The 53,574-nt window shown below is 60.3% G+C and carries 67 protein-coding genes and 1 pseudogene (2 of these 68 cut by a window edge); 35 read left to right on the top strand and 33 right to left on the bottom strand.

Annotation, left to right across the window (positions count from 1 at the left end):
• The 4 genes in view from SJI03_RS11640 to def are tightly spaced (at most 25 nt apart) and all read left to right on the top strand, a layout consistent with a single transcriptional unit that may run on beyond the window.
• Positions 1-230, top strand: partial view of a cell division protein ZipA C-terminal FtsZ-binding domain-containing protein gene (locus tag SJI03_RS11640; protein ID WP_322427294.1) — the 3' end only. Its footprint begins 934 nt before the window's first position; the window shows 230 of its 1,164 coding nt (coding positions 935-1,164); its start codon lies beyond the left edge, outside the window; the stop codon is at positions 228-230.
• Positions 231-244: 14 nt separating this feature from the next.
• Positions 245-2,611, top strand: coding sequence for an NAD-dependent DNA ligase LigA (ligA, locus tag SJI03_RS11635; protein ID WP_322427293.1), 2,367 nt, complete (start codon positions 245-247; stop codon positions 2,609-2,611).
• A 25-nt stretch (positions 2,612-2,636) separates the two neighbouring features.
• The gene (gene galU / locus SJI03_RS11630; protein WP_322427292.1) at positions 2,637-3,530 is read left to right on the top strand and encodes a UTP--glucose-1-phosphate uridylyltransferase GalU; all 894 of its coding nucleotides are present in this window, start codon (positions 2,637-2,639) and stop codon (positions 3,528-3,530) included.
• Positions 3,527-4,063 (top strand): peptide deformylase, encoded by a 537-nt coding sequence (def, locus tag SJI03_RS11625; RefSeq protein ID WP_034752265.1) that lies wholly within the window; start codon positions 3,527-3,529, stop codon positions 4,061-4,063. The genes galU and def overlap by 4 nt, the downstream gene beginning before the upstream one ends.
• A 78-nt stretch (positions 4,064-4,141) precedes the next feature.
• On the opposite strand, the gene SJI03_RS11620 is transcribed toward def, so the two are convergent.
• The 4 genes from SJI03_RS11620 to map all read right to left on the bottom strand — a co-directional run bounded on the left by SJI03_RS11620 (position 4,142) and on the right by map (position 9,265).
• Positions 4,142-4,906, bottom strand: coding sequence for a flagellar brake protein (locus SJI03_RS11620; RefSeq protein ID WP_099379869.1), 765 nt, complete (start codon positions 4,904-4,906; stop codon positions 4,142-4,144).
• A 152-nt stretch (positions 4,907-5,058) separates the two neighbouring features.
• The gene (locus SJI03_RS11615) at positions 5,059-5,808 is read right to left on the bottom strand and encodes a pseudouridine synthase (protein ID WP_099379868.1); all 750 of its coding nucleotides are present in this window, start codon (positions 5,806-5,808) and stop codon (positions 5,059-5,061) included.
• Positions 5,809-5,848: 40 nt separating this feature from the next.
• Complete coding sequence (locus SJI03_RS11610) at positions 5,849-8,416, bottom strand: [protein-PII] uridylyltransferase (protein ID WP_322427291.1); 2,568 nt, start codon at positions 8,414-8,416, stop codon at positions 5,849-5,851.
• A gap of 36 nt (positions 8,417-8,452) precedes the next feature.
• Positions 8,453-9,265 (bottom strand): type I methionyl aminopeptidase, encoded by an 813-nt coding sequence (gene map, locus SJI03_RS11605; protein WP_035826955.1) that lies wholly within the window; start codon positions 9,263-9,265, stop codon positions 8,453-8,455.
• A gap of 391 nt (positions 9,266-9,656) precedes the next feature.
• Between map and rpsB the strand changes: the two genes are divergently transcribed.
• The 17 genes from rpsB (at position 9,657) to SJI03_RS11520 (ending at position 26,510) form a co-directional block, all read left to right on the top strand.
• Complete coding sequence (gene rpsB / locus SJI03_RS11600) at positions 9,657-10,409, top strand: 30S ribosomal protein S2 (RefSeq protein ID WP_010397614.1); 753 nt, start codon at positions 9,657-9,659, stop codon at positions 10,407-10,409.
• Positions 10,410-10,567: 158 nt separating this feature from the next.
• A complete protein-coding gene (tsf, locus tag SJI03_RS11595; protein WP_322427290.1) occupies positions 10,568-11,479 on the top strand; it encodes a translation elongation factor Ts in 912 nt (303 codons plus the stop codon).
• Between the two features lie 147 nt (positions 11,480-11,626).
• Complete coding sequence (gene pyrH, locus SJI03_RS11590) at positions 11,627-12,343, top strand: UMP kinase (RefSeq protein ID WP_035818156.1); 717 nt, start codon at positions 11,627-11,629, stop codon at positions 12,341-12,343.
• Positions 12,344-12,521: 178 nt separating this feature from the next.
• A complete protein-coding gene (gene frr, locus SJI03_RS11585; RefSeq protein WP_034784152.1) occupies positions 12,522-13,082 on the top strand; it encodes a ribosome recycling factor in 561 nt (186 codons plus the stop codon).
• A 98-nt stretch (positions 13,083-13,180) separates the two neighbouring features.
• Positions 13,181-13,948: a polyprenyl diphosphate synthase gene (gene uppS, locus SJI03_RS11580; protein ID WP_322427289.1), complete on the top strand. Its 768-nt coding sequence runs from the start codon at positions 13,181-13,183 to the stop codon at positions 13,946-13,948.
• Complete coding sequence (locus tag SJI03_RS11575; protein ID WP_322427288.1) at positions 13,948-14,781, top strand: phosphatidate cytidylyltransferase; 834 nt, start codon at positions 13,948-13,950, stop codon at positions 14,779-14,781. The genes uppS and SJI03_RS11575 overlap by 1 nt, the downstream gene beginning before the upstream one ends.
• An 8-nt stretch (positions 14,782-14,789) precedes the next feature.
• The gene (gene ispC / locus SJI03_RS11570; protein ID WP_322427287.1) at positions 14,790-15,974 is read left to right on the top strand and encodes a 1-deoxy-D-xylulose-5-phosphate reductoisomerase; all 1,185 of its coding nucleotides are present in this window, start codon (positions 14,790-14,792) and stop codon (positions 15,972-15,974) included.
• Entirely contained in the window at positions 15,971-17,332 is a 1,362-nt protein-coding gene (rseP, locus tag SJI03_RS11565) for an RIP metalloprotease RseP (protein WP_322427286.1), read from the top strand. Before ispC ends, rseP begins: the two co-directional genes overlap by 4 nt.
• Before the next feature lie 83 nt (positions 17,333-17,415).
• The gene (bamA, locus tag SJI03_RS11560; protein WP_099379861.1) at positions 17,416-19,752 is read left to right on the top strand and encodes an outer membrane protein assembly factor BamA; all 2,337 of its coding nucleotides are present in this window, start codon (positions 17,416-17,418) and stop codon (positions 19,750-19,752) included.
• Between the two features lie 51 nt (positions 19,753-19,803).
• The gene (locus SJI03_RS11555) at positions 19,804-20,322 is read left to right on the top strand and encodes an OmpH family outer membrane protein (RefSeq protein WP_099379860.1); all 519 of its coding nucleotides are present in this window, start codon (positions 19,804-19,806) and stop codon (positions 20,320-20,322) included.
• A 21-nt stretch (positions 20,323-20,343) separates the two neighbouring features.
• Positions 20,344-21,399: a UDP-3-O-(3-hydroxymyristoyl)glucosamine N-acyltransferase gene (gene lpxD / locus SJI03_RS11550; RefSeq protein ID WP_099379859.1), complete on the top strand. Its 1,056-nt coding sequence runs from the start codon at positions 20,344-20,346 to the stop codon at positions 21,397-21,399.
• Positions 21,396-21,890, top strand: a complete 495-nt coding sequence (gene fabZ, locus SJI03_RS11545; protein ID WP_046684969.1) for a 3-hydroxyacyl-ACP dehydratase FabZ — start codon at positions 21,396-21,398, stop codon at positions 21,888-21,890. Before lpxD ends, fabZ begins: the two co-directional genes overlap by 4 nt.
• Position 21,891: 1 nt before the next feature.
• Positions 21,892-22,683: an acyl-ACP--UDP-N-acetylglucosamine O-acyltransferase gene (lpxA, locus tag SJI03_RS11540; RefSeq protein WP_092610952.1), complete on the top strand. Its 792-nt coding sequence runs from the start codon at positions 21,892-21,894 to the stop codon at positions 22,681-22,683.
• Complete coding sequence (gene lpxB / locus SJI03_RS11535; protein ID WP_322427285.1) at positions 22,667-23,842, top strand: lipid-A-disaccharide synthase; 1,176 nt, start codon at positions 22,667-22,669, stop codon at positions 23,840-23,842. Before lpxA ends, lpxB begins: the two co-directional genes overlap by 17 nt.
• Positions 23,843-23,885: 43 nt before the next feature.
• Positions 23,886-24,524, top strand: a complete 639-nt coding sequence (gene rnhB / locus SJI03_RS11530; protein WP_322427284.1) for a ribonuclease HII — start codon at positions 23,886-23,888, stop codon at positions 24,522-24,524.
• Positions 24,521-25,306 (top strand): RNA methyltransferase, encoded by a 786-nt coding sequence (locus SJI03_RS11525; protein WP_322427283.1) that lies wholly within the window; start codon positions 24,521-24,523, stop codon positions 25,304-25,306. The genes rnhB and SJI03_RS11525 overlap by 4 nt, the downstream gene beginning before the upstream one ends.
• A gap of 7 nt (positions 25,307-25,313) precedes the next feature.
• Positions 25,314-26,510: an aminotransferase class V-fold PLP-dependent enzyme gene (locus SJI03_RS11520; protein ID WP_322427282.1), complete on the top strand. Its 1,197-nt coding sequence runs from the start codon at positions 25,314-25,316 to the stop codon at positions 26,508-26,510.
• A 36-nt stretch (positions 26,511-26,546) separates the two neighbouring features.
• On the opposite strand, the gene SJI03_RS11515 is transcribed toward SJI03_RS11520, so the two are convergent.
• The 3 genes from SJI03_RS11515 to SJI03_RS11505 all read right to left on the bottom strand — a co-directional run bounded on the left by SJI03_RS11515 (position 26,547) and on the right by SJI03_RS11505 (position 28,967).
• Positions 26,547-27,098, bottom strand: a complete 552-nt coding sequence (locus SJI03_RS11515) for a hypothetical protein (RefSeq protein ID WP_322427281.1) — start codon at positions 27,096-27,098, stop codon at positions 26,547-26,549.
• 60 nt (positions 27,099-27,158) lie between these two features.
• Positions 27,159-27,569: a DUF4136 domain-containing protein gene (locus tag SJI03_RS11510; RefSeq protein WP_322427280.1), complete on the bottom strand. Its 411-nt coding sequence runs from the start codon at positions 27,567-27,569 to the stop codon at positions 27,159-27,161.
• A gap of 549 nt (positions 27,570-28,118) precedes the next feature.
• Positions 28,119-28,967: a pyruvate, water dikinase regulatory protein gene (locus SJI03_RS11505; protein WP_035818186.1), complete on the bottom strand. Its 849-nt coding sequence runs from the start codon at positions 28,965-28,967 to the stop codon at positions 28,119-28,121.
• A 152-nt stretch (positions 28,968-29,119) separates the two neighbouring features.
• On the opposite strand from SJI03_RS11505, the gene ppsA reads away from it, so the two are divergent.
• The 5 genes from ppsA to SJI03_RS11480 all read left to right on the top strand — a co-directional run bounded on the left by ppsA (position 29,120) and on the right by SJI03_RS11480 (position 34,720).
• Positions 29,120-31,552, top strand: coding sequence for a phosphoenolpyruvate synthase (ppsA, locus tag SJI03_RS11500; RefSeq protein ID WP_071078407.1), 2,433 nt, complete (start codon positions 29,120-29,122; stop codon positions 31,550-31,552).
• A 167-nt stretch (positions 31,553-31,719) separates the two neighbouring features.
• Positions 31,720-32,217, top strand: coding sequence for a Dps family protein (locus SJI03_RS11495; RefSeq protein WP_034752224.1), 498 nt, complete (start codon positions 31,720-31,722; stop codon positions 32,215-32,217).
• A 177-nt stretch (positions 32,218-32,394) separates the two neighbouring features.
• Positions 32,395-32,811 carry an NfeD family protein gene (locus SJI03_RS11490; protein WP_035818188.1) on the top strand — a complete coding sequence of 139 codons (417 nt, stop codon included), beginning with the start codon at positions 32,395-32,397 and terminating at the stop codon, positions 32,809-32,811.
• Between the two features lie 15 nt (positions 32,812-32,826).
• Positions 32,827-33,771, top strand: coding sequence for an SPFH domain-containing protein (locus tag SJI03_RS11485; protein WP_035818190.1), 945 nt, complete (start codon positions 32,827-32,829; stop codon positions 33,769-33,771).
• A 640-nt stretch (positions 33,772-34,411) separates the two neighbouring features.
• Positions 34,412-34,720 (top strand): H-NS family nucleoid-associated regulatory protein, encoded by a 309-nt coding sequence (locus SJI03_RS11480; RefSeq protein WP_010397665.1) that lies wholly within the window; start codon positions 34,412-34,414, stop codon positions 34,718-34,720.
• 300 nt (positions 34,721-35,020) lie between these two features.
• Here the strand turns inward: SJI03_RS11480 and smpB are convergent, their stop codons facing one another.
• Complete coding sequence (gene smpB, locus SJI03_RS11475; protein WP_034752217.1) at positions 35,021-35,470, bottom strand: SsrA-binding protein SmpB; 450 nt, start codon at positions 35,468-35,470, stop codon at positions 35,021-35,023.
• 93 nt (positions 35,471-35,563) lie between these two features.
• On the opposite strand from smpB, the gene SJI03_RS11470 reads away from it, so the two are divergent.
• Both SJI03_RS11470 and SJI03_RS11465 read left to right on the top strand, forming a co-directional pair.
• On the top strand, positions 35,564-35,995 hold the full coding sequence (locus SJI03_RS11470) for a type II toxin-antitoxin system RatA family toxin (RefSeq protein WP_035818194.1): 432 nt from the start codon (positions 35,564-35,566) through the stop codon (positions 35,993-35,995).
• On the top strand, positions 35,988-36,284 hold the full coding sequence (locus SJI03_RS11465; protein WP_322427279.1) for an RnfH family protein: 297 nt from the start codon (positions 35,988-35,990) through the stop codon (positions 36,282-36,284). The genes SJI03_RS11470 and SJI03_RS11465 overlap by 8 nt, the downstream gene beginning before the upstream one ends.
• A 190-nt stretch (positions 36,285-36,474) precedes the next feature.
• Here SJI03_RS11465 and SJI03_RS11460 read toward each other — a convergent pair whose 3' ends face one another.
• The 6 genes from SJI03_RS11460 to SJI03_RS11435 all read right to left on the bottom strand — a co-directional run bounded on the left by SJI03_RS11460 (position 36,475) and on the right by SJI03_RS11435 (position 40,053).
• Positions 36,475-37,584, bottom strand: a complete 1,110-nt coding sequence (locus SJI03_RS11460; protein ID WP_233516298.1) for a tyrosine-type recombinase/integrase — start codon at positions 37,582-37,584, stop codon at positions 36,475-36,477.
• 5 nt (positions 37,585-37,589) lie between these two features.
• Positions 37,590-37,925 carry a hypothetical protein gene (locus SJI03_RS11455; protein ID WP_199534475.1) on the bottom strand — a complete coding sequence of 112 codons (336 nt, stop codon included), beginning with the start codon at positions 37,923-37,925 and terminating at the stop codon, positions 37,590-37,592.
• On the bottom strand, positions 37,922-38,356 hold the full coding sequence (locus SJI03_RS11450; protein WP_099379853.1) for a hypothetical protein: 435 nt from the start codon (positions 38,354-38,356) through the stop codon (positions 37,922-37,924). Before SJI03_RS11450 ends, SJI03_RS11455 begins: the two co-directional genes overlap by 4 nt.
• Positions 38,353-38,586, bottom strand: a complete 234-nt coding sequence (locus SJI03_RS11445; RefSeq protein WP_322427278.1) for a hypothetical protein — start codon at positions 38,584-38,586, stop codon at positions 38,353-38,355. Before SJI03_RS11445 ends, SJI03_RS11450 begins: the two co-directional genes overlap by 4 nt.
• A 112-nt stretch (positions 38,587-38,698) precedes the next feature.
• Positions 38,699-39,337: a hypothetical protein gene (locus SJI03_RS11440; RefSeq protein WP_322427277.1), complete on the bottom strand. Its 639-nt coding sequence runs from the start codon at positions 39,335-39,337 to the stop codon at positions 38,699-38,701.
• Positions 39,334-40,053: a hypothetical protein gene (locus tag SJI03_RS11435; RefSeq protein ID WP_099379850.1), complete on the bottom strand. Its 720-nt coding sequence runs from the start codon at positions 40,051-40,053 to the stop codon at positions 39,334-39,336. Before SJI03_RS11435 ends, SJI03_RS11440 begins: the two co-directional genes overlap by 4 nt.
• Before the next feature lie 33 nt (positions 40,054-40,086).
• Here SJI03_RS11435 and SJI03_RS11430 point away from each other — a divergent pair, with 33 nt between their 5' ends.
• Positions 40,087-40,734: a hypothetical protein gene (locus SJI03_RS11430; RefSeq protein ID WP_158301321.1), complete on the top strand. Its 648-nt coding sequence runs from the start codon at positions 40,087-40,089 to the stop codon at positions 40,732-40,734.
• A 20-nt stretch (positions 40,735-40,754) separates the two neighbouring features.
• Here SJI03_RS11430 and SJI03_RS11425 read toward each other — a convergent pair whose 3' ends face one another.
• The 18 genes and pseudogenes from SJI03_RS11425 to SJI03_RS11340 form a co-directional block, all read right to left on the bottom strand.
• A complete protein-coding gene (locus SJI03_RS11425; RefSeq protein ID WP_233516297.1) occupies positions 40,755-40,949 on the bottom strand; it encodes a DNA translocase FtsK in 195 nt (64 codons plus the stop codon).
• A 366-nt stretch (positions 40,950-41,315) separates the two neighbouring features.
• Positions 41,316-42,236 (bottom strand): annotated as a pseudogene (locus tag SJI03_RS11420) (recombination-associated protein RdgC); the annotation flags it as partial.
• Positions 42,237-42,245: 9 nt separating this feature from the next.
• Entirely contained in the window at positions 42,246-42,659 is a 414-nt protein-coding gene (locus SJI03_RS11415) for a recombination protein NinB (protein ID WP_099379848.1), read from the bottom strand.
• 28 nt (positions 42,660-42,687) lie between these two features.
• Complete coding sequence (locus SJI03_RS11410; protein WP_099379847.1) at positions 42,688-43,326, bottom strand: hypothetical protein; 639 nt, start codon at positions 43,324-43,326, stop codon at positions 42,688-42,690.
• Positions 43,323-43,571 (bottom strand): hypothetical protein, encoded by a 249-nt coding sequence (locus SJI03_RS11405; RefSeq protein WP_099379846.1) that lies wholly within the window; start codon positions 43,569-43,571, stop codon positions 43,323-43,325. Before SJI03_RS11405 ends, SJI03_RS11410 begins: the two co-directional genes overlap by 4 nt.
• On the bottom strand, positions 43,568-44,278 hold the full coding sequence (locus SJI03_RS11400; protein WP_199534474.1) for a KTSC domain-containing protein: 711 nt from the start codon (positions 44,276-44,278) through the stop codon (positions 43,568-43,570). The genes SJI03_RS11405 and SJI03_RS11400 overlap by 4 nt, the downstream gene beginning before the upstream one ends.
• 27 nt (positions 44,279-44,305) lie before the next feature.
• Positions 44,306-45,577, bottom strand: coding sequence for a hypothetical protein (locus tag SJI03_RS11395; RefSeq protein WP_099379845.1), 1,272 nt, complete (start codon positions 45,575-45,577; stop codon positions 44,306-44,308).
• Positions 45,574-46,230 carry a lambda exonuclease family protein gene (locus SJI03_RS11390; protein ID WP_099379844.1) on the bottom strand — a complete coding sequence of 219 codons (657 nt, stop codon included), beginning with the start codon at positions 46,228-46,230 and terminating at the stop codon, positions 45,574-45,576. Before SJI03_RS11390 ends, SJI03_RS11395 begins: the two co-directional genes overlap by 4 nt.
• Positions 46,227-47,240, bottom strand: a complete 1,014-nt coding sequence (locus tag SJI03_RS11385; RefSeq protein ID WP_199534473.1) for a hypothetical protein — start codon at positions 47,238-47,240, stop codon at positions 46,227-46,229. The genes SJI03_RS11390 and SJI03_RS11385 overlap by 4 nt, the downstream gene beginning before the upstream one ends.
• On the bottom strand, positions 47,237-47,377 hold the full coding sequence (locus SJI03_RS11380) for a hypothetical protein (RefSeq protein ID WP_158301319.1): 141 nt from the start codon (positions 47,375-47,377) through the stop codon (positions 47,237-47,239). The genes SJI03_RS11385 and SJI03_RS11380 overlap by 4 nt, the downstream gene beginning before the upstream one ends.
• A complete protein-coding gene (locus SJI03_RS11375; RefSeq protein WP_322427276.1) occupies positions 47,353-47,598 on the bottom strand; it encodes a hypothetical protein in 246 nt (81 codons plus the stop codon). The genes SJI03_RS11380 and SJI03_RS11375 overlap by 25 nt, the downstream gene beginning before the upstream one ends.
• Positions 47,595-47,735, bottom strand: coding sequence for a hypothetical protein (locus tag SJI03_RS11370; protein ID WP_158301318.1), 141 nt, complete (start codon positions 47,733-47,735; stop codon positions 47,595-47,597). The genes SJI03_RS11375 and SJI03_RS11370 overlap by 4 nt, the downstream gene beginning before the upstream one ends.
• 431 nt (positions 47,736-48,166) lie before the next feature.
• Entirely contained in the window at positions 48,167-48,346 is a 180-nt protein-coding gene (locus SJI03_RS11365; RefSeq protein WP_099379842.1) for a hypothetical protein, read from the bottom strand.
• A gap of 126 nt (positions 48,347-48,472) precedes the next feature.
• A complete protein-coding gene (locus SJI03_RS11360; protein WP_322427275.1) occupies positions 48,473-48,745 on the bottom strand; it encodes a hypothetical protein in 273 nt (90 codons plus the stop codon).
• Between the two features lies 1 nt (position 48,746).
• On the bottom strand, positions 48,747-48,962 hold the full coding sequence (locus SJI03_RS11355; protein WP_322427274.1) for a hypothetical protein: 216 nt from the start codon (positions 48,960-48,962) through the stop codon (positions 48,747-48,749).
• A 126-nt stretch (positions 48,963-49,088) separates the two neighbouring features.
• On the bottom strand, positions 49,089-49,445 hold the full coding sequence (locus tag SJI03_RS11350) for a hypothetical protein (protein WP_322427273.1): 357 nt from the start codon (positions 49,443-49,445) through the stop codon (positions 49,089-49,091).
• Positions 49,446-49,862: 417 nt separating this feature from the next.
• Complete coding sequence (locus tag SJI03_RS11345; RefSeq protein ID WP_322427272.1) at positions 49,863-50,315, bottom strand: hypothetical protein; 453 nt, start codon at positions 50,313-50,315, stop codon at positions 49,863-49,865.
• Positions 50,312-50,998, bottom strand: coding sequence for a LexA family transcriptional regulator (locus SJI03_RS11340; protein ID WP_322427271.1), 687 nt, complete (start codon positions 50,996-50,998; stop codon positions 50,312-50,314). Before SJI03_RS11340 ends, SJI03_RS11345 begins: the two co-directional genes overlap by 4 nt.
• Before the next feature lie 127 nt (positions 50,999-51,125).
• On the opposite strand from SJI03_RS11340, the gene SJI03_RS11335 reads away from it, so the two are divergent.
• The gene (locus tag SJI03_RS11335; RefSeq protein WP_322427270.1) at positions 51,126-51,434 is read left to right on the top strand and encodes a hypothetical protein; all 309 of its coding nucleotides are present in this window, start codon (positions 51,126-51,128) and stop codon (positions 51,432-51,434) included.
• A 39-nt stretch (positions 51,435-51,473) separates the two neighbouring features.
• On the opposite strand, the gene SJI03_RS11330 is transcribed toward SJI03_RS11335, so the two are convergent.
• A complete protein-coding gene (locus SJI03_RS11330; protein ID WP_322427269.1) occupies positions 51,474-51,740 on the bottom strand; it encodes a hypothetical protein in 267 nt (88 codons plus the stop codon).
• A gap of 116 nt (positions 51,741-51,856) precedes the next feature.
• On the opposite strand from SJI03_RS11330, the gene SJI03_RS11325 reads away from it, so the two are divergent.
• The 5 genes from SJI03_RS11325 to SJI03_RS11305 form a co-directional block, all read left to right on the top strand.
• Positions 51,857-52,144, top strand: a complete 288-nt coding sequence (locus SJI03_RS11325; RefSeq protein ID WP_322427268.1) for a hypothetical protein — start codon at positions 51,857-51,859, stop codon at positions 52,142-52,144.
• A gap of 17 nt (positions 52,145-52,161) precedes the next feature.
• Positions 52,162-52,377 (top strand): hypothetical protein, encoded by a 216-nt coding sequence (locus SJI03_RS11320; protein WP_322427267.1) that lies wholly within the window; start codon positions 52,162-52,164, stop codon positions 52,375-52,377.
• Between the two features lie 76 nt (positions 52,378-52,453).
• Entirely contained in the window at positions 52,454-52,729 is a 276-nt protein-coding gene (locus SJI03_RS11315; RefSeq protein ID WP_322427266.1) for a hypothetical protein, read from the top strand.
• Positions 52,726-52,893, top strand: a complete 168-nt coding sequence (locus tag SJI03_RS11310; protein ID WP_322427265.1) for a hypothetical protein — start codon at positions 52,726-52,728, stop codon at positions 52,891-52,893. Before SJI03_RS11315 ends, SJI03_RS11310 begins: the two co-directional genes overlap by 4 nt.
• Positions 52,894-52,950: 57 nt before the next feature.
• A protein-coding gene (locus SJI03_RS11305; RefSeq protein WP_322427264.1) for a KilA-N domain-containing protein crosses the window boundary here: on the top strand, positions 52,951-53,574 show its 5' portion. Its footprint extends 135 nt past the window's final position; 624 of the gene's 759 nt are visible here — the first part of the coding sequence; its start codon is at positions 52,951-52,953; its stop codon lies beyond the right edge, outside the window.

Below are 53,574 nucleotides of genomic sequence, written 5' to 3'. Positions count from 1 at the left end.
TGCTGGATGTGCCATGCGTGGCGCCTGCGCGCGACGGCTTCGGCGCCATGGTCGCCTGCGCCAAAGCACTGGTGGGACGCCTCGATGCGACCATCGTCGACGATTACAACCAGGCCCTGTCCGATGCGGCGCTGGCCGAGATCGCTGGCCAGGTGCAAGAGTTTTACCAGGAAATGGACGCGGCCGACATTCCGGCCGGCTCCACCCGCGCCCTGCGTTTATTTAGCTGAAGAATCCCGCAACAATGACTGATCCGATCAACCAGGACGCCGCCCAGCGGAATGCCGCCCAGCGCGTCCTGGCACTCACGGCCGAACTCAATCGGCATCTGCACGCCTACCACGTGCTCGACAATCCCACCATCCCCGACGCCGAGTACGACAAGCTGTTCGTCGAACTGCAAACGCTGGAAGCGGCCCATCCCGATTTGCGCACGCCCGATTCGCCCACCTTGCGCGTGGGCGCGGCACCGCTGCCGCAATTCGAGCAAGTCACGCACACGGTGCCGATGTTGTCGCTGAACAATGGTTTCTTCGATGACGATATCGTCAATTTTGACCGCCGCGTGCGTGAAGGCCTGGACCTTGACGGTGCCGAAGTCGACTATGCGGCCGAAGTGAAATTCGATGGCCTGGCCATCAACCTGCGCTATGAAAACGGCCTGTTCGTGCAGGCAGCCACGCGCGGCGATGGCGCCACGGGCGAAGACGTGACGGCGAATATCCGCACCATTTCCGGCATCCCGCTGCGCCTGCATGGCGACAAGATTCCTGCCGTGCTCGACGTGCGCGGCGAAGTGATGATGTTCAAGGCCGATTTTGCCCGTTTGAACGAACGCCAGCGTGAAGCGGGGCAGAAGGAATTCGCCAACCCGCGCAACGCGGCTGCCGGCAGCCTGCGCCAGCTCGATTCGCGCATCACGGCGCAGCGCAAGCTGCGTTTCTATGCCTACGGCATCGGCGCCCTCGATGGGGCCGCCATGCCGGCCTCGCATTCGGCCTTGCTGGACTGGTATGAAACCCTGGGCATCCCCGTGTCGAAGGAGCGCAAGGTGGTGCAGGGCGCGCAGGGCTTGCTCGCCTACTATGCCGATATCGGCGCGCGCCGCCCCGTCTTGCCGTATGAAATCGACGGCGTCGTCTACAAGGTGAACGCGACGGAAGACCAGCAGGAGCTGGGCTTTGTGTCGCGCGCGCCGCGTTTTGCGCTGGCGCACAAGTTTCCCGCCGAAGAAGCGCTGACGCAGGTGCTGGGTATCGATATCCAGGTGGGCCGCACAGGCGCCATGACACCCGTGGCGCGCCTGGCGCCCGTGTCGGTCGGTGGCGTGACGGTGACCAATGCTACCTTGCACAATGAAGATGAAGTGCTGCGCAAGGATGTGCGCGTGGGCGACACCGTCATCGTGCGCCGCGCCGGCGACGTGATTCCCGAGGTGCTGAGCGTGGTGCTGGAAAAGCGCCCGGCACCGGCGCCGCCGCCGTTCAAGATGCTGGAAGCGTGTCCCGTGTGCGGCTCGCACGTGGTGCGTGAAGAGGGCGAGGCGATTGCCCGCTGCTCGGGCGGCCTGTTCTGCTCGGCGCAGCGCAAGGAAGCGTTCCGCCATTTCGCGGGACGGCGCATGATGGATATCGAAGGCCTGGGGGAACGTTATATCGATACCCTGGTCGAACTGGAATACGTGCATGGCCTGGCTGACCTGTACAGCCTGACCCTGGATAAATTGCTGGAAATGAAAGTACGCGCCGATGAGCGCGACGGTTCGACGCCAGAAACAGTGCAACAAGGAAAGATTCCCACCAAGTGGGCGGAAAACCTGCTGGCCGGCATTGAAGCGAGCAAGCGTCCGCCGCTTGAGCGTTTCCTGTTCGCGCTGGGCATCCGCCACGTGGGCGAATCGACGGCGAAGACCCTGGCCGAGTGGCTGGGCAGCCTGGCGTATGTGCGGCAAGCGCCCGCAGCCTTGTTGCGCGTGCTGCCAGATATCGGCGGCACGGTAGCCGAATCGATTGCCGATTTCTTTGCCGAAGAAAAGAACCAGCAAGCGCTGCAGGCATTGCTGGACGCCGGCGTCACACCCCAGGGCGAACATGCGCCCAGCGCCAAGCTGCGCACGCAACTTGAGCAAACCAAGCTGCTGGCAGCCATCGGCATCCCGAAGCTGACGGAGCCGCGCGCCAGGCAACTGGTAGAGCGGGGCGTGACCCTGGCCAGCCTGGCCGCGCAAGGCGCCAGCTTCCACGCGGGCTTGCCAGCCGCCGTGGCCGAAGCGCTGGCGCAATGGCTGGCCGATGGCGAGAATGTCAAGCTGCTAGGTCAACTGGACGCCCTGCGAAATGAATTACTGTCACAATTGCCTGAAATGCCAGCCGCTGGCGGCAAGCTGGATGGCAAGACGTTCGTCCTGACGGGCACCTTGCCCACTATGAGCCGCGACGAGGCGGCGGAGCTGATCGAGGCGGCCGGAGGCAAGGTCAGCGGCTCTGTATCGAAGAAGACGGGCTATGTCGTCGCCGGTTCGGATGCCGGCAGCAAGCTGGCCAAGGCCCAGGAGCTGGGTGTGGCCATCCTCGACGAGGTTGGCTTGCTGGCCTTGCTCGCGCAAGACTAATTATTCAAAAAATTACAGAAGACCCATGAAAAAAATCAGAAAAGCAGTCTTTCCCGTCGCCGGCCTAGGCAGCCGTTTCTTGCCAGCGACCAAGGCACAACCGAAGGAAATGTTGCCCATCGTCGACAAGCCATTGATCCAGTATGCGGTGGAAGAAGCCGTGGCGGCCGGTATTACGGAAATGATCTTCATCACGGGCCGCAACAAGCGCGCCATCGAAGACCATTTCGATACGGCTTACGAGTTGGAGTCGGAACTGGAAGCGGCTGGCAAGCGCCAGTTGCTCGACATGGTGCAAAACGTCATTCCCAAGCATATCAATTGCATTTACATACGCCAGTCCGCGCCGCTGGGCCTGGGGCATGCCGTGTTGTGCGCCCGTCCCGTGATCGGCGACGAACCGTTTGCCGTCTTGCTGGCCGACGACTTCATGGATGTGGAAGAGGGTGTGCGCCCCGTGCTGGCGCAGATGACCGATGTCTTCCAGTATGAAAATTGCTCGCTGCTGGCGGTGCAGGATGTGCCGCGCGCGGAAACCAAGCAGTACGGTATTGTGTCGGCAAAGAATTATCAGCCCGACCTGGAACTGGTCTCGGCCATCGTGGAAAAGCCTGCGCCAGAAGAGGCGCCGTCGACCCTGGCCGTGGTGGGCCGTTATGTGCTGACCAGCCGTATCTTTAACCACCTGGAAAATATCGGCACGGGCGCCGGCGGCGAAATCCAGTTGACGGACGGTATCGCCGCCCTGATGCGAGAAGAGCGCGTGCTGGCTTACCGCTACCAGGGGCAGCGCTATGATTGCGGCTCCAAGCTTGGCTACCTGAAGGCAATGACGGCGATGGGCATGAAACATCCGGAAACGGGCGTGGCCTTCCGCACTTACCTGCAAGAACTGCAATCGACACTGGACGCAAAATGACGGTACGTGAAATTCTCAAAATGGGCGATCCGCGCCTGCTGCGCATGGCCGAGCCCGTGCGTGAATTCGATACGCCCGAACTGCATGCCTTGATCGCCGACATGTTCGACACCATGCATGCGGCCAATGGCGCGGGCCTGGCGGCACCGCAGATCGGTGTCAACCTGCAACTGGTGATCTACGGCTTCAAGCAGAACCTGCGTTACCCTGATGCGCCGCAAGTGCCCGAAACCGTGCTGATCAACCCTGTGCTGACGCCTTTGTCGGAACGCAAGGAAGAGGGTTTCGAGGGCTGCCTGTCCGTGCCTGGCCTGCGTGGCAGCGTGCCGCGCTGGAGCGAGCTGCACTACGAAGGCGTGGACCAGTTCGGCCAGCCCATCAGCCGCGACTGCGACGGCTTCCATGCGCGCGTGGTGCAGCACGAGGTGGACCACTTGCACGGCATTCTGTATCCGATGCGTATCGTCGACTTCACGCAGTTCGGCTATACCGAGGTGATGTTCCCCGATCTCGACCCAAACGACGACGATTAGGCGCCCGATACCTGTCGACGATAAAACAATGGCCGCGCAGCATGAGCTGGGCGGCCATTTTTTATGCGTGAAGCAAACCTAGCGCACCTTGCGGCTGCTGCCCAGGTCATCGAGCAGTACTTTCAATTCATCCTGCATGGCATCCGTCAGGTTCAGGAAGCGGCAGCCGATCTGCACTTGCTCGCCCAGCAGGAAAGAGCGGAAGGTGCGCGACAGGCGGATTTCCAGGTCGGCGATCATGACCTTGTTCGGTCCCAGTTCCAGGCGCACGCGCGACAGCTTGCGCCCCACGTACAGACCGACCGTGTCGCGCGGATGGGCGCGCATGCCGATGCCGCCGGCCGAGAAATCATACAGCTGCAATTCATATGGACGCCCCTCGAGCACGAAGGCGGCCAGGTAGTACACGCCCAGCGGCGTTTCCAGGCGCGTCGATTCGCGCCGTTCCAGCACCAGGCAATGGCTGGGGAAGTTGGTCAGGTACACGTTCGGCCGCTCGGGATACGCTTCCCATTCGCCATTGATGGTAAATTGCAGCTTGGCGCTTTGCACCCACGACACAAACGTGGCGCCGCCAGGCGGCAGGGTCGCGCCCTCATTGAGTTCCAGCACGAATTGCGGCAAGTCGTCGTCCACGGACAGAATGCGTGCCATGATGACGTCTTCGCCGCCCGCCGGGTAGATGGAAATGGCGTCGCCGTTGTCAGCCAGGCTGCACAGGGTTTCGCCGATATCCCACGGATCGCTCATATGGTGCGGCTTGGTGCCGGGCGCCATCGGCTCGGCCACGTCAGCCAGGCTGGGCGCGCCTTTGCGCAGGGGATTAGGGATGGGATCGTTCACGACAGCGTATCTCTTTTGTTCTAATGGGGAATAGTGTATAGGTTTAAAGCAATATTTACTAAGTAAATCACAATAATTGTTTTTATATCACTATATTCCTGTTGCTTATGTGACTAGGCATGCCGCGCGGCATGCCATCTTGACGTCGCCGCTTAAAATTGTTCGTCCGCGCTTAGATAGCGCCATTGACCGGTCGGCAAGTCGCCCAGCTTGACCTTGCCGATGCGCACGCGTTTCAGTCCCAATACTTTCAGGCCGACGGCTTCGCACATGCGGCGGATCTGGCGTTTCTTGCCTTCGCGCAGGGTAAAGCTCAGCTGGTCTTCATTTTGCCAGCGCACCTTGGCCGGCAGCAGCGGCTTGCCATCGAGCCACAGGCCGTGGTTGAGCTTTTTCAGCTCGCTGTCGGGCAGGGTGTCGCCCTTGGTGTAGCTCACGCGCACCAGGTATTCCTTGTCGATATCGGTATCGTGGCCGATCAGCTGCTTGGCCACGCGCCCATCCTGCGTCAGGACCAGCAAGCCGACGGAATCGATGTCCAGGCGGCCGGCCGCCACCAGGCTGCGCAGCTGGGTCGGGTGGAATTGTTCCGGGCTGCGGTCTTCCGCCCAGCGGTTTTCCGCCTTGATCAGGGCCACGGCAGGCGTGTAGCCGTCTTCGGCCTGACCGCTGACGTAACCGACGGGTTTGTTGATCAGCACGGTGACGCGCTTCGATTGTTCGGCCGCCGCCTGGCGTTCCACGGTGACTTTCTGGCTCGGGTAGACCTTGCTGCCCAGCTCGGACACCACCTTGCCATCCACACGGACCCAGCCGCGTGCGATCCACTCATCGGCTTCGCGGCGGGAGGACAGGCCCAGTTCGGACATGCGTTTGGACAAGCGTAATAATTCTTCGGTCATGTTGTTTCAGTTTCAGTAAGGTAGGCGTTGCGCGGAAAGTCTACACTTTCAGCGCATCGAGTAAATCGGTTTCCAGCAATATCTGGTTGCGGGCATTGTTGAGCGCGGGGCCGTCGACGAGGAAGACGTCTTCGACCCGCTCGCCCAGGGTCATGATCTTAGCCGTGTGCAAGTTGATGCGGTACTTGGTCAGCACGTTGGCGATCGCATACAGCAAGCCCGTGCGGTCGTTGGCCGCCACCGACAGCAAGTAATATTGGCCCTTTTCATCGGGCCGCAAATCCACGGTCGGCTGGAAGGGGAAGGTGCGCGACAGGCGCGACAGCCGTCCCTTGCCCGGCGGCGGCAGCGGTGTTTGCGACTGCAGCAGCTCGCCCAGCTCATGCTCGATCAGGCTGATGATGTCGCGGTAGCTTTTGGCGAAGCTCTGTTCCGTGACGAGGAAGGTGTCGAGCGCATAGCCATTTTTCGTCGTGTGGATCTTCGCGTCGAGGATGCTGAAGTTCTTGCGGTCGAAATAGCTGCAGATGCGCGCGAACAGGTCGGGCTGGTCGGGAATGTACACGGCCACCTGCAAGCCTTCGCCGATGGGCGCCAGCCGGCATTTTACCACCGGCAACTTGCTGTCGAGCTTGTCATACAGCGAGCGCGTCTGCCAGGCGATGTCGGAGGCGTCGTGACGCAGGAAGTAGGCCACGTCCAGCTGCTGCCACAGTTTCAGGTGCGCATCGGGCGGCAAGCCGTACAGGCGCAGGGTGGCCAGCGCTTCCTGCTGGCGGTTTTTCAGTTCGCGGTCGGCCGTGTGCGGCTCGCCGCCCAGCACGCGCAAGGTGATCTTGTACAAGTCTTCCAGCAGCTTGCCCTTCCAGGCATTCCACACTTTCGGGCTGGTGCCGCGGATGTCGGCCACCGTCAGCAGGTACAGACCCGTCAGGTGGCGCTCGTCCTTGACCACTTTCGCAAAGGCGGCGATGACGTCGGGATCGGACAGGTCCTGCTTTTGCGCCACTTGCGACATGGTCAAATGATTTTCCACAAGGAATGCCACGAGTTCCGTGTCTTCTTCCGACAGGCCGTGATCCTGGCAGAACTGGGTGGCGTCGGCCACGCCCAGCTTCGAATGGTCGCCGCCGCGGCCCTTGGCGATGTCGTGGAACAGGGCCGCCACGTACAGCAGCCACGATTGCGAGAAATCGGCCATCAGCTGACTGCAGAACGGATATTCGTGCGCGTGTTCGCTCATGGTGAAGCGGCGCATGTTGCGCACCACCATCAAAATGTGCTGGTCGACCGTGTACACGTGGAACAGGTCGTGCTGCATCTGGCCCACGATGCGGCGGAAATTCGGCAGATAGCGCCCCAGGATGCTCATTTCGTTCATGCGCCGCAGCGCGTGGATGATGCCGACCGGCGCTTGCATGATGCGCAGGAAGAGGGCGCGGTTGACGGGATCCTGGCGGAAGGCGGCGTCGATCTTGAAGCGCGCGTGCCACAGGGCTCGCGTGGCGCGCGACGTCATGCCCTTCAGGGCCGGGCGCTCCGTCATCAGCACGAAGACTTCCAGCATGGCCGAAGGGTATTGCTCGAACGTATCGTCGGCGCTGATGTCGATCAGGCTGTTGACTTCATTGAAGCGTTCGTTGATGGGCACGGCCACATCGTCTTGCGGAAACAGTCGCGCTTCGATGTTCTGCAGCAAAATCGTGTTGAGCTGGGTTACCGTCTTGGCGGCCCAGTAATAGCGCTGCATGAGGAATTCGCTGGCGCGGCGCATGTGCGGCCCGCTGCCCGTCGCTTGCAGCCCTAGCGATTCGGCGATCGCCGTCTGCACGTCGAACACGAGGCGGTCTTCGCGCCTGCCCGCGTGCAGGTGCAGGCGCACGCGGATATCCTTGAAGGCGCGCTCCTTTTCCATCAGCTGGCGCGCTTCCGTCAGGGTGATCAGGCCGCCCGTGGCCAGAGTGCGCCACGAGTTCGCCAGGCCGGCTGCCTTGGCCACCCACAGGATGACCTGCAAGTCGCGCAGGCCGCCTGGGCTTTCCTTGCAATTCGGTTCCAGACTGAAGGCCGTGTCTTCGTACTTGGCATGGCGCTGGCGCATTTCCGCCGTTTTTGCTTGGAAGAAGGCCTGCGGGTCCATGGCGGCGTCATAACGCTGCTGCAATTGCGCGAACAGATCCGCGTTGCCGCACACGAGGCGCGCTTCGAGCAAGCTCGTTTGCACGGTGATGTCGGCCTTCGATTCGACCATGCATTCGTCGACCGTGCGGATGCTGTGGCCGATTTCCAGGCCCAGGTCCCACAGCAGTTGCACCAGTTCTTCGAGCTTTTCCTGCGTGGCGGCGTCCGGCGCCTGTTGCAGCAGGATCAGCAGGTCGACATCGGAATACGGAAACAGTTCACCGCGGCCATAGCCGCCCACGCCCACCAGGGCCGTGCCGGGCGGCAAGCCGGCCTCCTGCCAGGCGCGCGTCAGCACGCCGTCGACGCTGTGGCGCAGGCTGCGCAGCAGTTTTTCAGGCTTGCCGTCGGCCTGGAAGGCCGCAATGACGACCTGGCGGTCGGCTTTCAGTTGCTGTTTCAGCTGTTCCCGAACTTGCTTTTTCATCTGGGCCCTGGGGTGGCGGTGCGTGGGATGGGAGGATCAGGCTTTGTTCAGGATCAAGGCGGGCGGTGGAGGCATGCCGGGCGAGACGGTCAGCACTTCATAGCCTGTTTCCGTTACCAGCACCGTATGTTCCCATTGCGCCGACAGGCTACGGTCCTTGGTTTTGATGGTCCAGCCATCGTTCATTTCGCGGATTTCGCGGCGGCCCGAATTGATCATCGGTTCCACGGTGAAAATCATGCCCGCTTCCAGGCGCTCCAGGGTGCCTGGTTTGCCGTAGTGCAACACTTGCGGTTCTTCATGGAAGACCTTGCCGATGCCGTGGCCGCAGAATTCGCGCACCACGCTGTAGCCGGCCTTTTCAGCATGCTGCTGGATGGCGTGGCCGATATCGCCCAGGTGGGCGCCCGGCTTGATCTGGTCGATTCCCAGCCACATGCATTCATAGGTGATTTCCGACAGGCGCTTGGCCAGGATGGTCGGCGTGCCGACGAGGAACATGCGGCTGTTGTCGCCGTGGTAGCCATCCTTGATGACGGTGATGTCGAGGTTGACGGAGTCGCCGCTCTTGAGGACCTTGTCGCCGGGAATGCCGTGGCAGATGACGTCGTTGACGGAGGTGCAGATGGCTTTCGGGTACGGCGTGTAGCCAGGAGGACAGTAGTTCAGCGGGGCAGGGATGGTGCCTTGCACGTTGACCATGTATTCGTGGCACAGACGGTCCAGTTCGCCGGTCGTGACGCCGACCTTGACGAAGGGAGTGATGTAGTCGAGCACTTCGGCGCCGAGTTTGCCGGCAACGCGCATGCCTTCGATGTCGGCGGCGGTATTGATACGGATGGTGGACATGGTGTAATTCGCAATCTGCAAGATGTTCGGGTGAAAAGCACAGACGAATCTCAGCGTGTGAGGAAAAAGTCTGCAAATATGTCGAAATTATAAACGAGGCGCCCTGTATCCGCCGCCTCCATCCTATGGCTGGCAGGCGATTTTTGCGGGAAAACCGATGGTCGATACGCGTTGCACCAGTGTGGTGCAACGCTTGCCGTCGCTGCGCGCGCGATTTGCGCCCTGGACTTGATGGAATGGGCATTTCGGTGTAGAATCCCGGGTTGCTTGAATTCTCTTTTAAGCAATGCAGTAAAACAGTGTCTTTAATTTATATAAACACGCGAATCCGGTCGACAAGGGTGCCTGTATGGTGACTGATCGGATTCCAGACCCAACCCTGGAGTTAATAATGTCCGTAACAATGCGCGAAATGCTGGAAGCCGGTGTCCACTTTGGTCACCAAACCCGTTTTTGGAATCCAAAAATGGCACCGTTCATCTTCGGCCATCGCAACAAGATCCACATCATCAACCTGGAAAAAACCATGGCGATGTACCAGGACGCAATGAAGCACGTGCGTCAACTGGCTGCAAACCGTGGCACCATCCTGATGGTTGGCACCAAGCGTCAAGCTCGCGAAATCATCGCTGCTGAAGCGCAACGCGCTGGCGTGCCTTTCGTTGATCAACGTTGGTTGGGCGGCATGCTGACCAACTTCAAAACGATCAAAACCTCGATCAAGCGTCTGAAAGACATGGAAGTGATGATCGAAGACGGTTCGATCGAGAAGCTGTCGAAAAAAGAAGCGCTGATGTTCTCCCGCGAAATGATCAAGCTGCAAAAATCGATCGGCGGCATCAAGGACATGGGCGGCATTCCTGACGCAATCTTCGTCGTCGACGTCGGCTACCACAAAGGTGCGATCACCGAAGCAGCTAAACTGGGTATCCCGGTCATCGGCGTTGTCGATACCAACCACTCCCCAGAAGGCGTGAACTTCGTGATCCCAGGTAACGATGACTCCTCGAAAGCCATCATGTTGTACGCTCGCGGTGTTGCTGATGCAATCATCGAAGGCCGTGCAGCTGCCGGTAACGAAGTTGTTGAAATGGTTAAAGCAGCCGCTGGCGACGAATTCGTCGAAGTAAACGAACAGGCTTAATGGCCAGGCTATCGCAAGATAGCCGTTTGTAAGCACAGCAGTAAGGGAAAAGGGGTGGCAGCAGCTCCCCCTTTTTTTTAACAAAAAAACGATAGTGACCGCTGGCGAGGCATGCATGCCCGGCCGCGACTATCGACTCACCGAATCAGGAGAAACACATGGCAGCGATTACAGCAGCGATGGTAGGCGAATTGCGCGGCAAAACCGACGCACCAATGATGGAATGCAAAAAAGCACTGACCGAAGCCGAAGGCGACATGGCGCGTGCGGAAGAGATCCTGCGCGTCAAACTGGGCGGCAAGGCATCGAAAGCATCGGCACGCATCACCGCTGAAGGCGTCGTGGCAACCTACATCGCCAATGGCGTAGGCGCCCTGGTCGAAGTGAACTCGGAAACCGACTTCGTTGCGAAAAACGACGATTTCCTGGCACTGGCCAACAACGCTGCCCGTCTGGTGGCAGAACACAACCCGGCTGACGTCGCTGCCCTGCTGGCCCTGCCACTCGATGGCAAGACCCTGGACGATGTGCGCGCTGCCCTGATCGGCAAAATCGGCGAAAACATGACCATCCGCCGCTTCCAGCGCTTCGAAACCACCGCCAAGCTGGCTTCGTACCTGCACGGTTCGCGCATTGGCGTGATCGTCGAATTCGACGGTGCCGATGAGCAAGTGGGCAAAGATGTGGCCATGCACATCGCTGCCATGAAGCCAGTGTCGCTGTCGTCGAACGAAGTTCCTGCGGAACTGATCGAAAAAGAGCGCTCGGTTGCACAACTGAAAGCCGAAGAAGACGCAGCCAAAGCGGCCGCCGAAGGCAAGCCAGCGCAATCGCCGGAAATCCTGGCCAAGCGCCTGGAAGGTTCCGTACAGAAGTTCCTGAAAGAAGTATCCCTGCTGAACCAGGCTTTCGTGAAAAACGACAAGCTGTCGGTTGAGCAAATGCTGAAGGCGGCTAACACCAGCGTCAAAGGTTTCGCCATGTACGTAGTGGGCGAGGGCATCGAGAAGAAGCAAGACGACTTCGCAGCAGAAGTCGCAGCACAGATGGCTGCCTCCCAGGGAGCGTAAGTAAAGCGGGCCGAGAGGCCCGTTTTTTTGGCCCGCCCGCACCTGTCGTGCCGGGCGGCGGCATGGGCAGCCCCGCGCGCCTATCCGGCGCTGCAAGGCGCTGCGCCATGTCATACTCGAATAACCTCATTTATGGAGCCCCAGCTCATGTCAAAACCAGCCTACAAGCGCGTCCTCCTCAAGTTGTCCGGCGAAGCCCTGATGGGAGATGATCCCTACGGCATCAACCGCGCCACGATCGAGCGCATGGTGGCCGATGTGGCCGAGGTGGCGAAGTTGGGTGTGGAACTGGCAATCGTGATTGGCGGCGGCAATATCTTCCGCGGCGTCGCGCCTGGCGCGCAAGGCATGGACCGTGCCACCGCCGACTACATGGGCATGCTTGCCACGGTGATGAACGCACTGGCCCTGGCTGATGCCATGCGCCACGTCGGTATCACCGCGCGCGTCATGTCGGCCATCGGCATTGAGCAAGTGGTCGAGCCGTACGTCCGCCCGAAAGCCCTGCAATACCTGGAAGAAGGTAAAGTGGTGGTCTTCGCCGCCGGCACCGGCAATCCGTTCTTCACCACCGACACGGCAGCTGCCCTGCGCGGTGCCGAGATCAGCGCCGAGATCGTCCTGAAGGCCACCAAGGTCGACGGCGTCTACACGGCCGATCCGCAGAAGGATCCGAACGCCACCCTGTTCCACACGATTACGTTCGACGACGCCATCGCCAAGCACCTGCAAGTGATGGATGCCACCGCATTCGCCCTGTGCCGCGACCAGAAACTGCCAATCAAAGTGTTTTCGATCACCAAGCCAGGCGCGCTGATGCGCGTCATCATGGGTGAAGATGAAGGCACGCTGGTTCACGTGTAGAAATAAGGAGCACCGAGAAACCGTCCATGGCTGCGTTGCAGCGCCTCGCCGTACATTAAGTACTGTCTTCGGCGCTGCGCCTTGCCCTGAACGGTTTTCGGCACTCCCGATTGCGCGAACATTTACACTGCAGTGAATAATTGTAATACCCATTTATTATCAAGATATAGGAGGGCGTATGTCCTTAGCTGACGTTAAAAAGAACACCCAGGAACGCATGACGAAGTCGCTGGAAACACTGCGGGCCGATCTGGCCAAAGTGCGTACCGGCCGCGCCCATACGGGTATCCTGGACCACGTGATGGTCGATTACTACGGTTCGCCGACGGCGCTGACCCAGGTCGCCAACGTGACCCTGATCGACGCGCGCACCATCGGTGTGCAGCCGTACGAAAAAAAGATGGCCAACACCATCGAAAAAGCCATCCGCGACGCCGACCTGGGTCTGAACCCGTCGGCACAGGGCGACCTGATCCGCGTTCCGACGCCGCCGCTGACGGAAGAGCGCCGCAAGGAAATGGTCAAGCTGGTCAAGAGCGAAGCGGAAGACGCGAAGATTGCCGTGCGTAATATTCGCCGCGATGCGAATGAGTCGCTGAAGAAACTGGTCAAGGAAAAAGCCTGTTCCGAGGACGATGAGCGCCGCTCGTCGGAAGAAGTGCAGAAACTGACGGACAAGTTTATTGCCGACATCGACAAGATGGTCGTTGACAAAGAAAAAGAAGTGCTGACCGTCTAGTTTTCAGTCCTTCGACGCTGCCCGGAAAAGCATGGCTTTTCCGGGCAGTGCTATTTGGCGCATAATAACTATCTTTTATTTTTGGTATTCTTGTTTTCATGATCTATTCGAGTTCGACAACGGCAGTACCTGAGGTGGGTACGGTGCCGCGCCATGTGGCAATCATTATGGATGGCAATGGCCGCTGGGCAACCAAACGCTTCCTGCCCCGCGTGGCTGGCCACGTCAAGGGCGCCGACGCCGTGCGCGGCATCGTCGAGACTTGCCTCGAACGCGGTGTCGAGTATCTGACCCTGTTTGCCTTCAGTTCTGAAAACTGGCGCCGCCCGGAAGAAGAGGTGTCGATGCTGATGCGCCTGTTCGTCACCATGCTGGAACGCGAAGTGGTCAAGATGCATGCCAACGATATCCGCCTGAAGGTGGTGGGCGACCTGTCGCGCTTCAATGAACAGCTGCAAACCCTGATCGCCAATGCGGAGCGCAAGACGGCGAACAACACGCGCCTGACGGTGTCCATCTGCGCCAATTATGGCGGCCGTTGGGACATCATGCAGGCAGTCAATAAAATGACGGCCGAGGCGGCAGCCAATGGCCAGGCCCTGGCGCATGCCTTTACGGAAGAGCAACTGGCGCCGCACCTGGCCATGGCCTACGCGCCCGAGCCCGACCTGTTCATCCGCACGGGCGGCGAGCAGCGCATTTCCAATTTCCTCCTGTGGCAACTGGCGTACACTGAGTTGTTTTTTACCGAGACTTTCTGGCCCGACTTCAATGACGAGTGCCTCGACGCGGCAATCGCGTCTTACCAGCAGCGCGAACGGCGCTTTGGCCGTACCAGCGCGCAATTAACTGAAAAGACAAACTGATGCTGAAAACACGGATAATCACCGCCCTGGTCTTGTTGGCGGTCTTGCTGCCGGTTCTGTATCTGAATTATTTCCCCGCCTTCGCCGTGATCGCCACGGCGTTCTTCGGCGCCGCCGTCTGGGAAAGCTTCCGCATTTTCAAAAATCGCCAGGCGCTGCTGATTGCCGCCGTCTGGACTGCCGCCTTCGCGTATACGTTTTTTGTCGGCAACGGCATGGCGCAGCTCAATTTCTGGTTCGCCCTGTGCGTGGCCATCTGGCTGATCCGCTTCGTGCCCTCGCTGGCGACGGGCTTGCCGCCCACAGAAGGCCTGGGCAACACCTTGCTCAGCCTGGTGTACCCGGTGACCATCGTCGGCTGCTTCGTCGCCATCATCGCCCTGTTCCTGCATAGCCCCTTGTTCCTGCTGTCCGTCATGGCCCTCGTGTGGATCGCCGATATCGGCGCGTACTTCTCGGGCAAGGCTTTCGGCAAGCGCAAGCTGGCGCCAAGCATTTCCCCAGGTAAATCCTGGGAAGGCGCTATCGGCGGCGGCATCGCCGTGCTCGTCATCTCCGCCATCACCATCGTGGCCGCGCCATCGCTGCCGGTCTTGCAAGACACCTTTGCCGTGCAGCTGCAATTACGCCGCGGCTGGCTGGTGGCCTTGCTGGTGCTGCTGCTGATCGTCGCCGCCAGCATCGTCGGCGACCTGTTCGAATCCCAATTGAAGCGCCGCGCCGGCATCAAGGACAGCAGCAACCTGCTGCCTGGCCATGGCGGCGTACTCGACCGTATCGACGCCTTGATCCCGGTCCTGCCATTTGCCGCCCTCGTGGCCAGCTGGCTTTAAGGAAACTCATGCAATACATCACCATTCTTGGCGCGACCGGTTCGGTCGGCGTGTCCACCCTGGACGTGCTCGCGCGTCATCCCGAGCAATACAGCGTGTATGCGCTGAGCGCGCACAGCCGTGTGGCCGAACTGGCCGCCCAGTGTCTGCAATTTCGTCCCCTGCGCGCCGTCGTCGGCACGGCGGACGCCGCCCTTGAACTGACGCGCTTGCTGCGCGGGCAGGGCGTCGATACGCAGGTCGAGTATGGCGTGGACGCCCTGTGCGCCATCGCCAGCGCGCCGCAAGTGACGGGCGTGATGGCGGCCATCGTTGGCGCGGCTGGCTTGGCGCCCACCCTGGCGGCGGCACGTGCTGGCAAGAAAGTATTGTTGGCCAATAAGGAGGCGCTGGTCATGTCCGGCCAGCTGTTCATCGATGCCGTGCACGATAACGGCGCCGTGCTGCTGCCGATCGACAGCGAACATAACGCCATTTTCCAATGCATGCCGCATGCCCATGGCCGCGCGCCTGGCGCCGCTGGCGTGGCGAAGATCGTGCTGACGGCTTCCGGTGGCCCTTTCCTCACGCGTGACGTCGAAACGCTCGACACGGTCACGCCGGACCAGGCCTGCAAGCACCCGACCTGGGCCATGGGCCGCAAGATTTCCGTCGATTCGGCCACCATGATGAACAAGGGCCTGGAAGTGATCGAGGCGCACTGGCTGTTCGGCGCGCCGGCCGACCAGATCGAAGTGCTGATCCACCCGCAAAGCGTGATCCATTCGATGGTGTCGTACATCGACGGTTCCGTACTGGCCCAGCTGGGCAATCCGGACATGCGCACGCCGATCGCCCATGCGCTGGCGTATCCGCAGCGTATCGCTTCCGGCGTGGCGCAACTGGACCTGGCGCAAGTGGCCACCCTGCAGTTCGAACGTCCCGACTTCCGCCGCTTCCCCTGTCTGGCGCTGGCCTTCGACGCCCTGCGCGCGGGCGGCACGGCGCCGGCCCTGCTCAACGCGGCCAATGAAGTGGCCGTGCAAGCGTTTCTTGGCGAGCAGATCGGCTTCCGCCAGATCGACCGGGTCATCGCCCACGTGATCGAAACGGTGCCGCACGGCGCCGCTTCCAGCATCGAGGCCGTGATGGAGCAGGACCGCCTGGCCAGAGAGGCTGCGCAGGCATACATTGCCCAGAGGCTGGCCGCATGACCTTGATTACCACCTTGCTGGCGTTCATCGTTGCGCTGGGCTCGCTGATCACCTTGCACGAACTGGGCCACTATCTGGTGGCGCGCTGGTGCGGCGTCAAAGTGCTGCGTTTCTCGATCGGCATGGGAAAAGTGGTGTATTCGCGCAAGTTTGGCAAGGACCAGACGGAGTGGGCGATTTCCGCGCTGCCGCTGGGCGGCTATGTGAGCATGCTCGACAGTCGCGCGCAAGACCTCAGCGATTTGCCGGAAAGCGAATTGCGCCGCGAATTCACGCGCCAGAGCGTGTGGCGCCGCATCGCCATCGTGGCCGCCGGCCCGCTGGCCAATTTCCTCGTCGCCATCGTGCTGTACGCGGGTCTGTTCATGCATGGCATCGAAGAGCCGTCGAGCAAGCTCGGCCCCGTGGCCGAAGAGACGGCCGCCTACGCGGCCGGCTTGCGCAGCGGCGATACGGTCGAGGCGGTGAATGGCAAGGCCGTGGCCAGCTGGTCCGAGCTGCGCTGGGAGCTGATCCAGGCTACCCTCGACAAGCAGCCGGCGCGCATCGAAGTGCGCCGTCCCGACCGTGGCCAGCAGGAGGCGACCTTGCCGACGGCCAGCCTGACGGAGACGGACCTGGAAGGCGACGTGCTGGGCAAGCTGGGCCTGACCCTGGCCCGTTCCGCGCCTACCTTGATGGAAATCATGCCCGGTGGCGCCGCCGCGCGCGCCGGCCTGCAGAAAAACGACCAGATCCTGGCCATCGACGAACAGCCCGTGCACGACGTGGCGGCCGTGATCGCCACCCTGAGCCAGGCGCCGGGCCGGACCCTGCAATTGCAACTCTTGCGCCAGGGCCAGGACCTGACCCAGTCCATCACGCCGGACGCCGTGCCGGGCGCCGGGGCAGAGGGAGCTGTAACAGTTGGTAAGATACAGGCAAAGCTGGGACAGGTGCCGGATATGATCACCGTGGCATCCGGACCGTTCTCTGCCGTGGGCAAGGCGTCCACCAAGGTCTGGGATACCAGTGTCATGAGCCTGAAAATGCTGGGCAAAATGATCACCGGCCAGGTCTCGCTGAAGAATGTGACGGGTCCCATTACCATCGCCGATTATGCGGGCCAGACGGCGCGCATCGGCCTGGTAAGCTACCTGAGCTTCATCGCCTTCATCAGTATCAGTCTGGGCGTGATGAATTTGCTACCCATTCCTGTTCTGGATGGCGGGCATTTGCTGTATTATTCGCTGGAAGTTTTGACCGGACGCCCCTTGCCGGAGCGCGTAGGCGAGATTGCCCAGCGCCTGGGGATCGGTTTGTTGCTGACCTTGATGGTGCTTGCCGTCTTTAATGACGTGTTGCGATTGCTGAATTAGGGCGGTGGTTGATGCCATTGCGTGAGTCGCACAAGCAATCTTTTGTGTATGTTGTCCATTGATTTACCCATTGAATAACCCCAATGAAATTACATTCTGCTCGTTTTGCCTTGCCTTCCTTTCGCCGCAGCCTGATCGGCGCCGCCGTCATGGCCATCTGTTCCGGCCACGCGCTGGCCGTCCAGCCATTTACTGTCAAGGACATCCGGGTCGAAGGGATCCAGCGTACCGAAGCGGGCACCGTCTTTGCCTACCTGCCGGTGCGGGTCGGCGAAACGTTCTCCGACGAGAAGAGTATCGCCGCCATCAAGGCCCTGTATGCGACGGGCATGTTCAAGGATGTGCGCCTGGAAGCCGATGGCGACGTGCTGGTGGTGCTGGTCGAGGAACGTCCGGCCATCGCTTCCGTGGCATTTACGGGTACCAAGGAATTTGAAAAGGATGTGCTGGTCAAGGCATTGAAGGAAATCGGCGTCGGTGAAGCCAAAATTTTCGACAAGGCATCCGTCGACCGCGCGGAACAGGAACTCAAGCGCCAGTACCTGTCGCATGGCCTGTACGGCGTGAAGATCACCACCACCGTCACGCCGATCGAGCGCAACCGCGTCAACGTGGTGTTCGCCGTCGACGAGGGCGACGTGGCCCGCATCAAGCAGATCAACATCGTCGGCAACAAGGCCTTCACCGACAAGGAGCTGCGCGAGCAGCTGGCCCTGAACACGGGCGGCTGGTTCAGCTGGTACACCAAGGCTGACCAATATTCGAAGACCAAGCTGACGGGCGACATCGAGGCGCTCAAGTCCTACTACCTGGACCGCGGCTATATCGAGATGCAGGTCGACTCGACGCAAGTGTCGATCACGCCCGATAAAAAAGACATTTACCTGACGATCAATATCACCGAAGGTGAAAAGTACAAGATCGCCGGCACCAAGTTCGAAGGCGAGATGTTCGGCCGCGAAGAAGAGCTGAAAGCCCTGAACCTGATGCGCGAAGGCGAGATCTATTCGGGCGCGCGCCTGACGGCCACCAACAAGCGCATCCAGGATCGCCTGGCCACGTTCGGCTACGCCTTTGCCAACGTCAACGCCAATCCGGAAATCAACCGCGAGAAGCATGAAGTCGGTTTCACCTTCTTCATCGATCCGGGCAAGCGCGTCTACGTGCGCCACATGAATATCGCCGGCAATACCACCACGCGCGATGAAGTCATCCGCCGCGAATTCCGCCAGTTCGAATCGTCCTGGTATGACAGCAACAAGATCAAGCTGTCGCGCGACCGTGTCGACCGTCTCGGCTACTTCAAGGACGTGACCATCGACACGCCGGAAGCGCAGGGCACGACCGACCAGGTCGACGTCAACGTGACGGTGGTGGAGAAACCAACCGGCAACTTCCTGATCGGCGGCGCCTTCTCGCAATCGGAAAAATTCACCCTGTCGGCGTCGATTTCGCAGGCCAACTTTGCCGGTAGCGGCAACACGGTCGGTATCGAACTCAATACCAGCCATTACAGCCGCACGATCGCGTTTTCGCAAACCAATCCGTACTTCACGGACGACGGCATTTCGCGCAGCTTTGAAGTCTACCTGCGGACGACGGAACCGCCGGCGCTGAACATCGGCAGCTACAAGATCAAGCAAACCGGTGGCCGCGTCAGTTTCGGCGTGCCGTTCTCCGAAGTCGACACCGTCTTCTTCGGTATCGGCGCCGAGCGCTCGCGCATCGAGACGGACATCACCAGCCCGATCCGCTTCAAGCAGTACGTGGTCGACAATGGCGGCCCGTCCGACGGTATCGGTTCGGCCACCACCAACTCCATTCCGCTGACGGCGGCATGGCAGCGCGACAGCCGCGACAGTGCCCTGACGCCATCGATCGGCCGCTACCAGCGCATCAACCTGGAGGCGGACGTGATCGGCGACCAGAAGTACTTCCGTGCCATCTACGAGCACCAGTACTTCCGTCCGCTGTTCAGCAAGGTCACCCTGGCGCTCAAGGGCGAACTCGATTACGGTCACGGTATCGGCAAGCACGTGTATCCGGTCTTCAAGAACTTCTACGGCGGCGGCATCGGTTCGGTGCGCGGCTACCTGAGCTCTTCGCTGGGCGCGGTTGAGCCGAGCACCAACGATGCCCTGGGCGGCGCTTCGCGCCTGATCGGTAACGCGGAACTGCAGATGCCATTCCCTGGTTCGGGAAATGACCGCAGCTTGCGCTGGTTCGGTTTCCTTGACGGCGGCCAGGTCTACCAGGAAGGCGAAAAAATGCGGATTTCGCAATTACGCTATTCTGCTGGCTTGGGCATCAGCTGGATTTCACCGGTGGGCCCGCTCAAGCTGAGCTATGCCAAGCCGCTGAACGCCAAGCCGACGGACCGCCTGGAGCGCTTCCAGTTCCAGATGGGCACCGGTTTCTAACCGGCCATCTGAACCGGGGCGACAGCTTTTACTTTTTGACCATGGAGTATCATGAACACCGCATCCGCCACCCTGCCCAAGTCCCTTGCCATGATTGCATTGTGCTGGAGTTCGCTGTTGCCGGTGCAGGCGCAGGCTCAGGAGTCGAAGATCGCCTGGATCAGCAGCGAACGTATTTATAACGAATCGAGGCTGGCCAAGCTGGCCAGCGCCAAGCTGGCCGAAGAGTTCCGCTCGCGTGAAAAAGCCGTGCAGGAACTGGCCAGCCGCTTCAAGGTCGCCAACGAAGCCCTGGAAAAGGACATGCCGACCCTGAGCGAGGCGGAGCGCGCCAAGCGCCAGCGCGAGTTTTTCGAGCTGGACAAGGAGCTGCAACGCCGCCAGCGCGAGTTCCGCGAAGACTTGAGCCAGCGCACGAACGAAGAGCGCAGCGCCATCGCGGAAAAAGCCAACACCATCATCCAGCAGATGGCGCATATCGAAGGATATGACATCGTGCTGCAGGAAGCCCTGTGGGCCAGCCCGCGCATCGACATTACCGACAAGGTATTGAAGGCGCTGGACAAGTAATATTAGAATAGAGGTAATTAGATGGGCACTCGACTAGGAGAATTGGTCGAACGCTTCGGCGGGCAATTGGCGGGCGATGCCAACCTGGAAGTTACAGGCATCGCACCGCTGGCCGACGCCGGCGCTTCGCACATCAGCTTTCTCAGCAATAGCAAATTCCGCGCGCAGGCCGCCCAGAGCGGCGCTGCCGCGCTGATCCTCACGCCGGCCGATGACGCGCTGATCGGCGACGACTACGCCGGCGCGCGCATCGTCACACCGAATCCCTATGTGTATTTCGCGCGCGCGGCACAGTATTTCGCCGCCCTGCACGAGATCAAGCCGCCCGTGGGTATCCATGCCAGCGCCATCGTCGATGATGGTGCGCAGGTCGATGCGACCGCATCGGTCGGACCGCGCGCCGTGATCGAAGCGGGTGCCGTGATCGGTGCCGGCTGCGTCATCGGGCCTGGCTGCGTGGTGGGACGCGACGCCGTCATCGGCGCGGGCACGCAACTGCTTGCCAACGTGACCTTCCATGCGCGCTGCGTGATCGGCCAGCGCGGCATCATCCATTCGGGCGCCGTGATCGGCACCGACGGATTCGGCTTCGCCAACGAAGGCGGCGTGTATATCAAGATTCCGCAGACGGGCAGGGTGGTGATCGGTGACGATGTCGATATCGGCGCCAACACCACCATTGACCGCGGCGCCCTGGCCGACACCATCATCGAAGATGGCGTCAAGCTCGATAACCAGATCCAGATCGGCCACAACTGCCATATCGGCGCGCATACGGCCATGGCCGGCTGCGTCGGCGTGGCCGGCAGCGCCATCATCGGCAAGTACTGCACCTTTGGCGGTGCCGCCATGGTGCTGGGCCACCTGACCATTGCCGATCGCGTCCACGTGGGCTCGGGCAGCATGGTCTCGCGTTCGATCGCGGAGCCTGGCCAGTACACGGGTTTTTATCCGCTTGCCAAGAACGCCGACTGGGAAAAGAGCGCCGCCATCGTGCGCAACCTGTCAAGCATGCGCGAAAAGATCCGTGCGCTTGAAAAAACAATTAAAACACTGACCACGCAAGACGAAAAATGACTACTGAAAAAAAGACCCTCGACATCCTCGCCATCAAATCGCTGCTGCCGCACCGTTACCCGCTGCTGCTGGTTGACCGCGTGCTGGACTGGGAAGCGAACAAAACCATCACCGCCATCAAGAACGTGACGGTCAACGAAGAGTTCTTCCAGGGCCATTTCCCGCACAAGCCGGTCATGCCTGGCGTGCTGATGATCGAAGCGCTGGCACAGACGGCGGCCTTGCTGTCGTTCCTGTCGATGGGCGTGAAACCGGACGAAAATTCGGTCGTGTACTTTGTCGGCATCGATAACGCGCGCTTCAAGCGCCCCGTCGAACCGGGCGACCAGCTGAAGATGGATGTGGAAATCCTGCGCGTTTCGCGCGGCATCTGGAAATACAAGGCCGTCGGTACGGTCGACGGCAAGTTGGCGGTGGAAGGTGAACTGATGTGTACCATCCGCAGCGCGCAGGATGCGAGCCAGTCTGCGAGTCAGCCAGCGGGGCAGTGATATGGCGGCCATCCACTCCACGGCAGTCATCGATCCGAAGGCCGAGCTCGACAGCTCGGTCGAAGTGGGTCCGTACACCATCATCGGTCCGCACGTGCGCATCGGCGCTGGCACCAAGGTTGGCCCGCACGTGGTCATCGACGGCCACACGACGATCGGCAGCGACAACCACCTGTTCCAGTTTTCTTCCATCGGCGCGCAGCCGCAGGATAAAAAATGGGCGGGCGAGGCGACGCGCCTGGAAATCGGCGACCGCAACACCATCCGCGAATTCTGCACCTTCAACACGGGAACCGTGCAAGGTGGCGGCGTGACGCGCCTGGGCAACGACAACTGGATCTCGGCGTATGTGCACCTGGCGCACGACTGCCTGGTGGGCAACAACACCATCTTTTCGAACAATGCCCAACTGGCGGGCCACGTGGAAATCGGCGACTGGGTCATCATGAGCGGCTTTGCCAACGTGCACCAGTTCTGCAAGATCGGCGCGCACGCCTTTGTCGGCATGAGCACCAGCCTGACGCAGGACGTGCCGCCGTTCGTCCTGTTGAACGGCAATCCGGCGCAAGCGCACGGCGTCAATATCGAAGGCCTGAAACGCCGCGGCTTTACGCGCGAGCAGATCAACGGCATCCGCACCGCGTATAAACTCATCTACCGCTCGGGACTGACCCTGGAGGAATCCAAGGCAGCCCTGTTCGAAGAAGAAGCGGCATCGTCGCCCGAAGTGGCGGAACACATTCGCGCCATGCGCGAATTCCTTGGCGTGGCGTCGCGTGGCATCGTCCGCTGACCAGTCCGGCGGCCTGTCGGTCGCCATCGTCGCCGGCGAGGTATCGGGCGATCTGCTGGCCAGCCGGCTGCTGTCCGGCCTCGTGCCGCAGCTGCCCGGCGCGCGTTTCCACGGCATCGGCGGCGAGCACATGGCCAAGCAGGGCTTTGTGTCCGACTGGCCGCTCGACAAGCTGACCGTGCGCGGCCTGTTCGAGATCATTCCCCGCTACCGCGAGATCAAAGGTATTCAGAACGCGCTGCGCGACCAGTTGCTGGCCGAGCGTCCCGCCGTTTTCATCGGCGCCGACTATCCGGGTTTCAACCTGGGACTGGAACAGCAGCTCAAGGAAGGCGGCATCCCCACCGTGCATTACATCGGGCCGCAGATCTGGGCCTGGCGCGGCGGCCGCATCAAGAAAATCATCAAGGCTGTCTCGCACATGCTGGTGATCTTCCCGTTTGAGGAAGAAATCTACCGCAAGGCGGGCGTGCCCGTCACCTACGTCGGCCATCCGCTGGCTGAAATGATTCCGTTGCAGCCCGACGAAGCGGCCGCGCGCCGCACCCTGGGCTTGCCGGAAGACGCGAATGTCGTGACCCTGATGCCGGGCAGCCGCATTGGTGAACTCAAATACAATACGGTAGCCTTTGTCGGCGCCTGCAAGCTGCTGCTGGCGCGCGACCGCTCCTTGCGTTTCGTCGCGCCCATGGCCGGCGAAAAACAGCGCCAGTACTTCCTGCAGTTGATCGCGGAAGCGGGCTTGCAGGACGTCGAGATCCTGCTCACGGACGGTGGCTCGCACACGGCCATCTGCGCCGCCGATGCGGTGCTGGTGGCGTCCGGCACCGCGTCGCTGGAAGTGGCGCTGTACAAGAAGCCCATGGTCATCGCCTACAAGATGATGCGCGCCTCGTGGGAAATCATGCGCCACATGGGCTACCAGCCATGGATAGGTTTGCCGAACATCCTGGCGCGCGACTACCTGGTGCCTGAGCTGCTGCAAAACGCGGCCAGCCCGGAAGCGCTGGCCGAGGCCATGTGGCAGCAACTGAGCGACGTGCCGGGCCGCTTGCGTCTGGTGCAGCGCTTCACGGACATGCACCACAGCCTGCTGCGCGACAGTGCGCTTGAAAGCGCCAACGCCGTCATGCAGGTCATCGCCGCCAACCGCAAGTAAGCCCGATCACAGCTTCAACCGCAGTACCAACCAAAGATTCAACGTGAAAAATATCTATCCCGGCCTGTTTGACGACTTGCCATTCTCGCTCGATGAAATCATCTGCGGTGTCGACGAGGCAGGACGCGGTCCGCTGGCCGGCCCCGTGTTCGCCGCCGCCGTGATCCTCGACCCGAACCAGCCCATCGACGGCTTGCGCGATTCGAAAAAACTCAGCGAAGCCAAGCGCGACCTGCTGGCGCCGCAGATCAAGGCCAAGGCCCTGGCCTGGGCCATCGCCGAAGCGTCGGAAGAAGAGATCGACCGCCTGAACATTTTGCAGGCATCGATGCTGGCCATGCGCCGCGCCGTCGAGGCGCTGGCGACCGTGCCGACCCTGGCCCTGATCGACGGCAACCGCTGTCCCGTGATGCCGATACGCGGCATGGCCATCATCGGTGGCGACGACAAGGTCGATTCGATTTCCGCTGCCTCGATTCTGGCCAAGACGGCGCGCGATGCGGCCCTCGTGCACCTGCATGCGGCCTATCCCGAATACTGCTTCGACCAGCACAAGGGTTACGGCACCAAGCTGCACCTGGAACGCCTGCACCTGCACGGCGCCTCGCCCGCGCACCGCCGCTCGTTCGCGCCCGTGCGCAACGTGATCGCCCTGTTTGGCGGACAAGAGGTGGTGGCATGAAGACGATCACCTCGCGCGACAATGCGCAATACAAGGATTTGCTGAAACTGGCGGGCAGTTCGCAGGCGCGCCGCAAGTCGGGCCGCACCCTGCTCGACGGCGTGCACCTGTGCCAGTCGTATCTGCAGCTGCGCGGCATGCCGGAGCAATGCATCGTCAGCGAAAGCGCCTTGCAGAACCCGGAAGTGGCGGACATCGTCGGCCAGCTGGAAAGCCAGCGCGCACACGTACTGGGCTTGCCGGACGCGCTGTATAACGCGGTGAGCCAGGTCGAACACGGCGTGGGCGTGATGTTCCTCGTCGAGACGCCGGAACGGGCCGTCACGCAGCCCCTGAGCGTGTCGGCCGTGCTGCTCGATAATTTGCAGGATCCAGGCAACGTGGGCTCCATCCTGCGCAGCGCGGCCGCCGCCGGCATCACGCAGGTGTACTGCAGCGCCGGCACGGCCTTCTGCTGGTCGCCGAAGGTGCTGCGCGCGGCGATGGGCGCGCACTTCGTGCTCGACATCTTTGAAAACGTCGACCTGGCGGCGCTCGTTTCCGGCGCCAGGGTGGCGACGCTCGCTACCAGCGGCTATGCCACCCAGCGCCTGTACGACGTCGACCTGCGCCAGTCCGTCGCCTGGCTGTTCGGCCATGAGGGGCAGGGCGTGGCTGATGACCTGCTGTCGATGGCGACGCACCAGGTGGTCATTCCCCACCTGGGCCAGATCGAATCGTTGAACGTAGCCGCCTGCGCAGCCGTCTGCTTCTTCGAGCAGCTGCGCCAGGGGCAGGCCTGAACACGCCATGACTTTCCCTGTGCTTGCCGACGGTGCGGCCCGTGATGCGGCCTGGTGGCGCCAGGTGGCCGCGTTGTATCCCGCGCCGCCGGACACCATCGTCAATCTCGAACACGGCTATTTCGGCGCCATGGCCGCACCCGTGCAAGCGGCCTTCGAGCAGGCCGTGCGCTACACCAACGAGCAACTGAGTCCCTTCGTGCGCGGCGAGTTTACGCGCACGCATGTGGATATCCTGCGCCAGCGCGTCGCCGCGCTGATCCACGCCGAGCCGCACGAGATCCTGCTGACCCGCAGCGGCACGGAGTCGATGCAGGTGCTGATCACGCAATACCATGGCCTGGCGCCCGGTGATACGGTGCTGTGGAGTAATCTCGATTATCCGGCCATGCGCACGGCCATGCGCTGGCTGGCGCAGCGCCGGGGCGTCACCAGCACGCAAGTCAAACTGAGCTTGCCCATCGGCGATGACGAGATCATCGCCAGTTACGCGCAAGCCATGCGCCAGGCCGTCAAGCCCAGGTTGCTGCTGCTGTCGCAGGTGACGCCGGCCAACGGCCAGCAACTGCCTGTGAAGGCCATCATGGCGCTGGCGCGCGAACACGGCATCGACGTGCTGCTCGACAGCGCCCATGCGCTGGGACAGGTCGACGTGGACGTGCAGGCGATGGGCGTCGATTTCGCCGGTTTCAATCTGCATAAATGGCTGGGAGCGCCGGCGGGACTCGGTGTCGTGTATATCCGCGCATCGCAGTTGCACAAGATCGAACCGCATTGTGGCGACGACGATTATCCGCTTGACGATATCCGCAGCCGGCTGCACATGGGCATGCCGCCGATCGGCGCCATCCTGGCCGCGCCTGCCGCCTTGGACTTTCATGAGCGCCTGGGAGGCACGCCAGCCAAGACGACACGCCTGGCCTGGCTGCGCGATTACTGGGTCAGCCGCGCCGTGCAACTGCCTGGCGTACGCCTGCTGTCGCCGCTGGATGCGCTGCGTGGCACGGCGCTGGTGGCGTTTGCCGTTGACGGCATGGATGCACGCGCGCTGCAACAGGCCTTGCTGCACCGTTTCGGGGTCTTTACCGTGCAGCGCAATATCGGCGATACCGATATCGTGCGCGCCACGGTGGCCGTCACCACCACCACCGGTGAACTGGACCGGCTGGTGGCGGCGCTGGAGGTGCTGGGCAGAGAGGCATAGCGGCAGGTCCGCCAGGCAAGCCGGCTGTGCGGTGACTTACAGTTTCAGCTCAGCGATCTTGCGCAGGCCCTGTTCGACATTGTTGCGTGCCGCACCTTCCGTCGCCAGGCGCAGGCGTGTGGTTCCTGCGAAAGCGTCGGTGGCGCTGGCCGTGTATTCCGACTTGACGGCTTCCTGCCATACCTTGCTGCTGTCGCTGGCGCGTATCAGTGTCCAACCCATTTCCAGGCCCACAGTAAAGGAAAAGCCGAAATTGGGCTGGACGACGTTGACGATGTTGACGGTCAGCAGGTAGTCGCCACCCTTGCCGGGCACCACGCGCGAAAAGGTCTTGGTCTGGTTGATCGCTTCGGTGACCGCTTTCGCCAGTTCCGCGTTGTCGATCTGCGATTTACCCATGCTGTTGGTGTCGCTGCCGCCGAGCGCCGCAACTGACACCGATTGTGGGTGTTGCTGGCTTACTTTCAGCGTCACCGGCACCATCGCCTGATAGGTGACGGGTGATGCGCAACCGCCCAGTGCCAGCAGAGTGGCAACGACAGGGATGGCGAGCAGGCGCGCTGCATGGAATGGCAGAATTTTTTTCATGATATGGGGAGTGGATGAGTGAACACGGCGCGGTTTGCCACAGGCAGCAAACCGCAGGATTTACTGCGGCGAGGCGGAAAAAATATTGTTCAGCACTTCATCGACCATTTCGTCGGGCGACTTGCGTGCCATCGAAGTATGGAAGGAATTGCCAGTGGCAAGCGGGAAGCCGGTTTTCGGGTCGCGCAAGTTGACGCTCAGTTCCACCATGTACATGGTGATATCCCACATCCACTTGTCGGCGTACGTGACGGCGACATCGGCGTTGTACGGCCCCGCCAATACAGGACCGTTGGTCACCACATAGCCGCGCTTTTCCAGATTAGCCTTGATGATCTTGTCGATATGGCGCCCGTCTTGCGGGAACTTCACCACGTAGACGCTTTTGATGCTGTTCAGATCGGTTCCCGGACTGAGCGAGCTGGTGGCTTTATTGAGAGCGCAACCGGTCAGGGACAGGGCCGCCAGCATAGTGCAGCTTGAAGCAAAAACGGAAAGGGTATTACGTTTAAACATACTATGATGGCCTAGGTGGTAACGCGGTCGAGCAAAAATAATGTCCGCGCGGTGGAGAACTCTTATTTGCTTTTAAGAAATAAAATAATAATGCATTTTTGATAAACAGGAAAGTGTAAAGATTGAGTTTTCAGCCCGCTGCGACCTGGCCTGCTATCGGCCACGCCGGATCACCGCAGTTTGGTCAGGGACATCGAAAGGGAGTTTTTGATTACTGGCCAGTCGGAGGTGACTGCAGCAGAGAGTATGGTCGTGGAAAGTGCGAAAAATATTTTAAGAGCAGGCCTTGAACGGCATGGCAAAAGCATCGCTGGCCACGCGGTTTTGCTTTGCTCTGAATCCAATGCCTTTACGAAGATGACGGCCGCCGCCAGACCGCCAGCGCAAGCCACTGGCAAGACCTCGGCCAGCGGCAGTGCCACTTCAACTTGCGATAGCTTGGGCCACCTTGCAGACACATTGCTTTCGACGTGATGCCTGCGCTACGCGGCGGACCTTTCTGTGTCAATACTCGCGGCGGTTCGGTTTGATTTCCTGGAGGATCGTCGTGGAGATCTCCTCGATCGACTTGGTGGTCGACGACAGCCAGCGGATACCCTCGCGTTTCATCATTTTTTCTGCCTCATTGACCTCGTAACGGCAATTTTCAATGGCCGCATACTTGCTTCCAGCGCGTCTTTCGTTGCGTATTTCCGACAAACGTTCGGGCGTAATGCTCAATCCGAAAATTTTATTCTTAAATTCCAGTAAGGCGGAAGGCAGCTTGTCGCGCTCGAAATCGTCGGGAATCAACGGATAATTGGCCGCCTTGATACCGTATTGCATGGCCAGGTACAGGCTGGTCGGGGTCTTGCCAGAGCGCGAAACACCCACCAGAATGACATCGGCCGAGGACAGGTTCTTGTGCGACTGGCCATCGTCGTGCGCCAGCGAATAGTTGATCGCCTCGATGCGATTCTTGTATTCCTCGCTGTCGACGATGTTGTGCGAACGCCCGATGGTATGGGTCGACATCACGCCCAACTCCTGCTCCAGCGGGGCGACAAAGGTCTGGATCAGGTCCATGTGCATGCCGCTGGACTTGCGGATTACGGCCGACAGGTCGTTCTTCACCAGGGTCGAGAAAATGATGGGGCGCTGGCCATCGGTGGCGAACGCTTCATTGATCTTGCGCGCCGCCTCGTAGGCCTTGTCCATGGTGTCGATGAAGGGCAGGCGGATCTGGCGGAAGCGCAGATCGAACTGCGTCAGCACCGAGTGGCCGAACGTCTCGGCGGTGATGCCGGTGCCGTCGGAAACGAAGAAGACGGTGCGGGCCGCGGAGGGCAGAGGAGGGCGTGGTTCTTGTGTCATGGGTTTTCGGATCAAGATTGTGCGTCGTCAATTTGCGCCGCACAAGGTAAAATGGCTGCAACGGTATGATTGTGCTGCACGACGCCAAGAATAACAAGAAGACTGTCTGTGCGCCGCGCGTAAAGATTTCTATCATCAGTAAGGGTGTCATTATGACCAACGCAGTATCGCAACAGCAGGAAGACAAGGACGCGGTGTATGTTGCCTCGTTCGAGCATTTGCGCATGACGGATGTCGAATCCGTCGGCGGCAAGAACGCCTCCCTGGGCGAAATGATCAGCCAACTGGCGGAAGCCGGCGTGCGCGTGCCCGGTGGCTTTGCCACCACGGCGCAGGCATTCCGCGATTTCCTGTCGTATAGCGCCAACGGCGGCTTGCCGCTGGCCGAACGCATCGCCCAACGCCTCGAAGGGCTGAACATCGATGACGTGCGCTCGCTGGCGCAAGCCGGTGCGGAGATCCGTCAATGGATCGTGGAAACGCCATTCCAGCCGCGCCTGGCCGCTGAAATCGACCAGTTCTACGCCAAGCTGGTAGCCGATTCCGATACCGAAATGTCGTTTGCCGTGCGTTCCTCGGCCACGGCGGAAGACTTGCCGGACGCTTCTTTTGCTGGTCAGCAAGAAACCTTCCTGAACGTGGTCGGCATCGACAACGTGCTCGACGCCATGAAACAGGTGTTCGCCTCGCTGTACAACGACCGCGCCATCTCGTATCGCGTACATAAAGGCTTTACGCACGCGGAAGTGGCCCTGTCGGCCGGCGTGCAGCGCATGGTGCGTTCCGACCTGGGCGCGGCCGGCGTGATGTTTACCATCGATACCGAATCGGGCTTCAAGGACGTGGTCTTCGTCACCTCCAGCTATGGCCTGGGCGAAACCGTGGTGCAGGGCGCCGTCAACCCCGACGAATTCTATGTGCACAAGCCGATGCTGGAAAAAGGCAAGTCGCCTGTGATCCGCCGCAATATCGGCTCGAAGCTGCTGAAGATGGAATTTACGAACGAAGCGAAAGCTGGCCGTTCCGTGAAAACCGTCGACGTGCCCGTCGAAATGCGCAACCGCTACTCGCTGAACGACAGCGAAGTGGTGGAACTGGCCAAGTACGCCGTCATCATCGAGAATCACTACGGCCGTCCGATGGACATCGAGTGGGGCAAGGATGGCCGCGACGGCAAACTGTACATCCTGCAAGCGCGTCCTGAAACCGTCAAGTCGCAGCAAAAGGCGACCGACGTGCAGGAACGCTTCAAGCTGAAAAGCACGGGCACCGTGCTGACGTCCGGCCGCGCCATCGGCCAGAAGATCGGCGCCGGCCCCGTCCGCGTGATTCACGACCCGGCGGACATGGAGCGCGTGCAGCCAGGCGACGTGCTCGTTGCCGACATGACGGACCCGAACTGGGAGCCGGTCATGAAGCGCGCTTCGGCCATCGTCACCAACCGTGGCGGCCGTACTTGCCACGCTGCGATTATTGCGCGTGAACTCGGTGTGCCGGCCGTCGTCGGCTGCGGCAATGCCACCGACGTGCTGAAGGACGGCACCTTTGTCACCGTGGTGTGCTCCGAAGGCGACGAAGGCAAGATCTATGATGGCTTGCTGGAAACGGAAGTGTCTGAAGTGTCGCGCGGCGAATTGCCGAAGCTCGACACCAAGATCATGCTCAACGTGGGCAATCCGCAACTGGCGTTCGACTTCCAGTCCGTGCCGAATGCCGGCGTGGGCCTGGCGCGCCTGGAATTCATCATCAATAACAATATTGGTGTGCACCCGCGCGCGATCCTCGAATACCCGAACATCGACGCCGACCTGAAAAAGGCCGTGGAATCGGTGGCGCGTGGTCATGCTTCGCCAAAAGCGTTTTACATCGACAAACTGGCCGAAGGCATCGCCACCATCGCTGCCGCGTTCTGGCCGAAAAAAGTCATCGTGCGCCTGTCCGACTTCAAGTCGAACGAGTACAAGAAGCTGATCGGCGGTTCGCGCTACGAGCCGGACGAGGAAAACCCGATGCTGGGCTTCCGCGGTGCGGCGCGCTACCTGTCGGCCGACTTCTCCGAAGCGTTCAACATGGAATGCGAAGCGATGAAGCGCGTGCGCAATGACATGGGCCTGACGAACGTGGAAATCATGGTGCCATTCGTGCGCACCCTGGGCCAGGCCGAGAAAGTCATCGACTTGCTGGCGAAAAACGGCTTGAAGCGCGGCGAGAACGACCTGCGCGTCATCATGATGTGCGAAGTGCCGTCGAACGCCATCCTGGCCGACCAGTTCCTCGACCATTTCGACGGTTTCTCGATCGGTTCGAACGACCTGACCCAGCTGACCCTGGGCCTGGACCGCGACTCCGGCATGGAATTGCTGGCCGCCGACTTCGACGAGCGCGATCCTGCCGTGAAAGCCCTGCTGTCGCTGGCCATCAAGGCTTGCCTGGCACGCGGCAAGTACATCGGCATTTGCGGCCAGGGTCCTTCCGACCATCCGGACTTCGCCGTCTGGCTGATGGAGCAGGGCATCGAATCGATGTCCCTGAATCCCGACTCGGTGATCGACACCTGGCAAAAGCTGGCTGCGCTGAAAGCGTAAGCATCTATATTGCCTTCTGAAAACCCGCTGCCGCTCACCCGGCAGCGGGTTTTTTTATGCCCGTCACGCAGGGACAGGCGATAACCATGCGGCGCACGGCAGTATTCGATGGGCTTGCGCCAGATCAGCTAAAATGATTCCACCAATACATTGAAACGGGAGTTCTCATGGCAAGCAAGAAACCGAGCAAAGTGGCAAAGATCGACATCGGCATTTCCGAGGCGGACCGCGCGAAGATCGCGGAAGGCCTGTCCGGCCTGCTGGCCGACAGCTACACCTTGTACCTGATGACCCATAATTTTCACTGGAACGTCAAGGGGCCGATGTTCAACACCCTGCACCTGATGTTCATGACACAATACACGGAGCAGTGGGCTGCACTGGACCTGATCGCCGAGCGCATTCGCGCCCTCGGCTATCCTGCGCCCGGCACCTACAAGGAATTCGTCAAGCTGGCCTCGATCAAGGAAATTGACGGCGTGCCGCCGGCGCTGGACATGGTCAGCCACCTGGTATCGGCCCAGGAAGCGACCGCGCGCACTGCGCGCCGCCTGTTCCCTTTGCTGGAAAAGGCCAATGACCAGCCGACGGCCGACCTGATCACGCAGCGCCTCGATTTGCATGAAAAGACGGCATGGATGTTGCGCAGCCTGCTGGAAGAGTAATTGCCGGGCCTGCGGTGCTAATTCGCCCCTGCCTATTGACGCCATCAGGAATTGCGTTAGACTGCTTGTATATAGGTGTTTGGCAAGAATAATATCAGGCAGTCATACGCATTAAACCCCGTCGCTTATATAGGCTGCGGGGTTTTTTATTTTCGGATTCGCAAAGATGGAGGCATCATGGCTGAATGGGTAGGCTGGTTTGTGGCGGCAGGCGCGGTATTGATCCTGGAACTGTTTACGGGCACGTTTTATTTGCTGATGATCGCCATCGGCATCAGTGCCGGAGGACTGGTGGCGCTGGCGGGCGGCAATGGCGGCTGGCAAGCCCTGACGGCGGCCATTGTCGGCGTGGCGGCCACCCTGTTATTGCGGCGCAGCCGTTTTGGCAAGGCGGCACGGCGCGATGCTGCGCAGGATCCGAATGTGAATCTCGATATCGGCCAAAGCGTGGCGGTCGCGCATTGGGTCGATGGCGCGGCGCGCGTCATGTACCGCGGCGCCTTGTGGGATGTGGAATTGATTCCCGGCAGCGATACGCAGGCCGGTCATTACACCATACGTGCCGTGCGTGGCAGCCGTTTGATTGTTGAATAACCTGGAGAGTAGATTATGGAAGTAAGCACTGGAAGCGTGTCGCTGATCTTGTTATTGCTGGCATTGGTATTTGTCTTCAAGACGGTCAATGTGGTGCCGCAGCAGCATGCCTGGGTGGTGGAGCGCCTGGGCAAGTTCCATGCAGTATTGGGCCCAGGCCTGAATATCGTCGTGCCTTTTGTTGACCGCATCGCTTACAAGCACGTGCTCAAGGAAATTCCGCTCGACGTGCCGCCGCAGGTGTGCATTACGCGCGACAATACGCAATTGCAGGTCGATGGCATTCTGTATTTCCAGATTACCGATGCCATGCGTGCTTCATATGGCTCGTCGAATTATATTGCCGCCATTACGCAACTGGCGCAAACGACCTTGCGTTCCGTGATCGGTAAAATGGAACTCGACAAGACATTTGAGGAACGCGACCATATCAATACGGCCATCGTGAATGCCATCGATGAATCGGCGGCGAATTGGGGCGTCAAGGTATTGCGCTATGAAATCAAGGATTTGACGCCACCCAAGGAAATCCTGCATGCGATGCAGGCGCAGATTACGGCCGAACGCGAAAAGCGCGCCTTGATTGCCGCTTCGGAAGGGCGCAAGCAGGAGCAGATCAATATCGCCAGCGGTGAGCGCGAAGCGGCCATTGCCCGCTCTGAAGGCGAGAAGCAGGCGTCGATCAACCGTGCCGAAGGCCAGGCTACGGCCATCGTCGCGCTGGCGCAAGCCAGTGCCGAAGCGCTGCGCCAGGTGGGCGCCGCCATACGTGAACCGGGCGGGGAAGATGCCGTCAACCTGAAAGTGGCAGAGCAGTATGTGGGCGCGTTCGCGCAATTGGCAAAAACAAATAACTCGATTATCGTGCCGGCCAATCTGGGCGATATGAGCGGTTTGATCGCCACGGCGATGCAGGTGGTGAAAACGCAGAAGCCGAAAGGTGGCGTGGCTATTCCCTGATTACTGCTGGGTGGGTGAATAGCAAATCCGTAGCAAGTTTGTCGTCAAAACTGCCCGCCGTATCGCGGGCAGTTTTCATTTGTGCTGCTGGAATATATGCTGGCAGCAGGGTTCGAGTATCTTCGCTTTGAATCAGCATCGTTGAAAAATATTCTCTTTATGCTATGCTGTGCGCACTTTCGGGATTATATGCTGTCGTGCGATGCTTATCTTTTTGTTTGAAACAGAATCTGCTGCTCATGCATGGCGATGATCGTGCGATATCCGCGACGGATGCATGGGTAGTGTTTGGTAGCCGATGCATAATTGGCGATAGTATTGCTCCCGTGTGTATTTTGAATTGCAATTTATAATTACTATAAATTGCAATGAAACAAAAAGTGCTGCAAAATAAATACTGCCGATGTCGGTATTGACTCGCAATCGCACAAGGCAGGGAAGTCGGCGCAGACAGTCGGACCAGCGCGATGTCCGCTCCCTGGAATGAAGACTTACATCATCTGAAGGTCGGGGAAGTCGGGTTTTTGGTAAAAGAATTGTAAAAAACAATCAAATCTCAAGAAAAATCACCTCAGTCGCGTTACAATTGGATAGAATTTAACTGTTCAGTTATATTTTTCAACTCACACAAGGAAATATCATGGATCTGTCCAGCTTATCCCTGTCCGAACTGCGCACCTTGCAGGACGACATCAAGAAGCAAATGAAGAAACGCGAACAAGACGATCTGTCCAAAGCGCGCGAGCAAATCCTGGCAATCGCCCAGAGCGTTGGCGTTTCCGTAAAAGATCTGGTTGGCACGGGTATCCGCGCTAAAACCGGTACGGTCGCAGTACGCTATCGCAATCCGGACGATGCGACGCAGCAATGGACTGGCCGTGGCCGTCAACCGAAATGGGTCAAAGAGTGGACCGATTCGGGCAAGTCGCGTGATCTGCTGAAGGTTTAAAAACCGTTCATTCGGATGCTTGTCCTGTGGAGTAGTACAGGTGTAGTACAAGGCAGCATGCAAGCATCCGGAACTTTCCTGATTAATCGTCTTTGGCCAGGCAGGCAAAGCTGATTTGCATCGCTTATCTTCACGGTATTTTCGCTAATACCCTTCTTGTTTCTCCGGTATCTCTTCCTTTTCCTGTTTTTATCCTATTGCGCAGTGCGTTTTCCGTTTGCCGCAGGTGCATGCAAAATAAAACCCGGCATATAGCCGGGCTTGATGGTATTGGCGCAGCATGCTGCGCGTGATGCCGGATCAGCGGCGGTGCGACTTCATTGCCGCCTGCACTTCGCGCGCGCCATCGCGGTCGCGTTCCGCTGCCCGCTTGTCGTGCTGTTTCTTACCCTTGGCCAGGCCGATTTCGCATTTCACGCGGCCGCCCTTGTAGTGCAGGTTGAGCGGCACCAGCGTATAGCCGGAGCGTTCCACCTTGCCGATCAGTTTATCCATTTCCGTACGGTGCAGCAGCAGCTTGCGCGTGCGTACGGCTTCCGGGTGGATATGGGTGGAGGCGGTCGGCAGGGCGCTGATATGCGCGCCGAACAGGAAGAGTTCATCGCCGCGGACGACGACGTAGGCTTCCTTGATTTGTACGCGGGCGTCGCGGATGGCTTTGACTTCCCAGCCTTCCAGCACGATGCCGGCTTCGTAGCGATCCTCGATAAAGTAGTCGTGGAAGGCTTTTCTGTTGTCTGCTATGGTCATGAGATGGTAAATGTGCGCGGGTCGGTTAAACTACTGTCTCGCGCAAGCGCGATAAAATCAAATGTATCCAACATCATAGCAAATGGTTCTTCAATGGCAGTAGTACATAAATCAGTTTTTCTCGGCTATAGCGCCGAACAAATGTTCGCGCTGGTGGCGGCGGTGGAGGATTATCCCAAATTCCTGCCCTGGTGCGGTGCGGTCGAGATTCGCGAGCGGGGCGAGAACACGGTCGTCGCCAGCGTGGGCATACATTACCACGGCGTGCGCCAAAGCTTCACCACGTCCAACGAGAACGTGCCGCCGACTTCCATCAAGATGAAGCTGGTGGACGGTCCTTTCAAGACCCTCGACGGCGTGTGGACCTTCAAGGCCCTGCGCGAAGATGCGTGCAAGATCGAACTGGACCTGCACTACGAGTTTTCCAGCCGCGTGCTCGAGCAGATCATCGGCCCCGTCTTCGGCATGATCGCCAACAGCATGGTCGATTCCTTCTGCAAGCGCGCGGAGACTGTGTATGGCTGAGGCCAACATCGAGGTGCAAGTCTGCCACGCCTTGCCCGATAGCAGTTTTCTGCGCTCACTGAAGGTGCCTGCAGGCGCCACCATCGAGCAGGCGCTGGCGCTGAGCGGCTTGCTGCAGGACATTCCGGGCATCGACCTGGCCGTGAATATGGTCGGCATCTATGGCAAGAAGAAGCCGCTCGATACCATCCTGCGCGAGCATGACCGGGTGGAAGTGTACCGCCCCCTGCAGGCGGACCCGAAAGAAGCGCGCCGGCGCAGGGCTGGCGGCAAGCCTGCCAAGGGCTGAGCGGGTAGGGCGACCGCCGCGCGGCCGTTGCCTGGCGAGCGCCATTTTTTGCTATTTTCAAATATCTTTTCTATGCTGCAAGGACGGAGGGCGCTTTTTTCTGTATAAGTTGCTTTTGTCCGTCACAAGCAAGCATCCATGCGGGTTCCAGCCATTCCGCAATTCACATGGGCGAAACGTGGGCGAAAATCTACGCAGCCCCTGCCTTTAGCCCATCCGTCATTTTGCAGTATTGATCAGGCAACACACCACCTTCCTGCTCGACCCAGCGACCATACGTTCGAGTAATCATGGTCGTGTCGGTATGCCCCATTTGCTTTGCCACATACATCGCGTTGGCGCCCGTCGATAGCAGCGTCGACGCGAATGTGTGCCTCGTTTGATACGGATTTCGATAGCGGACCTGGGCCTTCTTGATCATTGCCGCCCAGAAGAGGCTCAAGCGCTGCGTGTTGTCCCATCCCTGGCCGGTAGCCGGATCAAGGAATACCAGGCCGCCAGCAAGGAAGCTATGTTGTTTCTGCGCAACCAGCGCCTCAACGGCACCGCGCCGTAAGTCGACCAGGCGGCGGCCGGCACGTGTCTTCAGCTCCTCTCGCGACTCACCCATCACGCGCGAACGCTCAACCTTTGCTTTGAATCCGGCCCAGTCGATCGATTCCCAGCGTAACGCGATGTATTCACTCGGGCGCATGCCGGTGTAGAAGGCAAACTGAAAGACATTGCGGGCTTGGCCCTGGGCAGCATCGAGGATGGCCGCAATCTCCTGAGCGGAAAAAGGATCCACTTCGTATTCAGCCTTGTAGGCGTCGCGGTCCAGCGTTTTTTGCAATTTCACCCGGTCGAGCGGGTTGCTATCGATCAGGTCGTCATTTATCGCAAGCTCCAGCGCGCCGCGCAGCGGGATGAGAATTTGTCTGACGGAGGTGGCCTTCAACGACAGATCGACAATCCACGTGCGCAGCGCCGCCGGCGTAAGCTCGGTGAGCAGCGTTTCGCCCCATTGCCCCATCAGAATCTTGTTGAGCACGCGCTTGTAGCTTTTCAACGTGCTGGGCGCGAGGATGCGCTCGTAGATCTCGAATTGCTGTTTAAGCAGGTCGCCAACGGTTACATCCTTGCCCCGAGGTTGCAGGCCGAACTTCTTCAGCTGTGTCGATTCGGGGAAGTACTTGGCATAGCTGAAATTGCCCAGCGCAATGGCGTTCAGGATCTCGCCGCGCAGCCGCTCGGCGTATTTGATGTTTGCCTTGCTGTGCGCGAGCTTCAACGTTTCCCGGCATTCAGTTCCCCGGTACATAAATTTTATGCGGATCGATTCGCTTTGGACGCCCGACCGGAGTTCGACGCCTGGCGGGCTGGACTTGTTTGTTCCCATTTTGCTACCCATTCTTCTACTGCCGGCAAATTAATCCAGAGCCGGCCATCCACAATTTTGCATTGATTGCCGTCGAGCCACTTGCCGGCCTTGCGGCGGGCCTGCACGGAATCGACGGAATCGCCTGATATTTCAACGTAGCGCTCAAGTTTTACCCAGGCCAGAGGCTGACGCTCCGCCTCTGCCTTGGCGGCCGCTGCGCGCGCATTGCGCTCGATGGTCTCGACCAGCTTGGCCACCATGTCGTGCTCTCCCATGTTCATGGCGCGCTCCCGGGTGCCATTTGCGGAATTGCGGCCGGCACCGGCGAGTGCTTCGGCTTTGCCGCCTGCTTGGCTCGGATGGCCTCGACCTTCGTCCAGATCCTGGCCAGCTCCGTCTCGCCGGCGGCGTGCATGTCCAAGCCTTGGGCCAAGCAAAGCGCCGCCAGCGTGACCATGACGCCACCGACTTCCTCCGCGCGCTCGCCGACTGGGCGGCCGAATACATAGTCGACCAGCTGGCGCGCTTCGTTGGCCGTGCAACCGCATGCCTGCACCAGTTCCAGCGATTCCTCAAGGAAGCGGTGATTGCGTTCAGCTGTGTCGGCTGAGATTCCGGCACCGAAGCAGGCCATCATCCATGGCTGCACACGGCCCTGGAATGAATCGGTGGGGGCGCTGACAGGAGTCTCGTGTTGCTCGTTATTTATCATTGTGGTTGCTCCAATATGGATAATTCGACGGGCACGACAGGTTCGGCCAGGCCCTCGATGTACACGGTCATTTCTGCATCGCCCTTGTGCCAGCAGAAGCCGGCAATGAAGCAGTTCAGGCCCTGGTAGCTCACTTGCCTGGCCAACTGCTTTGCGCGGTGCAGGCGTAGGTCGTGCTGGTCGGCCAGCTCGCGCGGTGTTTCGGCGGGCGCCGGTGTGCGGGCGCTCATGCTGCCCACCTGGCGCCGGTTACGCTGGCGATCACGTAAATCAGCATCACGGCGGCCGCCACGCTTGCCGCGCGTGGGCTGCGCTCGCTGTTCGGCACTTCGTCGTTGTCGGTCATGCTGCCTCCGTTGTTGGCATCTGGATGCCGCGCCAGGTGTAATACGCAGGCAGGTCGACCACCGTTACCCGCATGCGATCCTCGCCAAACGTGAACGTTGCGCTGTGTTGCGCACCAGGGAACTTGAAGTAGAGCAGCGCCTGCGCGTGGCCCAGCCTGCCCGGACCTTGAAGCGGCGCACGGCTCACCCATACGCTTTCGATCGTGCAGTCAGGATGCGTGGCTGAAAAGAACTCGATCAGGGCTACTTCGGCAGCCTTGCGAGCGCGCCGCTCGACAAACTCCCCCATCACGCAGTTCTGGCTGCAATAGACAACATTGGCATCCGTGACAACTTCCAGATACTCGTGCTCTTCTCCTTCATCTTCGGCTTCCTGCTGCATGTCTTCGCTGACGCGCCGGCTGCAGTGGTGGCACTCGAACCACCAGCCATGGTCGATAAGCACCGCGTGCGGTACCGGGCCGGGCGCGTATTGATCGAACTGAGGCTTGCGGTGGCAGTGCTCGACCTCGTTAAAGCCGCAGTCCAGTTCGTTCGCACCCTCGCGGCGCGCGGCAGCGCTGCTGCTGGCAAAGCGGATAACGCAGTGGCCTTCACCAGGCTCGCGCACCTCGTAGGCAAGTAGTGGCTTCATGGCGTCACCCGCTTAAATTCAATGACCCACAGCCATTCGTTGGCATCCCAGTCGCCGCCGGTCGATTCCCACAGGTCGCGCCAGGCCGTGCGCTCAGTTGCGCGACCGCTGGCGCCAGATCCTTTGCACACGATGTCGTAGCGATCTTGCGATTCCGCCAGCGCTTCCATGTCGATGCCCTCGGCCACACTGTCGGCGTCGCTGATGTCCTGCAGGCGCTCGACACGCACCGACACTATCTCCAGCAGGATGCGGGAGGCCGCGCCAGGCATGAAGATAGAGGGACGCTTGTACCAGCCTGGCAGCGCGCCGCCGCGCCCGGCCGCCAGCGGTACGTCCGGGGAATCGGCGTCGTACTGGTACGCGCGGTCGCATTCGGCCGTCATGTCGATGAAGTGCCATTCGTCGCGGCGCTTCTTCTTGCTGTAGCGCGTCACCCAGCGGCCGTAGGCGAAGAAGGTTTCGCGCACCCAGATTTGATCGCGGTGCGCGCCGTGCGGGCATGCGTCGCCGGCCATGCCGTGGGCGCCAGGCGCGCGCGTCTCCGAAACGCTCACCATGGACTGGAAGGCATTGCAAGGCCAATGGTGGTCGCCTGGACGATGTGGGACAGGTTCCGGCTGCGGCTTCATGACGCGTCGCGTTTGCGTCTTGCTGCCGTCGAGCAGCGCGCGCACCATCGGCGCGCTGAAGAGAATAGGGCGCTCTTTGCTCATGCTAATATTGCTCCAAAGTTAATGGGGTTTATATTGAATAAAATTCTTATTTGGATCGTTGTTGCCTGCAGCATTTCAAGCATGTTCATGGTTTCCTTCGTTTGCTACACATACTGGCCAGACAAAGATTCGAGCTTGCCTTCTTGGGTGCAGGCGGTTGGTGCCATCCTCGCTATTCTTGCTGCGGGTGGTGGGCTCGCATGGCAGGCAAGGAAGCAAGACGAGGCAGAGCAAAACAGGCGCAAAAATGAACTTTTAAATATGCTTCGCGCATTGCATACCGAGGCGAAGAGTTATGAAAAAATGCTAAAAGCATTCGAAGGCACCTTTGCGCAGAACTTCGCTTTGCAGCTAACCGGTAGGCTACAAACAGTATTTCCGTCGATCGAGCCAACCTTTGCCATCTATCACGCTTGCGCACCTCTACTTGGGGCGATCGCAAGTGAAGAGCTGCGTGACGACATCGTCGTCTTTTATGCTGAGATGGCCTTATTCTTTGCCGCGCTTAATAGGAACAGCACTCATGCAGCGCTCATTCCTCATGATGCCGCGCCCTCAAGTGATATTGCAGATGCGCTGGCTCAAATGGGGCCTCAGCTTGAAACGCAACTCAAAGACCTCCTGACAATTGCTGCGAGGTTGAACATCGCAATTCCAGCAGTGATTGGAAGTCGCCCGTAACGGCACTTAGGTGCTGACAATCACAAGCGTGACGTGAGCGCGCTTTTCTCCAGTAGCTCACGCGTTCCGTCCGACTGGGCTGGACCGACAACCGATCCCTCCATCGCCTCTATCAGCCGAGCGGACCGGTTGTGGCCGATGCCAAAATACCGCTGTATCAGCGATACCGATGCGCGCTGCCGGCTGCGCACCAACTCGACGGCCTGGGCATACATAGGGTCGCGCGCACTGCCGTCGCCGGGCAGCACGGCGCCTGCCGCTTCGCCATTCAACTGCAGCGCCGGCCGCTGCTGGCGGACAGGGGCATCGCCCGCTGCCGGCCGTTGGCTCGGTTCCATGATCTCAACGGCGGCTACCAGCAGCAGGTCGGCGGATTGTGAGCCGCCAGGCAGCTCCTTGGCCAGCGTCAGCGCCGATTTAATCGCGCCCTCGGCGGTTTCCGCCATGTGTTCGCGCACGCGGGCAACGGCCGGCTGCACGGTGCTGTCATACAGCTCGTTGAGCACATCGCGATAACGTGCGCGCAGCTTGTACAGATCGGCAGTCAAGTTTACGGCGCGCTCGATCTTCTGCTGGCCAGCAGCAGCCGGGCCCGGCGTCTGCGTTTCCACGTCAGCCTCGCCACCCAGAGCCTCGACCAGGTCGGCCAGCATCTTGGCCAGTTCGCCGGTCATCAAGGTGAAGTCGCTGTCGAAGCGGTCGTCGGCCGCCTCGCCAATCGCGCATTCCCGCAGTATGTCGAGCGCCTTTACACTTTTAATGGCCAGGCTCTCGTCCAGCACGAAGCTGATCTTGTCGCTCCAGGTCATGGCCAAGCGTGTGCACTGCTTGCCGGCGGCGATGTGGCGGCGAATATCGTCCGCTTCCAGGGTGTGGCGTTTGTATGCCACCTGGGCCTTGCTTTCGCCGGTGGCGCGCATGATCGCGTCCTGGTCGACCGTGAAGCCGGCAGGGGATTCGTCCGCCTGCAGCCATTCCGTCATGGCGCCGACCGGCGAGCGCTGCACGCGCAGGCTTTCCAGTGGCAGCTTGTCGACGGATTTCAGCAACAGTTTGACCACGTCATCGGCCTTGGCCGGGCTGGCCGCGTCCACCACCAGCCAGCCATTCACCGAATCGATCCAGACGGCCGTGGTGCTGAAAATGGCGAACGCGCGCGGCAGCAGCTCGTCGGTGACGCGTTCCTTCAATTCCTTCATGGCCTTCTTGCCCGGCGCGAAGCCTTGGGCGTCTTCCATTTCCAGCGCGCGGGCGGCGGCCACCTGGTTGATCACTGTCGACGGCAGCAGCTTCTTCTCGGTTTTCAGCTGCAGCAGGAACTGGCCGCCGACGGCGTGCACAAGCGGCTGGTCGGCGCCGCGTGGCGAGGCCCAGCCCTGACGCACCAGGTCTATGCTGGTGGCGGGCGTGAACTGCTGCGGCGCCAGCGCCTGCTCGAGCACGGCGGCCGTCATGGCCCAACGGGCGGGCAGGCGGTAAATCTGCAAATTTTTGAAGAACATGGCGCTTCCTTATTCTGAGAGTACGACGCCGCGCGCGGCACCGAAGGCATACAAAAATTCAATGAACTGCGCGGCTTCCTTCACGTAGAAGTCGCTGGTCTGGACGCCCAGCTGCACGATACGGCGCCCGTCGAAGCTGGGCGTCACGCGCCCGTCGTGGTGCAGCGGCGTGCCGGCCAGGCGCATTTCGTCGGCAAACTCGTCCACCAGCAGCCGCTTCATGTCATCCGCATCCCACTTGCGCCCGATGTGCTCGACCTGCTTGGCGATCTCGCCGATCATTGCGTGATACTTTTCTTCTTGGGCCCGCTTTTTCTTCGGCTCGGAAAACACCACCATCCAGCCGGGCGGCGCGGTCTTGGCAAATTCGATCGCCCGGCGCCGAGCTTCGTCGTGCACCAGAAAGTAGGTCTGCTTCGTCATGGCGGCACTCCCGCCGCGCGGCGCGCCGTCATGCTGGCACCGCCTCGGCCGCCAGCCGCTGGGCCGCGTCGTATTGCTCGATGCCCCATGCCAACGCGTAGCAGCACCAGAGGAAGCGGTGCGAGTAATCCTCGCTGTCTACCTCGTAAAAGTCGGGGAAAACGCGCTTCCCGTTCCAGACAAAGTCCATTGCCGCGCGGTAGGCTATGTCGGCGCCATCGTCTGCATGGTCCAGCACTTCGGATTGAAGCTCATTACGGAGCCCGTGTCCAAGCTTTCCGGTCAGCCCCCGTTGCTCCACCCAGTCCATGACATTCGCCTTGAATTTCTCGGCCGAGTACTTCCGGTAGCCGTCGCGATCTGTCGCCTGGAGCTTTTCACCCCAGTACGACAGGTTGACCGCCAATTTAGCGCCGTTGCGTTTTTTGTACTCTCGGTCGGTGCGGAAAAACTCGAACATGTCGGTCAGCCGCTGAAAGACGTAGGTGCCCATGTCGCCGGTGTAGCAGAGGTAGCCAGGCCAGGTGATCAGGTCGAAGTGCATGCAGCCAGTGTCGGGGCGAGCGAAGCGAACATGGCGACCTTTGCCGCCATCGTCACGCAGCACGGTCATTTTGTGCTCTGCCACGTCGCGCAGGAATTGCGCCTCAGTGCAATCGGTGCTCATGCTTTTTCCGCCTTTAAAGCCGTCACGCGTTCCAGGTCATAGCAGCCGCGAATGCTATCCAGCCAGATGACTGCACTGTGGCCGCCCATGACTTGCGCTTCGCTATTCGTGACCGTCTCGCGCACCTCGCCACCATCCAGCTCGACGCTGACGGCGGCGCCAACCTGGTGTGCAGCGTTGAATTTGTCGCATGTGGCTTGGAGCTTTGCAGTCGCCTGTGCCTGGCGTTCGGCGCGGGTGGTCACGCTGCACCGCCCAAGTCAGCCACGTCGATCACGACGCCGCGGCAATACGGCTCGCCGCCTTCCACGATTTCGAACGTGGCGTGCGGCACGTCGGTACGGTAAGTCCAGCTGTAGCTGTCTTCCTTACCCCACAGTGCATCCACGGCCCGCACCTGCGGCGCCCGGGCGAAATAGTCCTTGAGTGCATCGTCGTCGTGCTGGATATCCTCGCGGAACGGCAGCAGGCCCTTGGCGTCGAGCAGCGCCACGGTCGGTGCGCCGCGCTCGTCTTCCACGAAACCACGGAACTCCATCAGGTCGTCGCTAGCGCCAAAGATCACGATCAGGCCGGCGGCCTTGGCCTGCAGTTCTTCTTCCTTCGCCATTTCGCTGCCGTATTCGCGGCCCGTCAATAGGCTGGCCAGCAGCTCCTTGCTCAGCTTGACCGGCGCCAGCTCCACGGCCGGCGTGCCCATGTTCGTGTACGGGTGCTTGTCGGCATGCGGCTTGATATGAGCGTAAAAGTACTTGCCGACCGATTCGGCGCCGGCGAAGGCCGAATACTCGGTGGCCGTGACGTTGGCGTAGTGGTAGACGTCCGCCGGCGCGCCCTTGCGGAAGAACTGCACGGCCAGGGTTTCGGTCGCCGGGCAATGGCCGATGGCGGCGATCTGCGAGGATTGGATGGCTTGCAGGGTGATTTGGGGTGCTGCGACTGCTGTATTCATTGATTTCTCCAGGTGATGGGCGGGTTGTTACGCGGCTTCGGCGACCAGGCCGGCGCGCGCGGCGGCGAAGTCGAACTTGGCCAGGCGGTCGATGGCCTCGGCCGGCGTCAGGCCGAACTGGTCGAACAGCACATCGAGGATGTCGCTGTCGGATGGGTAGAGGTCATCGGCAGCGGCGTCGAGCAGGTCAGGTGCTGGCGCTGGGCGGCTCGCGGCCGGCGCGAAGGCGGTGGGCGCGCGGCGGATGCCGATAGGAGCGGAGGGCGCAGGCGCGGCAACTTGGGCGGCTTGCTCGGCGGCGCGCGCCACGGCGAGCTGTGCGGCTTGTTCGGCTTGCACAGCTTCATTGGCCAATCGGTCGGCGTCGACCTGGGCCAGCCGTGCGGCTTCTGCTGCAGCGGTTTGCATGTCCAGCAGTTCCTGGCGCTGGCGTGCGATTTCCGCTTGCTCCAGCCGGTTCTGCTCTGCTTGGGTGTCTGCCTGCTTTTTCAATTCAGCGGCCTGGGCCTCGCGTTGGCGCAGCGCCTCGGCTTCCTGCTCGGCGACCAGCGCCGCGCGGCGGTCGTCTTCGGCTTGGCGTTCGGCAGCGATACGCTCAGCTTCCACCTGGGCGATGCGCCGGGCCTCGGCAGCCGCTTCGCGCAGCTGCGCCAGTTCGGCGCGCTCGGCGGCAATGCGGGCGGCTTCTTCTTCGTTGGCCAATGCTGCGGCGTGCAGGCTGGCCAGCTTGGCGCTCACTTCGGCAACGACCTTGGCAGCGTCCTTCTCGAATTCGGCAAAGCGCGCCTTGTCCACGACGATGGCAGCCACAGTTGCTGCGGCCGCCTGAATATCGGCAGCGGACTTGCCCACCAGTTCCAGCGGCGCATCATGGATCGCCGCAATATCAGCCTGGATCGCAGTAATGCGCTCGCGCTCCTTCGCAATCGCAGCTTGCTTTTCAGCCTCCACCTTGGTGTCGTAGGCGTCGCGCAGCTCGAACACGCGATTCTCTTCTGGCGTAATCAGCGCAATCAGGTCTTTTTCCTTGGCGATCACTGCCTTGCTAAAGTCTGTCGCGTCTTTGCGTGCGGCCTCGCCGACGGCCTTGATGCCGGTGCGCAGTTTCAGCAGGTTCATGCCGATGCGGTGCGCCTGCTCGCGGCCGGCGGGATCGATGACGGCGGTGATATCGGTCGAGGCGGCAACCTGTTCCTTGATTTTTTCCTCATAGTCCACGGCGCCCAGCGCGACGGCAGCGCGCTGCGGCAGGGTGAGGGCGGTGGTGGCCTGCGTGGCCTGGGTGGTTTCGGTGATCATGCTGCCTCCTTGAGTTTGAAAAGAATTTCGCGGTCCGATACGCGGCGCGCGAAAGCGGCCAGGTCCAGCACCATTGCGTCAATAAAGTTGTCATCGCGCATCACGCGCTTGATGTACAGGTCGCTACCGGCGTTGGCCAAGTCGGGCACGTACATGATGAAATCGCACCACTTGCGAGCCGTGATCCACATGCCGCCCTGCATTTGGTGCATGTATTCGGTCAGGTCGCCTGTCTCCAGGATCTCGACGATCTTCACGCTGTCGATTGGCGCCTTGATCTCGATCAGGCCGTCATTGCCCACAAAACCGTCCGTCGAATAGCCGAACAAGCCGTCATCCGTCAGCACGAGGCCCGCCTCTGTGACCATGGACTCGGTACGTGCCTCGTACGCCATGCGTGCCAGGCGCTCCATTTCGTGGCCGCGATCCAGCACCCAGGCCTTGACTGGTGCACCGTACGGCTTGCCGCTGATGCGCTCGATGGCCAGGTCTGCGGCATACTTATCCGACGCGATGGACGGATCGCCGGCCTTGCGTTTGCCGGATATACGAGACAGCTTGGACACAGCGTCGGCGTAGCAGGACGCCGTGATTACGCCGGCGCGGGCCTGGTGCCAATCCGGCGTGCCTTGGGCGCAGGCAATGAATCTCATGTTGCCCCTCCTGTTTTCTGAGCGCGCGTCATCAGGCCGTCGTAGTGACCGGCGAGCATGTTCTGCGTGGATTTCGACAGGCTGGCCCAGCTTGCAGCGAAGACCTCGGCACCGTCGTCGGCGAGCACTTCCATGTCGGCGAGTATTTCGGCCGCAGCAGTGGACAGCGGTTGTGGTTCTGGCTTCTCTGCTTTGGGCGCAGGCTGCGCGGCAGTCAGTGTTGTTCCGCGTTCCGTTACAGCCGCCTTGAAGGCGTTCGATGCAACCGCATCCTTGGCCTCGTTGATCGCCTTGACGCCAGCCTTCCATACAGCTGCCAGGTCATCAGCGGTTGGCGCAGCGTTGGCCTTGGCCACCCACTCAAGCGCCAAAGGTGACATTGCTGGGTCGCCGGCATCCTGGACGCGCAATTCTTCCGGCAAGTCTTCGATGTCCTGCGTGAAAATGTCGGATGCTGCTGTGACGTTTAAGGTCATGGCGATCATGGCGCGCTTGCATGCCATTTTCAGGACCGTATTTGACAGATCGGCCGCCTCGGTACGTACTTGAACTTTCTTCTGGACACTGCCGTTGTACTTCGCAAATTTCAGACGGCGCATCGTTTCTGGCGTCAAATCGAATTCCTCGGCGCACACGGATGCGCGCCACTTATATTTTTCTTCGGCGGAAGAGCATTCACCGACGCCTTCGCCCAACATGATGTCGGATACCTGGTGCTGGCCGACGCAAGTAACGCGGAAGCGGGCAACCAAATCGGTGCTGAGATCGAGGATGCGATAGATCGGGGCGATGCGGAAAGTCACACACAGCACTTCGGCGCCCGGCTTGTACAGCGTCGGCTTCGGCGTTCCAGGGATGGTCCCATAGTGGGTGTTGAGCTTCATGATCCCGCGCATCACCTCCTGTACCAGGTTGACGCGCTCGCGAATCTCGGCGAGCGAGTAGCGGTGCACTTCGGCAGCAACCAGGCCGGCGCTTTCGCGACGTGGCATTTCGATTACTTCGTTCATGACTTTTTCCTTGTGAGTTTTATGATTTCCGCCTTCAGCAGCGCCAGGCGGACGGCGTAGACGATGGCGTGGCCGGCATGCCAGTTGCGCAAGGCCTGGCTGGCCACGTCCATCACGGCTTGGCTGACGACGTCCACTGCGCCTCCCGGTGGGCGCGGCCCAGCTTCTTCACGCGCGCGGCGGATGCGTCCAGGTCGATCGGCGCCTCGATCTGCGCGGTGATCAGTTCCTTGCGCATTTCTTCGAGTCCGGCCAACTCGCGGCGCACGCCGGCCAGGCGCATCTTGTTCATGCGGTGCTGGTGCTGCGCCTGGTAGTGGCGGTGGGCGGCCAACAGGCGGTGGAAGAGGGAGATCATGGCCGCACCATCGCTGTCACGCCCAGAGCGCCATCGTCGTAGGCGGCATCGATCAGCGCGGCCAGGTTGCCGATGGCGGCGAAGTGCGCGATATCCTCGGCGCGCGGGCCGGTGCGGATGGTGATGATGTAGCTCATGTCCTGCTCCTCTGGTTAATTGGTGCCCTGGCAGGGAATCGAACCCTGCTGGTGCCGGCCGCACTGTCCGACATCAAATCCGCAACGGGGCTTTCAATCCTGCGTACGCCAGGAAGCGCGTGTGGCGGCCGGTGCTGGTCTCCGGCTTGAGTGTTCCAATTGGCTTTCGCCTGCATGGCCTCTCCGGGCTGGGTACCGGTTGAGAAACGCCCCGCGTAGGGCAGCGCATCAGTCTGCGCATTCACCACACAGAAGCCCCAACCAACGGCCTCCAATCCAAGCGCCTCTGCCTCTCGGCCGGCTCACCTGCGTCTGCGTCAACGGGCAATTGACCAGCACTTAATTGCATCGGTTGGCGCTTCTGTGTGGTTCCTGCGCTTGCCTGGCGCAGGGCAGGGGCGGCGGCCTGGGCGACAGGCCGCGCCAATAAATCAGACTGCAGACACCTGCGAAGGGCGGAAACGCTGGCTTTGCGTCGAGCCATCCAGCAGAACTTCCAGGAAGTCGCCGCGTGCGCCTGGATGCGTCTTCACGAACTTGCCCGGGCGCGCCGCCGGGTCTGTTTTGGTGCCTTTCACGTTCACGGCCTGGTCTTTATTGAAAGTCGACATGCTGTAATTCCTTCAAGGTTGGTTGTGGCGCCGGGTTTCCCCGGGCGCCTGATCCTCACGAAGATCAATCGGGGCATGCTGATCCCACAGGGCATTTATCCGGCCCGCCGGCCTGTCCCGCCTTGCCTACGGCGCGGGCGACCGCTGATCTGGTTTGGCCAGCTCGACCAGGTGGCCGAGCTCTTTGCCGTAGAAGGTGCTGCAAGGAGAGGCCATTCGTGCATCCGTCAGGGCCATGGCATGCGCCACACTTTTGTTGCGGGCCCGGACCTTGTTGCGGTACGTGCCGTCCGTGAAGCGAATCGTCACGTCGAAGTGAAAGCGCGGGGCCGGCGCTGTAGCTGTGGCCTCGGCCAGTTCAGCCTGTAGCTGGGCGGCGTCGTGGTCGCGGGCGCTCATCTCAGGCCGCCTTCGACAATTCACCGGCCGCGTCCTCGACAGACCAGTCCGAGGCGAACAGTTCGTCGGCGAGTTCTAGTGCTGACGCATCGAGCTTGAAACCCAGTGCCATTTCAAGAGCCGCCACCCAGCGGGCGAAGGCGCGTTGGAGCGCAAAGTCGGTGCAGGCTTCGGCGCTACGGAAGTTGCTGGTTTTGGCGATGGTGTCGGTGTGCATGATGTATTCCTGTGAAAGGTGGTTAAGCACGCGCAGCAGCAACGTGCACGACCGGGATCTGTTCGCCGGCGGCGATCAGGGCTGCTTCAAGTGCTGCTAGTTCGGCGCGTGACATGACCTGCTCCTTTAAGCGAACATCAACTTGTTGATGACTTCGATATGACGCGCCGAGGCGGCCGCTTTTTCGATCGCAGCGCTCGTTGCGCGTTCAGCCTGCAGCTTCGCGGCATCAATCATTTCGATGGCTTCAATCGAGTTGATCTTTGCAAGGCCGTTGTGGGGCACGAAGGAATAGAACTGGTTATTTCGAGAGAGGACGTATGCATCAGGCGTGGAATCACCTGGAGTAGGTACCGCGGCGACTACCAGCAAGCCATTCAAGAAGCCGACTTTGACCGTTGCTCCTATTGCCCAGTTCTGCTTACTTTTCCTGATCATCATTTGTTCCGGTGGTTGCTGTTCAATGACGTCATTAAACACCATGTTTATATTGCGAGTCAAACAGTTTGTTTAATATTTCAGAAAAAATTACACGTGATGAATTTTTAGGCGAAAAAAAGCCCGCGTAATGCGGGCTGGGATGGTGTTGGTGTTTGCCTAGAACGGAAGGGCGACGTCAGGCAGCAGCGTTAGCGCGGGAGTATAGCTACGCCACCCAATCTCATGGGCATTGAGGTGCTTGATGATTTCGTCGAGCTTGAAAGTAGCGTAGCTGTGCGAGAAGCCGCCCACGCGAGGCGACAGGAGCATGATTGGCAGGGTGGGGAAAAGATTCTGCGCGCGACGGAGCAGGCTTAGATTAGGAGTAGGGTGGACTTCAATCAACGGAGCGAGCACAACAGCCAGTCGAATGCCCTTGGCTTCTACTATAGCGGCTGTGATGTTCAACAGGTCGGGCAGTTACAGTGCGTATTGCGTCGAACACTTGCCTGTCGCAGCCCAATACAAAACCGGGTTTAGATCGGAAGCATTAATCAAAAACCGACCATTTCTATACATAATCTCAGCCATATCCTCAGCATGCCCGCCAGCGTAGCCCTGCCGCATCCATCTATCCAGATTGCAAGGCATCTTTTTCGGTTTTCCCGTGAGAGATAGTATTGTCACCAGGTCACCGTTTTGGTCGCCTGGGCGCCGAACAGCAGCGATCATTTTATCAATCGGCGTGGTGTGGATCCATTCGATACGCATTCCGTATTGTGCCAATAGTTCAATTAGCGGCTGGCCAGTGTAGGTCTTGAACGGCCCGACAAATTTTGCAATAGCGGCTGGTTCCTTGATTTGCTGCGCACCAGCCCCGCCGGTGGACATAATGAGGGTGGCTGCTGCAATTCCCAGTGCGGTGCGCCTCATATCCGGCCGCCTTCGCGGCGGATCACGCGACCAATAATAATACACTCGGCACCACGACAAAGCTTGCGGTGATACTTGCGTTGGTCGGCATTATCCGACATCAACCACCACTCGCCAGCATCGCGCGACATGCGCTTGACGATAGCCTCACCTTCGTAGTTGATGGCGTAGACCTCGCCGTCGAGCGGCTTTTTGTCACTCAAGTTAATTACAATCACGTCGTTCTCATATAGAGCAGGTTCCATACTTTCACCGCGTACTTTGGTGGCCAACAGCTGAGTAGGGTGGTAGCCCTCGCGGTCGGCCCAGTCGCGAGGAATGCTCACCAGGCCGCCGTCGGAGTTGTCGGGTTCGGTCTGAACGCCATTGATACCAGCCTGCAGCCGTAGTTGAACCTTCGGGATTTTGTAGTAGTCGCCGGACGAATCGTCGCGTAGCTCCACACGCATCGAGCCTGGAATGCCAGGATCATCCGGGGGGGCTAGCATCATCTGGCCAGCACCAGTATCAAGCCAAGTTGCGGAGCAACCAAATACTGCCTGAGCTTTTAGCATTCCTGATTTTGATATGCCGCGCGCCTCCCAATTGTTGATGGTCTGGGGTGACGCGTTCATGGCGCGCGCGACGTCGGACTGGCCTTCAATCCCCTTTAGGAGTTTGGCCGCCTCATAAAGTCGTGTCATTTGATTGTGCATCCGCTATTTTCACGTTAACTAAACAGTTTGTGTTACACAAGATGGTTAAGAATGTTTGACTTGTTTATAAACATAGTGTTTAATGTCGCTAAATCTACCAACCAGGTAACCAGCGATGTCAGACCACAAAGCACTTATCGAATCACTCGGCGGCGCCACAAAACTGGCTGAACGGCTCGGCTACGATAAGCAGGGCGGCGTTCAGCGGGTGCAGAACTGGACCGTTCGCGGCGTGCCTCCGAAAGTTCAGCTCGCCCACCCAGAAATCTTCTTTCGACCGGCGGAGGCTACCGCCTTGCGCCGCGATACCGACCCCGCGCCCGACTCAGGCCACGGCGGCCGCCATCCGCCCACCACCAACGCCATCTTCGACACCGTGCCACCGCGGGCCGCCGAAGGCATAGACCAGGGCGCCAAGCCATGATCCGCCTGATCCCCATTTCCCCGTCGCGCTCGAATGCCGTCAACGTTTCGGCGGGTGGACTGTTGCCAGTTTTGGTCGCGCCACTGATTGAGATTCCACAGTGATCGTCAGCACAGAGGCAATCACCGCTTTTCCAGGAGCAAAGTCGACACCCCATTCACGTTCGACAACCGTCCCATTGACTGTGAGGCCGTGGATTAAGCCAGTTATTTTGTCGCCAACAGCAGGCGCTGGCACGGCTTTAGGCCAAGGCACCGGAGCGTTCGCATCCAGAGCGAGCCTTACCACATAAGTTTCGTTTTCCATGGAGGTTGCCTTTCCTGTGAATTGACATGCAGGAATAGAAATTTAACACGTTGGCAACTTCTGCCTATTTTTTCGCTGTACCCAAACCCTGTAACACCGACCACCAGGAGAAAACCATGAAACAGAAGCAAAAACGTACCGCGCTCGTCAAGGGCTACATCACCGACGAGAACAAAGATGCCCTGCAAGCCGCATGCACTTCGATGCGCAAGTCGGTCAGCGACGTGCTGAACGAATGCACGATCGTGATCATCCGCAATCACCTGGACGCCAGACCGAAACGGAATGATACGCCGCCGTTTTCGAGCGGGGCTAGACCCAAATCACGGGAAAAGCTGGGCCCACTCCAGGCGCAGCGCCCCAGCTTTGGCCTGGTCCCGCGCGTTGTGCGGATGCGGGTTTAACGGCATGGAGGCAGCTATTGAATAAGCAAGCCGAGGTCACAGCCGAGGAAAAGGAGCTGGTCTTCCAGCGTTCCATGATCTACCGCCAGGCCGAGAAGGACTTGCAGGGCGCCAAAGACGGGGAGGGCGAGAGTACGGCGAAGGCCGCGCACAAGGAAGCGCGCCAGAAATGGCGCGATGCCACCGACAGAGTGGCGAAGAAGTACGAGGTGCCGCGGCGCGAGCCGCCATAACGAACCCGCACCCGACAGCTACAGCATTGCACGGCCGGAATCGGCCACTTTATTAAATATCAACTTGGAGCCTGACATGAAGCAAACACCAATCCATTCCCCGAGCCAAACGCTCGACAACGTCGCCGGCAACGGCCAGCTGCTCGATGCGGTGATGGTAAAGCTGGACCTGAAAAACGACGCAGCCTTGTCGCGCGCACTCGAAGTGGCGCCGCCGGTGATCTCGAAGATTCGCCACGGCCGCCTGCCGGTCGGCCCCTCGCTGCTGATCCGCATGCACGAAGTAACCGACATGGCTATCCGCGAGCTCAAAGCCATTGCCATGTTGGCCGCGCCAGAGGTGGCGGCTTGACTTGGTCGACCATGCAGCTCGAGTCCGGCGCCAGCGCGGCGCAGGCCGAGCAGGGCGCCCAGCAGCAGGAACAGGCCGAGCGCGAATTGCCGGTCGATCCCGGCCACGTGCGGACGCGCCAGCACTACGAAGCAATGCTGCAGGAACTGCAAGGCCAGAAATGAAAAAAGCCCGCTTGCAGGCGGGCTTCCTTGAAACAACAAAAATTCGCGAAAGAATTTATGACCGAAATTGTACAACACAAAGGCATCACGATAGCGAATACGCTGATCGCGGTCGATAAAGAAGGCCGCTTTTGCCTCAACGACTTGCACAAGGCTGGTGGCGCGGAAAGCCGCCACCAGCCAGCATTCTTTTTCCGCCGCTCGGAAATCCAGGAACTGGAGGCGGAATTAAACTCTGCGCCGGCGCAGAGTTTGCCGACCATCACCACCCAGGGCCGTAACGGCGGCACCTACGTGTGTAAGGAGCTGGTGTACGCCTACGCCATGTGGATCAGCCCCAAGTTCCACCTGGAAGTCATCCGCACCTTCGACGCCGTGGCCACCGGCCAGGCGCCAGTCGCTGCGCCGAAGCCCAGCGCAATCTCGCCCGCCAAGGAATTCCGCGCCATCTTCGGCATCGCGCGCCTGATCGGCCTCGACAAGAATGCCGCGGCGATCAGTGCGAACCAGGGCACGGCCGCGCTCACCGGCGTCAACATGCTGCAGCTGATGGAGCGCACGCATCTGGCCACGCCGAGCCAGGAGATTTATTACACGCCGACGGAACTGGGCAGCCGCTTCGTTAAGAGCGCCAAGGCATTTAATCAGCTGCTGGCACAGGCTGGCCTGCAGGAGAGCATC

It is taken from the genome of Janthinobacterium sp. GMG1, from assembly GCF_034427795.1.
Lineage (GTDB): Bacteria > Pseudomonadota > Gammaproteobacteria > Burkholderiales > Burkholderiaceae_D > Janthinobacterium.
Note: the sequence above shows the minus strand (reverse complement) of the source record. Positions and strands in the feature narration are given on the sequence as shown.

What these genes read in the sequence shown, in the direction of transcription:
- SJI03_RS11410 (WP_099379847.1), bottom strand. Translation starts at nt 43,326, where the DNA reads ATGAGCACCGATTGCACTGAGGCGCAATTCCTGCGCGACGTGGCAGAG.
- map (WP_035826955.1), bottom strand. Translation starts at nt 9,265, where the DNA reads ATGTCCACCATCCGTATCAATACCGCCGCCGACATCGAAGGCATGCGC.
- rseP (WP_322427286.1), top strand. Translation starts at nt 15,971, where the DNA reads ATGACCTTGATTACCACCTTGCTGGCGTTCATCGTTGCGCTGGGCTCG.
- bamA (WP_099379861.1), top strand. Translation starts at nt 17,416, where the DNA reads ATGAAATTACATTCTGCTCGTTTTGCCTTGCCTTCCTTTCGCCGCAGC.
- SJI03_RS11425 (WP_233516297.1), bottom strand. Translation starts at nt 40,949, where the DNA reads ATGTATGCCCAGGCCGTCGAGTTGGTGCGCAGCCGGCAGCGCGCATCG.
- SJI03_RS11615 (WP_099379868.1), bottom strand. Translation starts at nt 5,808, where the DNA reads ATGACCGAAGAATTATTACGCTTGTCCAAACGCATGTCCGAACTGGGC.
- SJI03_RS11395 (WP_099379845.1), bottom strand. Translation starts at nt 45,577, where the DNA reads ATGATCACCGAAACCACCCAGGCCACGCAGGCCACCACCGCCCTCACC.
- pyrH (WP_035818156.1), top strand. Translation starts at nt 11,627, where the DNA reads ATGTCAAAACCAGCCTACAAGCGCGTCCTCCTCAAGTTGTCCGGCGAA.
- SJI03_RS11355 (WP_322427274.1), bottom strand. Translation starts at nt 48,962, where the DNA reads ATGCACACCGACACCATCGCCAAAACCAGCAACTTCCGTAGCGCCGAA.
- rpsB (WP_010397614.1), top strand. Translation starts at nt 9,657, where the DNA reads ATGTCCGTAACAATGCGCGAAATGCTGGAAGCCGGTGTCCACTTTGGT.
- SJI03_RS11485 (WP_035818190.1), top strand. Translation starts at nt 32,827, where the DNA reads ATGGAAGTAAGCACTGGAAGCGTGTCGCTGATCTTGTTATTGCTGGCA.
- frr (WP_034784152.1), top strand. Translation starts at nt 12,522, where the DNA reads ATGTCCTTAGCTGACGTTAAAAAGAACACCCAGGAACGCATGACGAAG.
- SJI03_RS11365 (WP_099379842.1), bottom strand. Translation starts at nt 48,346, where the DNA reads ATGTCGACTTTCAATAAAGACCAGGCCGTGAACGTGAAAGGCACCAAA.
- SJI03_RS11440 (WP_322427277.1), bottom strand. Translation starts at nt 39,337, where the DNA reads ATGAAGCCACTACTTGCCTACGAGGTGCGCGAGCCTGGTGAAGGCCAC.
- SJI03_RS11450 (WP_099379853.1), bottom strand. Translation starts at nt 38,356, where the DNA reads ATGATAAATAACGAGCAACACGAGACTCCTGTCAGCGCCCCCACCGAT.
- smpB (WP_034752217.1), bottom strand. Translation starts at nt 35,470, where the DNA reads ATGACCATAGCAGACAACAGAAAAGCCTTCCACGACTACTTTATCGAG.
- SJI03_RS11330 (WP_322427269.1), bottom strand. Translation starts at nt 51,740, where the DNA reads ATGGAAAACGAAACTTATGTGGTAAGGCTCGCTCTGGATGCGAACGCT.
- SJI03_RS11515 (WP_322427281.1), bottom strand. Translation starts at nt 27,098, where the DNA reads ATGAAAAAAATTCTGCCATTCCATGCAGCGCGCCTGCTCGCCATCCCT.
- SJI03_RS11520 (WP_322427282.1), top strand. Translation starts at nt 25,314, where the DNA reads ATGACTTTCCCTGTGCTTGCCGACGGTGCGGCCCGTGATGCGGCCTGG.
- lpxD (WP_099379859.1), top strand. Translation starts at nt 20,344, where the DNA reads ATGGGCACTCGACTAGGAGAATTGGTCGAACGCTTCGGCGGGCAATTG.
- ligA (WP_322427293.1), top strand. Translation starts at nt 245, where the DNA reads ATGACTGATCCGATCAACCAGGACGCCGCCCAGCGGAATGCCGCCCAG.
- uppS (WP_322427289.1), top strand. Translation starts at nt 13,181, where the DNA reads ATGATCTATTCGAGTTCGACAACGGCAGTACCTGAGGTGGGTACGGTG.
- SJI03_RS11315 (WP_322427266.1), top strand. Translation starts at nt 52,454, where the DNA reads ATGAAGCAAACACCAATCCATTCCCCGAGCCAAACGCTCGACAACGTC.
- SJI03_RS11465 (WP_322427279.1), top strand. Translation starts at nt 35,988, where the DNA reads ATGGCTGAGGCCAACATCGAGGTGCAAGTCTGCCACGCCTTGCCCGAT.
- SJI03_RS11460 (WP_233516298.1), bottom strand. Translation starts at nt 37,584, where the DNA reads ATGTACCGGGGAACTGAATGCCGGGAAACGTTGAAGCTCGCGCACAGC.
- SJI03_RS11435 (WP_099379850.1), bottom strand. Translation starts at nt 40,053, where the DNA reads ATGAGCAAAGAGCGCCCTATTCTCTTCAGCGCGCCGATGGTGCGCGCG.
- ispC (WP_322427287.1), top strand. Translation starts at nt 14,790, where the DNA reads ATGCAATACATCACCATTCTTGGCGCGACCGGTTCGGTCGGCGTGTCC.
- SJI03_RS11470 (WP_035818194.1), top strand. Translation starts at nt 35,564, where the DNA reads ATGGCAGTAGTACATAAATCAGTTTTTCTCGGCTATAGCGCCGAACAA.
- SJI03_RS11510 (WP_322427280.1), bottom strand. Translation starts at nt 27,569, where the DNA reads ATGCTGGCGGCCCTGTCCCTGACCGGTTGCGCTCTCAATAAAGCCACC.
- SJI03_RS11375 (WP_322427276.1), bottom strand. Translation starts at nt 47,598, where the DNA reads ATGATCTCCCTCTTCCACCGCCTGTTGGCCGCCCACCGCCACTACCAG.
- ppsA (WP_071078407.1), top strand. Translation starts at nt 29,120, where the DNA reads ATGACCAACGCAGTATCGCAACAGCAGGAAGACAAGGACGCGGTGTAT.
- SJI03_RS11400 (WP_199534474.1), bottom strand. Translation starts at nt 44,278, where the DNA reads ATGAATACAGCAGTCGCAGCACCCCAAATCACCCTGCAAGCCATCCAA.
- SJI03_RS11495 (WP_034752224.1), top strand. Translation starts at nt 31,720, where the DNA reads ATGGCAAGCAAGAAACCGAGCAAAGTGGCAAAGATCGACATCGGCATT.
- fabZ (WP_046684969.1), top strand. Translation starts at nt 21,396, where the DNA reads ATGACTACTGAAAAAAAGACCCTCGACATCCTCGCCATCAAATCGCTG.
- SJI03_RS11335 (WP_322427270.1), top strand. Translation starts at nt 51,126, where the DNA reads ATGTCAGACCACAAAGCACTTATCGAATCACTCGGCGGCGCCACAAAA.
- SJI03_RS11340 (WP_322427271.1), bottom strand. Translation starts at nt 50,998, where the DNA reads ATGACACGACTTTATGAGGCGGCCAAACTCCTAAAGGGGATTGAAGGC.
- SJI03_RS11505 (WP_035818186.1), bottom strand. Translation starts at nt 28,967, where the DNA reads ATGACACAAGAACCACGCCCTCCTCTGCCCTCCGCGGCCCGCACCGTC.
- lpxA (WP_092610952.1), top strand. Translation starts at nt 21,892, where the DNA reads ATGGCGGCCATCCACTCCACGGCAGTCATCGATCCGAAGGCCGAGCTC.
- SJI03_RS11575 (WP_322427288.1), top strand. Translation starts at nt 13,948, where the DNA reads ATGCTGAAAACACGGATAATCACCGCCCTGGTCTTGTTGGCGGTCTTG.
- SJI03_RS11370 (WP_158301318.1), bottom strand. Translation starts at nt 47,735, where the DNA reads ATGAGCTACATCATCACCATCCGCACCGGCCCGCGCGCCGAGGATATC.
- SJI03_RS11390 (WP_099379844.1), bottom strand. Translation starts at nt 46,230, where the DNA reads ATGAGATTCATTGCCTGCGCCCAAGGCACGCCGGATTGGCACCAGGCC.
- SJI03_RS11525 (WP_322427283.1), top strand. Translation starts at nt 24,521, where the DNA reads ATGAAGACGATCACCTCGCGCGACAATGCGCAATACAAGGATTTGCTG.
- SJI03_RS11480 (WP_010397665.1), top strand. Translation starts at nt 34,412, where the DNA reads ATGGATCTGTCCAGCTTATCCCTGTCCGAACTGCGCACCTTGCAGGAC.
- SJI03_RS11325 (WP_322427268.1), top strand. Translation starts at nt 51,857, where the DNA reads ATGAAACAGAAGCAAAAACGTACCGCGCTCGTCAAGGGCTACATCACC.
- def (WP_034752265.1), top strand. Translation starts at nt 3,527, where the DNA reads ATGACGGTACGTGAAATTCTCAAAATGGGCGATCCGCGCCTGCTGCGC.
- SJI03_RS11360 (WP_322427275.1), bottom strand. Translation starts at nt 48,745, where the DNA reads ATGAGCGCCCGCGACCACGACGCCGCCCAGCTACAGGCTGAACTGGCC.
- SJI03_RS11555 (WP_099379860.1), top strand. Translation starts at nt 19,804, where the DNA reads ATGAACACCGCATCCGCCACCCTGCCCAAGTCCCTTGCCATGATTGCA.
- SJI03_RS11350 (WP_322427273.1), bottom strand. Translation starts at nt 49,445, where the DNA reads ATGGTGTTTAATGACGTCATTGAACAGCAACCACCGGAACAAATGATG.
- SJI03_RS11415 (WP_099379848.1), bottom strand. Translation starts at nt 42,659, where the DNA reads ATGACGAAGCAGACCTACTTTCTGGTGCACGACGAAGCTCGGCGCCGG.
- SJI03_RS11345 (WP_322427272.1), bottom strand. Translation starts at nt 50,315, where the DNA reads ATGAGGCGCACCGCACTGGGAATTGCAGCAGCCACCCTCATTATGTCC.
- SJI03_RS11610 (WP_322427291.1), bottom strand. Translation starts at nt 8,416, where the DNA reads ATGAAAAAGCAAGTTCGGGAACAGCTGAAACAGCAACTGAAAGCCGAC.
- SJI03_RS11385 (WP_199534473.1), bottom strand. Translation starts at nt 47,240, where the DNA reads ATGAACGAAGTAATCGAAATGCCACGTCGCGAAAGCGCCGGCCTGGTT.
- SJI03_RS11445 (WP_322427278.1), bottom strand. Translation starts at nt 38,586, where the DNA reads ATGAGCGCCCGCACACCGGCGCCCGCCGAAACACCGCGCGAGCTGGCC.
- galU (WP_322427292.1), top strand. Translation starts at nt 2,637, where the DNA reads ATGAAAAAAATCAGAAAAGCAGTCTTTCCCGTCGCCGGCCTAGGCAGC.
- SJI03_RS11490 (WP_035818188.1), top strand. Translation starts at nt 32,395, where the DNA reads ATGGCTGAATGGGTAGGCTGGTTTGTGGCGGCAGGCGCGGTATTGATC.
- SJI03_RS11455 (WP_199534475.1), bottom strand. Translation starts at nt 37,925, where the DNA reads ATGAACATGGGAGAGCACGACATGGTGGCCAAGCTGGTCGAGACCATC.
- tsf (WP_322427290.1), top strand. Translation starts at nt 10,568, where the DNA reads ATGGCAGCGATTACAGCAGCGATGGTAGGCGAATTGCGCGGCAAAACC.